The following is a 53,575-nucleotide window of genomic DNA, read 5'->3' as shown; positions in this document are numbered from 1 at the left end:
CATGATCAAACTCTTCAGTTTAAAATCAATAGTGCTTTATTCAAAACACCAAATCTGGCTCATCAATTTTCTGACATTAATTTCTCAAATAAACTTCGAGTCATTTCTACCATCAATCAATGAAAATAATTTCGATCAATCAACCAGTAAAAATCCACACAAGTTGTTCTTCATAATCTCTTAATGATCTTCTTAATACTTCGTCAGTATTAAGAGCTGGACTTCAATAAACTTAACAACTCAGCGCTTCGCGCTTCGTTTGTTTCTGTCTATTTCGTCGGTATGGGGTGCATTCTAGAGGATTTCAGAATCATTGCAACCCCCAATTCACTATATTTTTCACGTATGTATCTTTTTTCAACGAAAATCACCAAAAAATCGCTTTTTCATCTAAATTTTGAGCATTTTTATGAAATAAAATCTGTATTCAGTGCAATTCATTTTAAAACCGTCATTTTTATTAAGACCTAATAGCTCTCAAAAAATCGCTAAATTTTAATAAGACCACAAAATTTCAACTTTACACCCAGAATTTTCCAAAACTTTCTTATATCAGGTTACATATTTTACTGTTTGCTATCCGACTTATAGATGGAAGGTACTTCAACACAGTCAGGCTGCTGCTTTTATATAAGCTTTTCCTTCTAATTCCAGATTTTAAGTAGCGAAAAATAAGTAAATCATCTTTATTAAGCTTTAGATAAAATAAAAACTTAATTTCAGACCTATATAAAGCTAAATAGGATTTTAAGACTTAAGCTGCGTATTGGGATGGTTACGCCCTAACCAGTGTTGCATGACTTCTTCAATCACTTCTTTCTTGCCACTATAGTCTTCAGCAGCAAATAATAGTTTAGCCCGACGTGGCAAACGTTCTTTGACTAAGGAAAAAAGAAGATAGTGTGAGGCAATATCTAATTGCTGTAATAAAGCATGTGCCAGCTCAAAGGATTTCCGCTTCTGTTGAGGGGTCTCGTATTCGAATAGAAAACATAAAATGAAATCAACTTCCTGATCAATAATATTCTGAGTCTGGTAGTGATACATAAACGCTGTTTACCCTCTTATTTTAAATTCTTAGATTTATAAATCTTCTTTGAGACCTCATATCATCAGCATACTGATAATTTTCTGGATGTCAGTATCTATCGGGCAATCTTCATGGGATTTGAAGCAAATGAAAAATGTGATTCTTAAATGAGAACATCAAAAGTAAAGGTGAAATTTTGGAAATAAAAAAGGAAGAGATCTCTCCCAAAATCTCTTCCTTGGAGTTGAATCTTTATGCGATCCATCGTGTCATTATTATAGTTATCTGCAAAAATTTAAAAAAGTCCCTTGGGGAAGAGACGTAAAATTGTGGAGCTTTTTTGTTATACACGTACCCTCTAGATATGTTTTCTACACAATGTCTAGATGGATAAATCTTAAACATAAAATATGACAAAATCAAGACAATTGGAAAAATTTAAGTATTGTTTTTATAAGCTTTTTTTTGAATTTAGTTATTTAGAATATTAATATACGGTATAAAAAATAAAAGCAGGCCAAAGCCTGCTTTTATTTCAATAGCTTAGCTTAGGCTTAGTCAACAAAAATGACTTTTGCAATTGCTTTTTTGCTGGCTTGAATAATTAAAGTGACGTTTTCTTTCACCGAGAAATTGCCATCAACTGGCTCCCAATCTACTTTAACAGCGCCACGGCCTACCGCATCTTTTGCCTGAGCGGCATTCTTGGTTAAACCGGCAGCCCGTAAGATAGAAGCAATAAAGATTTCACCACCATATTCACCACGTGAAATGGTCACTTCAGGCGTACCTTCTGGAAGTTCACCCTCAGTAATCAGGTTACCCGCACCTTTATGTGCAGTTGCAGCAGCTTCCGCACCATGGAAACGCTCAACCAGCTCAAGCGCAAGAATTTTCTTCACTTCTTGCGGGTTACGACCTTCAGCCACTTCTTTTAACAACGCTTGAATTTCTTCAACTGATTTAAAGCTCAGCAAGTCAAAATAACGTTCAATTAAGGCATCTGGCATAGAAAGTACTTTTTGGTACATCGCGCCCGGCGCATCAAATACCGCAATGTAGTTACCCAAAGATTTAGACATTTTATTCACGCCATCTAAACCTTCAAGAATTGGCACAGTAATACAGACCTGCGCTTCTTGCTCATAACGACCTTGCAAGGTACGGCCCATCAACAAGTTAAAGGTTTGGTCTGTACCACCCAATTCCACGTCAGCTTCGAGTGCTACCGAGTCATAACCCTGTACCAACGGATACAAAAATTCGTGGATCGCAATCGGTTGATGGCTGTTATAACGCTTAGTGAAGTCATCACGTTCCAACATACGCGCCACAGTCTGCTGGGAAGCCAACTGGATTAAATCAGCCGCAGTTTTTTGAGCAAACCATTCAGAGTTGAACACCACTTTGGTTTTTGCGGGATCAAGGATTTTAAACACTTGTTCTTGATAAGTTTTTGCATTTTCCAGCACTTTTTCACGCGACAAAGGCGGACGTGTCGCACTCTTGCCGGTCGGGTCACCGATCATGGCAGTGTAATCGCCGATCAAGAAATAAACTTCATGGCCCAAATCTTGAAACACTTTCAATTTATTAATTAAAACCGTATGACCTAAGTGCAAATCAGGTGCAGTTGGGTCAAAACCTGCTTTAATTTTGAGTGGACGATTCTGTTTTAATTTCTTCAGAAGATCTTCTTCAGAAATAATTTCGTGTGTGCCTCGTTGGATGAGGGCAAGTTGTTCTTCAGCCGGCAGGAAATTTGACATCACAAAACCCAAATACATCAGTTATTCAATTTGTGCGATATACTAACACTTTTTCAGCACATTGCAGGCTTAAGAATAATCATGACAGCGATCTATATTGGGGTAATGACCGGCACGAGCATGGATGGTGTCGATATTGTTGCTGCTTCTTTTGATCCCTTACAGCTTCATGCCACCCTCACTCTGCTTTTTGAACCGGACCTACGTGATGAGTTGATGGCATTAACGCTACCTTCAGACAACGAAATTGATCGTATGGGTAAAGCTGACGTTGCTTTAGCAACCATGATTGGTGAAGGGATCAATACGCTCATTGAAAAGAATCATTTAGATCGCACTCAGATTAAAGCCATTGGTTCGCATGGACAAACCATTCGCCACCGCCCCGAACATGGCTTCACCTTGCAAATTGGTGATCCCAATATCATTACCGAAATGACGCAAATTCCGGTGATTTCAGATTTTCGTCGTCGTGATATGGCTGCTGGCGGACAGGGTGCTCCCTTGGTTCCCGCATTTCATCAAGCCTTGTTTCAGCATGACAGCATTCATAGGGTGATTCTGAATTTGGGCGGAATTGCCAATGTCAGCATGTTGCCTGCAGGCAAACCCGAAGCAGTCTTTGGCTTTGACACAGGTCCTGCCAATATTCTGATGGATGCATGGTGCCACCGTTACACCGGTCAGCCTTATGATGAAAATGGCAACTGGGCAGCATACGGACAACCGATCCGCAGCCTGCTCGACCGCTTGCAAGCGCATGAGTTTTTCTCCAAAGAACCACCCAAAAGTACAGGCCGTGAAGACTTCAACCTTGAATGGCTAGATGAACAGATTCTGGATTGGCGTAATGACCTTGAATATGACGAGTTAGAAGATACGCCTGAAAATATCCAGGCGACTTTAATGAAACTCACCACCCGCGCGATTAAAAAGGCCATTTACCGTTCTGAAATGCAAACTGGCGAAGTCTATGTTTGCGGTGGCGGTGCCTATAACTCGAACCTGCTTGAGCAATTGCGCTGGCGTTTACGCAAACACGAATGGACAGTACAAACGACAGCAGACTTGGGCTTAAGCCCAACCTGGGTGGAAGCTACTGCTTTTGCCTGGTTGGCGATGCGCTTTGTGAATCAGAAAAGTGGTAACCTGCCTGCAGTAACAGGTGCTGCAGGTTATCGTATTTTAGGTACGATGACTGCGGTATAAGCCTTTACCCTTAAAACTTATAAAAAAAAGGTCTGCATCGGCAGACCTTTTTTTATTTCTATACTTTTATGGCTTCTATACTTTATATAGTTACTTATTTCATCAGTTTTTTGGCATTTTCCTGACGGAAAGCATTCAGAATCTGTTGTCCTGCCCGTCCCGTCGGACTTAGGCCCAAACGAATCTGTTCCTGACGGATGGCTTGACGGGTTTTATCACCAATCAGACCATCTACAGTACCAATGTCATAACCGCGATTGGCCAAGAACTGCTGAATCTCACGACGTTCAGCGCGTGAAGTACCCGCATCATCAGTTGGCCAGGCTTTACTAAAGCCACCCGCCTGACCCTGTAAGCGGTCGGACAAATGTGCAATCGCCAAAGCATAACTTTCCGCCGCATTATAACTATATATAGCATCGAAGTTTTTAAAGACCAGGAATAACGGTCCGTTCTCACCGGCAGGCGCCATTAAACCTGCAGCAGATGATTCGCTTAAATTACCTTGAATTAACGGTGAACCATCCGCGCGAACCACACCTTGACTGATCCAGCTACTTAAAGGCTTTTTATTGCGACGGCTTTCACCGGCAATGGACATGCCTTCCGGGATTTTCACTTCAAAACCCCAAGGCATACCGGTTTGCCAGCCGCGTTTTTTCAGGAAGTTTGCAGTTGAAGCCAAGGCATCCGAAGTACTGGATACCAGATCACGACGGCCATCCCCATCAAAATCCACCGCCAGTTCTTCATAAGTTGAAGGCATGAATTGGGTATGACCAAATGCTCCGGCCCACGAGCCTTTCATTTGCTGCTCGCTTAAATCGCCACGCTGCAAAATTCGCATGCTGCTAAAAAATTCACCACGAAAAAAACTTTGACGCCGCCCTTCACAACTTAAAGTGCCCAAAGCCTGTAATAAAGGATAGCTTCCGGCGATATCACCAAAATTACTTTCCACACCCCATACCGCAACCACCGTTTCGGCCGGTACACCGTACGTTGCTGCAACACGATTCAATACCTCACGGTGCTGGGCTAATTTTTGACGTCCCAACTGTACCCGCTCTTCATCGACCAGGCCAGATAAATAGTCCCAGATGGGAGTAGAAAATTCTGGTTGATAATTCAGTTTATCAATCACCGAATAATCCGGTGTTAAATTTTGCGTATAACGATCATAAGTCGAGCCACTTACTCCAGCACTGATCGCTTGAGAACGTAAATTGGCAATACATTGCTGGAAATTATTTTGCGAACTAAAAATTTGATTTGCAGGTGGTGTTGAAGTGACTGTGACAGGTTGACCATTAATAATCAGTTCAGCATTGGCTTGAGTCATTGCAAGGAAAACTGAACCTAAAATGAAAGCTAAGCGCTGCATAGTATCCTTTACGATCTTTGAATTTAAATTATGCTTTTACCATACCACCATCAGTACATCGTTTCTGAATCAAATCGTAAATTTAAATTTATTTTCTTTATTTTAAATTCAAAATATCGGGGAATATGAATTTAAATTCATTTCTATAAATTTAAAGCATTATTTTAAATTCAAATGACTTGTGGATAAGTTGATTTCTTTTGTTTTTATAGCTTTAAATAGCCAAAACTTTTAAATTCAAAATCCCGTTTTTAAATTTAAAAGTTTGAATTCATATTTCACAAGATGCTTTTGAATTCATATTTTTAAATTCAAATATATGGGTTTGAATTTATTTTTATCTTTTTGAATTTAAAATTTCTGCAACGTTTTACTGTAGTAAAACCCAAATACAGAACTATTCTATTTGCTTGTTTTTTATGCAGTATATTTATAAATGATTGTATAAATAACATACAATTATTTTTTATTCTGTTCCGATAAACGGCGTACTCACTGAAAAGAGGCGCAATCATGCCCGAAGTCCAGGCATAAAAAAAGCGGTCATTGGCATGACCGCTTTTTTATCATTCAAACTTGGGTTTAAATGCTCATATCTTCGCTAAGTGCCAGTGGATTAGGCAAAATTTTCGCCAATGCACGGCATAAAGCAGTCAGTTCAGCACTGTCATTCGGCATCAAGGTGATGTGGCCAATTTTACGGCCTTCACGCTCAGTCTTGTTATAAAGGTGCAAATGCGCGCCATTTAAAGCCAATACATCTTCAGACTTAGGATGTTGACCAATGATATTGATCATGACTGTTGGACGTACCACTTCGGTTGAACCCAAAGGTAAACCGGCAACAGCACGAATGTGGTTTTCAAACTGCGAACAAACAGCCCCTTCAATCGACCAGTGACCCGAATTATGCACACGCGGTGCCATCTCGTTGGCATACAAGCCCTTATCGGTCACAAACAATTCTAGCGTCAACACACCCACATAATTCAAATGATTCAGCAGGCGAGTGATGTAGTCTTGTGCCACAGGCTGTAAATCGGCACTGTTAGGTGCCGGCACAATTGAATGCGACAAAATGCCGTTGTGGTGATGGTTTTCCGCCAATGGCCAGGTTTTTACATCACCATTTAAACCACGCACTGCAATAATCGACACTTCACGTGAGAAAGTCACAAAACTTTCTGCAATCAGTTCACCAGCAGGACCCAGTTCTGCCCAAGCCTGATCAATCTGATCTGTTGAACGAAGAACAAATTGCCCTTTACCGTCATAACCCCCACGTGAGGTTTTCAATACGATTGGTAAACCAAGTTCTGCGACAGCAGCCTGCAAGCTCTCAAGTGAAGTAACTGCTTTATAAGGCGCTACTGGAATCGCAAGTTCATCAAACAAGGCTTTTTCAGACAGACGATGCTGGGCAATTGCCAGAGCCTGACGTGGCGGGTGCAATTCTTTTTGCTTGGTTAAAACGTCTACATCTGCAAGCGGGGTATTTTCAAACTCAAGACTGAAAACATCTGCACTCTGGATAAAGTCATTTAAACCATTTTCAGCTTGGCTTGAAATGACTTGCCCCAAGGCTGCCGCAGGACAGTCGGTATTGGCTTCAAAGAAAGTGCATTGAATATTCAGCGGTAGAGCAGCTTGCGCCATCATACGGCCGAGTTGACCACCACCAAAAATACCGATGGTTTTATTCATAACGTGTGTCCCGTTTTAAGCTTGGCTTTAGATTTGACCAGGAATATTTTTGCTTGCTACTTTTTCAGTTTGCGCAGCGCGGAATTCAGCAACATTTTTGGCAATTTCAGGGCGTGTTAAACCTAAAATTTGTGCTGCCATAATCGCCGCATTGGTTGCACCAGCAGGACCAATCGCTAAAGTGCCCACTGCAATACCTGCCGGCATTTGTACAATAGAAAGCAATGAATCTACACCGTTAAGAATAGAAGATTTCACTGGCACACCCAGAACCGGTAAATCGGTTTTTGCCGCACACATGCCTGGAAGATGTGCTGCACCGCCAGCACCGGCAATAATCACCTGAATACCACGTTCACGTGCTGTTTCAGCATATTCAAATAAACGGTCTGGGGTACGGTGTGCAGAAACAACTTCCGCTTCAAATGGGACGCCAAGCTGTTTCAGCATATTGGCAGTGTTTTCCAGAGTTGCCCAGTCAGATTGGGAACCCATGATAATTCCAACGAGAGGTTGAGTGTCTGCAGCAGCCGCATTCATTGCAAATGTTCCATAAACGAATGTAAGGAAGGATAAATCTCGACTAGAGCCAAGCTTTAAATGAATCAGAAGCTCGATATTATAGACTGATTTTTCATCTCACCAAAATTTAACAGCCTACGCAGGTGGATATTTTCAATCTTTTTTATAGAAATAGATAAAAATAGGGCAGTGGTCAGTTTATTGACTACGAAAGACAAAATAAATACAGCCCAGCAAACATAGACCCGCCCACAGATAATCCAGTTTAAAAGGCTGCTTAAACATCAAAATCATAAAGGGGACAAAGACCAATAAAGTCACCACTTCTTGGGTGATTTTCATCTGTCCCATGGCCCAGCCTTGTTGCGCCAGCAGGCGAGTAGCCGGAATCATAAAACTATATTCAAGTAAGGCAATCAGCCAGCCAAATAAAATGGCTTGCCAGAGCGGGGCACCATGTAAAAATTTAAGATGCCCATACCAGGCCAAGGTCATGAAACAATTAGAAATAATTAAAAGCAATAAAGGAAAGAACATGGCAAATTGATCTGGTGCTGTTGTGCGTATTTTACGTTTTTCCTGCAAAAAAGCATGTTATTTGCGTACCGTTTTTTACTCCCTAAATACAGCATACAGGCTCAAAATAAAGCACCTGCTGCAATGCCATGAATAGATACAAGAAAGACTATCTTTTCCACAAAACCCTTGATATCGTTGCTTTCAAATTGAATCGATAATGACAACACCACCAACAACGTGATGTGTCTAAAAAGCAGTGGAGTTAAAACGCATGCATCTGCATATTTTGGGTATTTGTGGCACCTTTATGGGCTCGCTCGCATTATTGGCACGTGATTTGGGACATAAGGTGACGGGTTCAGATGCAAATGTCTATCCACCGATGTCGACCCAACTGGAAAATGCAGGCATCGGCTTAATGCAGGGCTATGACCGCAGCCACTTACAGCCGCATCCTGATCTGGTGATTGTGGGTAATGCCATGAAACGTGGCATTGATGCGGTGGAATACATGCTGAATGAAGGTCTGCCTTATATTTCAGGTCCGCAATTTTTGGCAGATCACGTTTTACAAGGCAAACATGTACTTGGCGTAGCAGGTACCCACGGTAAAACCACAACCACGACCATGCTGGCTTGGGTATTAGATCAAGCCGGTTTAAACCCGGGCTTCCTGATTGGCGGTGTCCCTTTAGGTTTCACTGAAAGTGCACGTTTAGGTGGTGGCAAATATTTCTGCGTAGAAGCCGATGAATATGATTCTGCTTTCTTCGACAAACGTTCCAAGTTCGTGCATTACCACCCAAAAACTGCGATTTTAAATAACCTTGAATTTGACCATGCCGATATCTTTGATGATCTGGCTGCAATCCAAAAACAGTTCCACCATTTAGTCCGTACCATTCCAAGTGAAGGCCGCATCATTGCACCAATCACTGAAACCAATATTGATGAAGTTCTGGAAATGGGCTGCTGGACACCTGTGGTTCGCACTTCATTAGAGGCCAACGAGAAAGCATCCCTTTCTGCCGAACAGTTATCAAATGATGGTTCGCACTTTAAAGTGCTGGAAAACGGCGTAGTTAAAGGCATTGTTAAATGGAATATGACCGGACAGCACAGTGTTGCGAACGCTTTAGCCACCATTGCTGCGGCGGAACATGTCGGTGTTTCGATTGAAACTGCCTGCGAAGCATTGTCGAATTTCGGCGGTGTGAAACGCCGTATGGAATTGCTGGATACGGTAAAAGGCATTGAAATATATGACGACTTTGCCCACCATCCAACCGCGATTGAAACCACTTTAGAGGGCGCACGCAAACGCTTAGGTGAACGTAAGCTTTGGGCGATTATTGAACCTCGTTCAAATACCATGCGTATGGGTAGCCATAAAGACGGTTTGGCGCATTCCGCACGTTTGGCTGATGAAGTGATCTGGTATCAACCGGAAGGTTTGGACTGGGATTTACAACCGGTGATTGACGCTGCACCCAACAAAGCCATTGTGGCACGTTCACTGGATGACATCATCAAAACTGTAGCCGGTGAAGCAGGCGAGGGCGATGCTGTGGTGATTATGTCGAATGGCGGTTTTGGTGGGCTACATCAGAAATTAATTAGTGCTTTAAAAGCATAATTTTTAAACCCTATTATTATTTTAAATAATAATAGGGTTTTATTTTTTAAGCTATTTTTGGATTTATCAACTAAGAATGAAAAAATTCCTAATTTATGCAGATGAGGCTTGGACACAAGATCTCAAGGATTCGCATAATCGTTATTATTGTTTTTTTGGTGGTTTTCTAGCTACTCAACAAGAATTTAAACAATTTGAAAAAAATTTAACTCTTTTACAAAAACAATATAAACAATCAAAAGAAATAAAATGGGGAAATATTTCCAATTATAATATTAATTTTTACAAAGATATCATATGTTTAGTTGATAATTTTTTACGTGAAAATGAATTTGCCAAATACCGACAATTTTTTATGGATAGGCATCATCAATACATTGGTGAACCTACAACAGCATTAGATAGCCAATTTAAAATATATTATCAATTTCTTAAACATTCTTTCGGATTTCAATTTATTCCGTTCAAGAACATTGAAATATTATTTTATCTAGATACTCATTCAAGCCATCACCATAAAGAAAAGCTTATGGAATTTGCAATAGACTTACCTAGAGTATTAAATAGAAATGATATCCATATTCAAATAAAATTTATAGACAGTAAACGGTCTAAAGTACTACAGGTTTGTGATTTATTAATGGGAGCAGCTGGTTATTATGGAAATGCAATATTCGAAAGAAAAGTCAACGGACGAAAACAAATTACTAAACATCAAAAGTTAAAACGTGATTTTGGAAAAACAACCTACAATATGCTAAGAAAAATTGATGCAGATTTTAGAGGAAAGAAAGCATTTAACTGGTTCGAAAGTACAGGAATTGATGGTGATAAGACTAATCATTATTTTCATAAATTAAGAATATGGAAATTTATACCATCAGATTCTATCCCTAATTCAATTTGGTTAAATAAAAATCTGGGAAAAGGTAAAACACCTATTTCTATTAATTAAGTCTCTATAAATGACAAAGGACATCAGTATACTGATGTCCTCAAAACAGTATAAACGGGCTTGTCATCACCAATGTATATACTGGCTCTATTCAAACATAGAGTCTCATTCGCCCATTTCTGGAACACTTGTATTATGTTGTATTTTTAAGTGATTAGCAACAGCTGTTTTAATACTGTTCAGTTGAGTATCTGTAACGTTTAAGATTTCCCAAGTTTTTGTTCTTCCACGTATAACTTTGATTTTATTAATTCTTTCAATTGAAATGGTATAAATCAAATCACATTTAGCCCATACAGTTAAACGATCAATTGGACTAATAAGCTCAAAATGAAAATTAGCAATCTCCGATGGTTTAGTTGTACTTAACGGTACTACCGTAATAAGTTTTGAATTGTGTGGATGCTTTGCAATAACAACAACGGGTCGAATTTTTACTATTTCAGGCTCTATGTAACCTTGAAAATCACACATAACAATAGAGCCAATATTAGGTTGTTTATACAAAGCCATTATTAACCAATGATATAAAAATGAATTAGCCTGAGTATATTTCATCCCTTCATTTTTTTCATTTTTATTTCTTTTTTAAAGCTCAGCATCAGTTGATGCTTTACAAATTATTATATTTAAACTCTAACATTCACCTAGAAGTCCAATCACATCTAAACATCACAATGACACAATAAGTTTCAGGCATAATTTTTAATTATTTTTATAAAAATAATCCTCATAAATAACCTGAAATAAAAGTCCGTATTGATAATTTTTTGTCTTGAACCAGTTCAATCGTCATTAAATTAGAGCATTCTGTAAGCAAAACTGTCTAAGTAATGACTTCGTCAACGACTATTGCTAGCTTAGAGAGTGAAGCTCTGTGTATCCATGCCACAATTAAACAAGCGACAAATACCGCAGAGCCTCCAATATACTTCTTTCATGCTACTGCTCATATTTGGTTAGGCTCAATTTAAAGCAACAGGTTTCAATTTTGAGAAAAATTTAAAATATATCAATACGTAATGAAAGTAGGCGAATACTAAAAGGAACAAGCTAATGACAACAATGAAAGCAATGGTCTACTACGGCGAAAATGATATCCGCTTTGAAGATCGCCCCATTCCCCAAATTATTGATGCAACGGATGCAGTCATCCGGGTCACAAAAACCACCATTTGCGGTACAGATTTAGGCATCTGGAAAGGTAAAAACCCCGAAATTCAGGAAGAGGCCAAGAAGAAGACCGGTGGATTTAACGGTCGTATATTAGGTCATGAAGGGATTGGTATCGTTGAAGAAGTCGGCTCAGCCGTCAAGAATGTGAAAAAAGGCGATCGGGTTATTATTTCCTGTGTCAGCCGCTGCGGGACTTGTGAAAATTGTCAGAAACAACTCTACGCTCACTGCCGTAACGGAGGTGGCTGGATTATGGGCTACATGATTGATGGTGCTCATGCAGAATATGTCCGTACTCCTTTTGCCGATACCTCTTTATATCCCTTACCTAAAGGCTTAAACGAAGACATTGCCGTGTTTTTATCGGATGTACTGCCAACTTCACATGAAATTGGCGTGCGTTATGGCAATGTCAAACCCGGTGACAGTATCGCGATTGTCGGCACAGGCCCGATCGGGATGGGCTGCTTGCTGACTTCACAATTCTATTCACCTGCAACCATTATCGCCATTGATATGGATGATCATCGTTTAGCGCTGGCTAAAGAGCTGGGTGCCACCCATACCATTAATTCCGGCAAGGAAGATGCGATCCAACGGGTACTTGATATTACCGAAGGGCGAGGGGTCGATTGTGCGATAGAAGCAGTAGGTGCAGAGCCGACCTGGAACATTTGCCAGAACGTGGTAAAAGAGGGCGGTCATATCGCCAATGTCGGGGTACATGGCAAGCCAGTCAATTTTGAACTGCAAAAGCTCTGGATTAAAAACCTGACCATCACCACAGGTTTGGTGAATACCAATACCACCGGCATGTTACTGAAAACCTGTTGTTCCGGAAAACTGCCTTTGGAACGCTTAGCCAGCCATCACTTTAAATTTGATGAGTTTGAGAAAGCCTATGATGTGTTTAAACATGCCGCAGATGAAAATGCCATGAAGGTAATTATTGATATTGCCTAGTGGGCTGGAATGAGAAAAGCCCAGTTTTTTTGGGCTTTTTTAATCTATCTAGAATTTAGGCCGCAACATCTGCCAGGCTTTGATCACGTTTAAACATCACATCTACATAGGAACAGGTCGGTACAATTTTTAATTGGTTTTTACGAGCGAATTCCACCAATACATCCAGTAATTGACGTGCTGTACCCTGTCCACGCAAAGAATCATCTACCCAGGTATGATGGGCAATAATCTGATGTTCACCGCGCCATAAATAGCTAATTTCTGCAACACGTTCTCCTGCAGCATTCAGCTGGAAAAACTCGCCTTGTTGGCCGTTATCGTCATGTTGAAACTGCATAACTCTCCCTCATTTTTTGGCTTTAACTATAATCAGAATACTTTAAAAATACATTATTTCAATAGATCATGCAGGGTTAAATTCTAATCAAAAACGGATTTTGCAACAGGACAGAATGGAATAATTTTGACCTGTTTTTCTCGGGCCAACTGCACCACAGGCCAATGCCTTGTCTACGCAAAGTATCATCCACCAGGGTATGGTCAATAATCAGGATACCGTCATCGGCCCAGATATAGGTCATTTCAGCTAAAGGATGACGATGGTCACTGATATAAAATTCACATTTTTTGCCGTCATCTTTATGTTTAATCTCCAACATGATTATGCTCTGCTGAGAATCCAGATCCTCAACATGCCATAACTGCTGATGCCAGAGTGTTAAGTTTTTTACTGTTTTTGACCGCGTAGGATTTCTTTTTTAACGAGTGCTAAACTTAACAAGTGTAATATTTCCACCTAAACTTCAACGCAAATTCTTACATTATTTCACTATGTCATCTCCATCTTCTGAAATTTCAGCCAATCCCACCCGGCAATGGATTTGTGTCATTACTTTAGCTTTTGCAGCCTTTATTTTTAATACCACTGAATTTATCCCTGTGGCCTTGCTGAGTGATATTGGCCATAGTTTCAATATGCCGGCCACCGATGTCGGCATCATGATTACCCTGTATGCCTGGGTAGTCGCACCCATTTCACTGCCGATCATGTTGATCACCCGCAATATTGAACGGCGTTTTTTACTGATCAGCTTATTTATCGTGTTTATTGCCAGTCATGGCGTATCGTATTTCGCATGGAATTTTAACGTGCTGTTGGCCAGCCGGGTTGGCATTGCATTTTCCCATGCGCTGTTCTGGTCTATTACCGCATCCTTAGCGGTTCGTGTCGCGCCTAAAGGTAAAGAATTTCAGGCATTGGGTTTGCTGGCAACCGGGACGGCATTGGCCATGGTTTTAGGCATCCCGTTTGGCCGCATGATTGGTGAGGCCTATGGCTGGCGCAATACTTTTGCTTTAATTGCGATTGGTGCGGCAATCGTCTGTCTAACACTGGCAAAAACCTTACCCAAACTGCCCAGTGTCAATTCCGGCTCACTGAAAAGTCTGGGCATGCTATTTAAGCGTCCAAGCCTGATGATGGTGTTTGCTTTAACGGTGATCATCATTACTGCCCAATTTACCGCATACAGTTATATTGAACCCTTTGCGCTGAATATTGCCCAGTTTAGCTCGGCACAGACCACCAGTTTATTGCTGATTTATGGCGCTGCCGGTTTTATTGGTTCTTATCTGTTTGGGAAGTTTGGCAATCAATATCCCAAACTGATGATTCCCTTAAGCTGCTCTTTGTTAGCTTTTTCAATGTTGTTATTACTGCCCCTTGCGCAAGGTTTTATCAGCCTGAGTACACTCAGCTTATTTTGGGGCATGAGTATCATTTGCTTCAGCTTGGCGCTACAAGCCAAAACCCTGAATCTGGCTTCGGATGCAACCGATGTCGCCATGGCGATTTACTCCGGCCTGTATAATGTCGGTATTGGCGGTGGGGCATTGTTGGGGGGAATAGTCACGGCACATTATGGCTTAAGTCAGATTGGAATCGTGGGGGGCTTGATTGCTGCCTTAGGTACAGTGTTGGCATTCATTTTAGTGCAAGGTAAAGACTTCATTAAAATGTAAATGGAATAGATAAAATTTGCACTATCCATATAAATATGCGATTCTTCCCGCATATTTGGAGTTGATCCAAAACAAATTTGAGTAGAACAAGGGGAGTAGCCTCCTCCAAGCCATAGCATTTTGAAGTTTTAAAATGCGGTGGTGTCAGAATATCGTCATTACACTTTGCAAAAAGTCGGTATCTGAGCATCTGAATTTACAAACTGTGGATTTTCAGATGTAGGCAAGACCTTGATCATGTTGACATAGATGTTTAATTCATCTGGCAACAGGTCAAGGTTTTTTTATGGCCAGTTGCCGGGTGTGGAGTTTTGTTATGGAATCCATCGGTACCCCGGGATTGTATCTGGCTTTTTTTGCGATGGTGGCAGTCATGCTCATTATCGACTTCATTGGCTTTAAACACAAAGAAGACCAGCCCGTTAAAATTAGGTCAGCAGCCTATTGGAGCATTGCCTGGGTCAGTGTGTCCATGCTGTTCGCAGGCGGTTTATGGCTTTATTTACAGCAAACGGCGGGTGTTGCTTTAGCCAATCAAAAGACCATGGAATATTTTGCCGGTTATCTGTTAGAGAAATCACTGGCGATTGATAACGTATTTGTCTGGCTGATGATTTTTGCTGCCTTCGCCATCCCTCCGGCATTACAACGTAAAGTGCTGCTTTACGGTGTACTCGGTGCCATTGTTTTACGTACCATCTTTATTTTTATCGGTGCATGGTTCGTTCAGGAATTCTCTTGGGTGCTTTATATCTTCGGTGCCTTCCTGGTTTATACCGGTTTTAAATTTCTTAAAGGTCATGAAGAAAACCCGAATATTGAAGATATGGCCTTACTCAAGTGGTTACGCAAACATATCCGTATTACCCCTCAGCTAGATGGGCATAAGTTCTTTGTGCGTCAAAACGGCGTGTTATGGGCAACGCCATTATTTCTGGTGTTGATTTTAGTTGAAGCATCCGATGTAATTTTCGCGGTGGATTCTATTCCAGCTATTTTTGCAGTGACCAGTGATCCCTTTATTGTGTTGACCGCAAACTTAATGGCTATTTTAGGCTTGCGTGCCATGTTCTTCTTACTGGCAGGCGCGGCTTCTAAAATGCATTATTTACCCTATGGTCTCGGGATTATCCTGCTGTTCATTGGTTTTAAAATGTTGATGCTGGACGTGTTCCATATGCCAATCTGGATTTCACTTGGCTTTATTGTGATTGTACTGGCAATTACCACCTGGTTATCGATTCGATATAACAAGCAGCAAGAGTAACTGTAATTTTCAAATAAAAGATTCAGCCTTTCATCGTTGATGATGGAAGGCTTTTTTATCGGTTCTATTGCCATATTTTCTTGCTGTTACAAACTTCGAAATCCTCTTCAAAACCCTGCTTAATTTATAAAAGAGAGAAGGTGTTAAAACCAAGCGGTTACGGTTTAAATAAAAATTTCAGGTACAATCAATCGAAAAAACGAGAAATTAAAGGTTATTCCATGTCTTCCCTTCAAGCACAACGCGCCGTTCGTGGCCGCTTTCTTGATATTCAGCACACCGTTTCCCAAGCCTCCGACATTGCTCCAGCCATACGTTATATTGAAGATGGTTTAATCCTCCTGAATGCGGGAAAAATCAGCTGGTTTGGAACATGGGAAGAGGGAAAAGATCTGCTCAGCACCGATACGCCATTTGAGCATTATCCAGACAAGCTGATTGTGCCGGGATTCATCGATACCCATATTCATTTCCCGCAAACCGAGATGGTCGGTGCTTATGGGGAACAGCTACTGGAATGGCTGAATAGCTATACTTTCCCTACAGAATTGCAGTTTAAAGACAAAGCTTATGCCGATAAAATCGCGCAATTTTTTGTTCAGCAATTATTTAAAAATGGCACCACCACCGCTTTAGTATTTTGTAGTGTCCATACTGAATCAGTCGATGCATTATTTGAAGCCGCAGAACAGCAGCAAATGCGTTTAATTGCCGGCAAGGTGATGATGGATCGCCATGCGCCTGATGAACTGTGTGATACAGCAGAAAGTTCTTATCATGACTCTAAGGCACTGATTGAAAAATGGCACGGCAAAGGCCGTAACCTGTATGCCATTACTCCACGTTTCGCACCAACATCTACACCGGAACAACTTGCTCGGGCAGGGCAGCTGAAAGCTGAATATCCTGAGGTTTATGTACATACTCACTTAAGTGAAAACAAGAATGAAATTGCCTGGGTCAAGGAGTTATTTCCAGAACAAAAAGGCTATCTGGATGTTTATTACCACTATGGCCTGACCGGAGAGCGTTCGGTATTCGCGCATTGTGTACATTTGGAAGAGGCTGAATGGGACTGTATGCATGCCACCCACTCAGCAATCGCCTTTTGCCCAACCTCCAACCTGTTCTTGGGCAGCGGTTTATTTCCCTTGAAAAAAACCTGGGAAAAACAGGTCAAAGTCGGCTTGGGCACGGATATTGGTGCAGGAACTTCATTTAACCAGCTGCAAACCTTAAATGAAGCCTATAAAGTCCAGCAACTTCAGGGCGATAAACTCTCGGCATTTGAGTCCTTGTATCATGCAACCTTAGGCGGAGCCAAGGCCTTAGATCTGGACGATAAACTGGGTAACTTTAACTTGGGTAAAGAAGCCGATTTTATTGTGCTGGACTTGAAAGCCACAGCACTGCAAGCACTGCGTCAGGAACGCGCCAAAGGCATTGAAGATGCTTTATTTGCCCTGATGACTATGGGTGATGACCGCAATATTCATGCAACCTATATTTACGGAACGCCGGTATATGTCAAATCCTAAACCCCAAAAAATATCCAGAAAAAAGATCATCTTGATGATTGGAATTGCGGCGGTGTGTACTTTCCTGCTCAAGCGCGATACTGCACAGCTCAAGGCCTGATTAGATTTACAAACGCAAAAAAGATGCATCTCTTAAACAGATGTATTAAAATTAAAACAACTTTAGAGGTGTTGCTGGTCAACACCTTTTTTATTTTTTGATTTGCTTTTAGGTATCTCCCCATGACCGTTCATATGAGTGTGATGATCTCAACTGAAGAAATTCAAGCCAAAGTCAAAGAGCTTGGTGCAAAAATTGATGCTCACTATGCCAATAGTGACAAAGAATTGGTGCTGATTGGTTTACTTCGTGGTTCAGTTATTTTTATGGCTGATTTATGTCGTGCAATTAGCAAACCACACGAACTCGATTTTATGACGGTATCCAGTTACGGTGGCGGTACAGTTTCAAGCCGTGATGTCAAAATTTTAAAAGACCTCGACGGCGAAATTCGCGGTAAAGACGTGCTGATTGTTGAAGATATTATTGACTCAGGCAATACCTTAAGCAAGGTACTGGAAATTTTAAGCACACGCAGCCCTAACTCAATTGAGCTGTGTACTTTAATTAGCAAACCTTCACGCCGTGAAATTGAACTTGAAGTCAAATTTCTGGGCTTTGAAGTCGAAGATAAATTTATTGTCGGTTATGGCTTGGACTATGACCAAAAATATCGCCATATTCCCTTTATTGGTGAAATTGGTCTATAAGACTCGGATCAGATACTTAAGTGGCTTCGGCCACTTTTTTTATCCTTAAAATTTGATAAGGAACAAAAAAACAACAGTTTTTAGCAGGACTCAGCTGTTGTATTTTTTATAAATGATTAATTATGAACATGAAAGCGAATTGAAACAAAATAAACAAACGATAACAAAAGGAGAAGCCTCATGTGGTCACTTATAGTTGCGATCGTAGTCGGTTTTATTGCGGGTTTAATCGCACGCGCTATTCATCCCGGAAATGATAAATCAGGATTTATTGTCACCACCTTATTGGGTATTGCAGGTTCCTTACTGGCCACCTACGGTGGACGCTTACTCGGACTGTATGGTGAAAACTCCGCAGCAGGCTTTATTGCCTCGGTCATCGGTGCCATTATTATTCTGTTTATTTATAACCTCATCACCAAAAGATCAGGCGTTTAACCGCTATCTCATGATTGATTTAATCTCATAAAAAAAGCACCTCAACTGGTGCTTTTTTATAGGTCTATTGAGCAATCGAGAGAGTTACAAACCTAGCTCTTTCCAGATTTGTTCAATTTCTTGGGCAGGGTAGGCACCCATCACTTTAAATCCATTCGAGAAAATAATGGCAGGTGTGCCATTTAAACCCAGAGATTTTCCTAAAGCCAAATTACGATCCACAGGATTGGCACAAGTTTGTTTACTGGCTGGCTGAATACCTTTCGCAATCAAATTTGACCAAGCCAAGGCAGGATCTTTTTCACAGAACACCTGTTTGGAAACGGACACCGATTGGGTTTTGATTGGATAAATAAAAGTATAGATGGTGACATCATTTAACTTGCTTAGTTCAGTCTCAAGTTTTTTGCAATAAGGGCAATTTGGGTCAGAAAAGATCGCGATCTGGCGTTTTCCATTACCTCGCACGGTTTTGACTGCATCCTGCAAAGGCAGTTTTTTCCAGTCGATGCTGTTTTGTTTCAGCATTAAATCTTTGGTCAGATTTTTCTGGTCAGTTAAACGAAACATTGAACCCACCAGAATATGTTGTGCATCTTCGTTCAAATACACCACCTGACCATCCATTGAACCGCTATAAATTCCTTTCATTTCGGTGGTTTGAATATTTTCAATTTTCAGTTTTGGATGCTGTTTACTCAGGTTACTTTTCACCGTATCAACATTTGCCAGTGTTAAAGTTGAAATAAAACTGACCAGGGCAAATGCCAATGTTTTTTTAATCATATTTTTTGCTCATTACTTCAAAATTTTGCAGGCTGATTCTACTCAAAAATCAGCCTGCAATGCTTAAAATTTTAGCTCGCCTTACTGAAAACCCACAGATTTGCTCATCAAGGTTTCACGTGGAACATTGACATGATTTATAGCGGATTAATTTCTACCGAGATATGCACAATTTCCTCATGTATAGATAATGCTTCCCGTACCTGATCGGCATTTAGGCTGCTATTGGTGGCTAAAGCCAAAATGCAGGAAAATTTACCTTTGCCCACTTTCCAGACATGCAGGTCGGTAATTTCTACACTGGAAAATTCCTCAATGACCTCACGAATTTCCTGCACCACAGGATGATCCATTTCTGCATCCAGTAAGGTTTTTCCGGTTTCTTGAATGAGGCCCCAAGCCCATTTCCCCACCAGAATGGATCCAATGATGCCCAGTGCGGCATCCAGAAAAGTCCAATTCAAATACTTGGCAGCAAACAGGGCAATAATGGCAAAAACTGAAGTCACCGCATCGGCAACCACATGCATAAAAGCGGCTTTCTGGTTTAGGTCATGCTCGGTATGAGTATGCTCATTTTCATGATCGTGGTGATGGTGATGGTGATGGTGATGGTGATGGTGATGGTGATGGTGATGGTGATCATCATGCAGTAACCACGCGCAGATTAAATTAATCACCAGGCCCAAAATTGCAATCGGAATAGCTTGATTATAAAGAATATTAATCGGATTAAGCAGTCGTTCTATGGATTGAAAGGCCATAAACAGCGCCACCACCATCAACAAGATGGCGCTGCTATAGCCTGCCAAAATTTCAATTTTCCAGGTGCCAAAACTAAAACGATGATCCTGCGCGTAACGACGTGCGGAACGGTAAGCAAAATAAGCCAGTCCCAGCGCCAGCATATGTGAACTCATGTGCCAGCCATCGGCCAGCAAGGCCATAGAGTTGTAAATCCAGCCCCCAATCACTTCTACTAGCATCATCGCTGCCGTTAGAATGGTCGCCAGCAAAATGCGTTTTTGTGCCAGTGGATTTCCCTCATCAAACTGATGGGCATGTGTTCTGGTGAATGGGGCTTTTTGCATCGTCTTAATCTTAGTGTTTAAATATACTCCCCCATAGTATATTTATTTTTGGAGTGTTGTGTTGGGCCATTTACATCAAGACAAGAAAATTCTTAATCGTGTCAAACGCTTACAAGGACAAATTCATGCCGTAGAGCAGGCTTTGCAACAGCCGGACAATTCCTGTATCAGTGTTTTACAACAGGTGGCAGCCATTAAAGGTGCGGTCAATGGTTTAATGAATGAATTAATCGAATCCCATTTGCGTCATCACGTGATTGGGGAACAGGCCGACATCAATCAACAGGAACTGGATGAATTTTTAAAATTATTAAAGCGTTACGGCTAAATCTTTACATCTTGTAAATTGACCTTCCAAGTAAATCGCAATTAAACTCCTGATATATACCTTCTACTTTCTCAATACGTGAAATTTAGTTTTAAACTTCGCGTATTTTTGCGACCCTCTAAATGACACATTCTCAATCATGGCGACCTTTTATCATGGTCAGCCTGGCACTGATTATGGGAACAATCGGAACTGCACTGGCTAGTCCGTTATATCCCATTTACCAGGCTCTCTGGGGGTTAATGCCTAGCCAGATCACCTATATTTTTGTCGCTTACATGTTTGGCTGTCTGGCCACACTGTTATTTCTGGGCCGTCTCAGTAATAGCATCGGTTTTTTACGTAGCCTGCAAATTGGGATGGGTTTTATTATTCTCGGTTTGGGCCTGTCCAGCATTGCTGCAAATACGGTATGGCTGGCTGTCGGCCGTTTTATTATTGGCATTGCCTCCGGTCTGATTAGTACCTCAGCCATGCTGGGACTGATTTATACCATTCCTGAACCTTACAAAAACAGTGCACCTCAGTTGAGTTCAGTGATTACCGTCATCGGGTTTGGATTGGGACCGTTTATTGGCGGGGTGATTGCGCAATTTTCCGCACATCCCGTGCTAACGCCTTATCTTCCGGTGATATTGGGAGCCATTATCTGTTTAGGCGGTCTGTATGCGATTAAAACCCCGAGCTTTGAATCACAACCATTTTCTATGGCACCTCATCTAGAGTTGCCCCAACCGCAGTATAAATCGCTGTTTTATATTGCCGGGTTTACCGCATTTGCTGCATTTGCTTCATTCAGCCTGTTTGCCTCACTTGCACCTTCCTTTGTGAAAGAAGCCATTCCCTGGCATGGTCCTTTGGTCAGTGGTTCAACCATTGCCAGTATTTTGCTGGTTTCAGCCCTGGTGCAGTTCTTTGCCAAATCTCTTCCCTCGGGCAAATGTTTGAATTACGGTTTAATCACCTTAATGATGAGTTATCTATTACTCGGTTTATGTATGACCCAGCACTGGAGTCAGCTATTCTTTATCAGTGATATTCTGCTTGGCATCGGTCACGGGTTGGGACTGCTGGGAGCCTTTGGTCTGGTGCATCAGATGACCAATAGCAACAACCGTGCTGCAGTAATCTCTACCTATTTGTTTATTGGTTATCTCGGCACCATTATCCCGATTATTGCGGCAGGCTATCTGTCCGATCATTTTGGCTTGGTGAGCGGTGTTTTGGGCTTTTGTATCGGTGTAGGCTTACTCTGTTTAAGCTTATTGCTTTGGCATAAAAAACTTGAGCACGCAGCATAAAAAAGTCCTCAGTTGAGGGCTTTTTTATTTCATACACATAAATTTACCTGCCATACAAAAAGCTATCCAAATAGGCTTAGAGTGTAATGGATAGAAGTGCTAGTTATACATGCTTGCATTTCTGATTGATGGAGGTGGAAGATGAAAAAGATGAAATTGTTAAAGGTGATTGGTACATGTGCGATAGCCGGTTATTGTTTTAAGAAGGCTACATGTAAGCAGAAAAACCCAAAATCTAATGATTTTAGAGACATTGAGCAACATAACAAGACACAAAATGATACTGTTTAATTGACTGACAGGCCTCACAATTTTGTGAGGTCTTTGATTTTTCAGAGGCATGCTTTTGAGCAAACAGCTAAATTTTTTTAATTCATGGAAAGCTAAAATCTATTTTAAAAATGATGATCGTTGTCTATCAAAAAATTAAAAAATAACCCAAAACAAACAAGAAAAAACGATTTCTGCATATTTTATATACTTTGTAATTTGCTTCGAAGTGATAATTTTTTAATCACACTAAAGAGAACGCAGCGTTAATAAAAATAATAAAATGGTTATCAAACTCAAGCCCGCTTAACTCAATCCCCAAGTTAAGTGGGCTTTTTTTAATATTTAATTATTTTTAATAATCTTTATTTAATACAATGATTTAATTAATAATATTTTTTAACTTTTGATATATTTTTCCACTGAAAATTAGTTTATTAGTATACAAAATGGTCAACAGAAACAGCTGTAGTTTCTGAATGGCCTTTCGAGGTCCTTAGTTTTGCCCATACATCCATGTTAGGGCATTTTTTTTGCTAGGAGCAAAGTGATGCTCCGATTTTTAATCTGCTTATTTGGTTTTCATCGTGCCACTAAAAATGATTACACAAGGGATAATGAAGAAATCAAGGTGTGTGGTGATTGCTTGAAATAAAATAGGAGGGTCTGAAAGTATAAAATTATTCTCTACATTTGGGATTTTGTATTCAGGTTATAATTGTATTTTTGGTAATCAATGGTGACCAAAATGACCTATCCCAACCCCATAACATATGAAGAATTATTTACTAAACTCCACGAAGCCATTGCTAAGCGAGAGAATAATCCGGTTCGTTTAAAAGAGCCTTTAGATGCTATCAATAAGGGCGCTATTTTAGAATTGAAAGAATATTGTCGCAAACACACTTTTAATTTTCAAACTCATTTAGAGGGCGAAAATACATTTGTGATTACCGTAGAGTATTAATTTAATCCAGTTTTTTAGAAAATTATTCTGTATTCATGTATTTGATTATGAGTCTGACATATTCGCTTGTGTTGAAGGCTGAAAGGCGTGCAATACAAAATCTGGGTAATTTATCCCTTGCCAAACATGCTTGGCACATAAGATCCCGTCTAGATAACCAACTTGGCGGGGTTGAACGATTTGATTCGTACTACTGATACGAATGTGGATTGGCTTAGTGAATACCTAAACGACATTCATGCATTCAGCAATAAGCATGGATGTTATCTACATACGCCAGATGATTTGATGTTTGCGTGGACACCTATTTATCAGTAAGAATGGAATCACAATATTCGGACCATACAGTTTCTTACCAGAGTTACCTACATTGAATAATTCTAGTTTTGCGAAAGTGTTTCTCTGAACCATAGCAAGCGTTGAGTAAGCCAAGCCAAATCCATAAGATCAGGATATTGCTGCTGGGATATTGATATAACTTCAACTCCATCAATTAAATCTCCTATATTTAGTTGAGGAGCGGTTCTACTCTCTACAGGGATGAGGTAAAGACATTAAAAAAGCATTAAATTATTAAAACTTAATGCTTTTTAATTTACATAGTAATCTATTGGAACTTATTGGAATAATGGCTTAAATTGAGATTACTTTCCGATACAAAACGATCCAAAGATTTTTCCCAATAAATCATCAGCACTAAAGTCACCAGTAATTTCACCCAAGGCATTCTGGGCAAGTCGCAGTGACTCTGCGACCAACTCCCCGGCATGGTAAACCACCAGTTGCTCTTTTGCCTCAGCCAAATATGCCTGAGTGCGTTTCATTGCGTCTAAATGGCGGGTACGCGCAATAAAGGTATCTTCTTCCGGCTGGAAGCCCGCATGCGCTGTAATCGCTTCTATGAGCGATTGAACCCCAGTTTCCTGCTTGGCAGAGACAGTAATATGACGGAAACCTTGATAATCGCCAATTTCAGCCGCTGCACCGGTTAAATCACATTTATTGGCAATCAACATTAAGCGACGTGGTTCCAGATGTTCGGCAAAATAGTTTTGTGCCAGTTGCAGCGGATCATCACCCTGGCTTAGGTCATAGACCAACAGCAACAAATCGGCCTGTTCAATTTCTTTAATCGCACGGCGAATCCCTTCTTTTTCCACCACATCGCCGGTTTCGCGCAGCCCGGCAGTATCGGTCAGGGTAATCGGCAAGCCATTTAAAGTGATTTTTTCATGCAGCACATCGCGGGTGGTACCGGCAATATCGGTCACAATGGCACGCTCATTTCCGGCCAGAGTATTCAGCAAGGAAGATTTACCGGCATTGGGTTTACCCGCAATCACCACCTGTAAGCCTTCACGCAATAACTGGCCTTGGCGTGCCGAGGTTTGTACGGCAGCCACAGAACTCTGCACATCTTCCAGCAAGGCCAGAATCTTGCCATCGGCCAAAAAGTCGATTTCTTCTTCGGGGAAATCAATCGCAGCTTCCACGTGTAAACGCAGGTGGATCAATTTTTCTAAAACCGTATTCACTCGGGTCGAGAATGCACCCTGTAAAGAGCGTACCGCAGAACGAGCTGCTGCCTGTGAAGTGGCATCAATCAGATCGGCAATCGCTTCTGCCTGTACCAGATCCAGCTTGCCATTTTCAAAGGCACGCATGGAAAATTCACCGGCTTTGGCAGCAATTGCACCCAGTTCCAGCAAGCGGCCGAGTAAAGCATTTTGAATCACCGGGCCACCGTGACCTTGCAACTCCACCACATCTTCACCGGTAAACGAGTTAGGGTTGGGGAAGCAAATGGCCAGACCCTCATCCATCACTTCACCGGCCGCATCATAAAACTGGCGAAAACCGGCATAACGGGCTTTAGGCAGGGCTTTCTGGGTTAATGCTGCAGCAATGGCATAAGATTTTGGACCAGACAGACGAATTACCCCCACGCCACCACGCCCAGGTGGAGTTGCAATCGCAGCAATCGTAGTAAGGTTTTGCATAAAATTCACCTAAAAAATCCCAAATCACAGCCAAATAAAAATCCGCCTAAGATTACCATCTTAAGCGGATTTATTCAGCTATTCACAATCAGTCATTACTTAAACAACGTCGCGTTTTTCTCTTTCTTTTGCCACGCCTTTGTTGATCAGGCTTTGCTGCAAGATGGTAATACTGTTGTTGACAATCCAGTACATTACCAAGCCCGCAGGGAAGAACAACATAAATACAGTGAACATAATCGGCATGATTTTGAACACTTTCGCCTGCATCGGATCAGCTGGCTGCGGATTTAAAGACTGCTGAACAAACATGGTTAAACCCATCAGTAATGGCAGGATAAACCACGGATCCATTGCAGATAAATCTTGAATCCAGCCTAACCATGGCGCATGACGAAGCTCTACCGATTCCATCAATACCCAGTACAAGGCCAAGAAAATTGGCATTTGTAACAGCAGTGGCAAGCAACCTGAAAGTGGATTGACCTGTTCACGCTTATACAGCGCCATCATTTCTTGTGAGAAACGCATGCGGTCTTCACCAAATTCTTCTTTCATGCGTTGCATTTCGGGTGCAATCACACGCATTTTCGCCATAGAGCGGTAGCTCTTAGCCGATAATGGCCAAAGAATCATTTTCACCAACACAGTCAACAAGATAATTGACCAGCCCCAGTTACCGACAATGTTATGGAAGAACTGCAAACCTAAGAACAATAATTTGGCAATTGGCCACAACCAGCCATAATCCACAGTTTGATTCAAGCCTACAGCCAGGTCTTTCAATTCAGACTGTACTTTAGGACCTGAATAGAATGTGGCATCCACTTCCGCCGTGGTACCGGCAGGTACATTCATGGTCGGTGAAGTGAAACCAATAATATTCATTTTATCGGCAGATTGGCGAGATTCCAGTTTGGCACTATAAGGCTGACCATTGGCTTGAGTCAGTTTCAGATCACCCGGAATCCAGGCACTGACAAAATAATGCTGAACCACAGCCACCCAGCCACCTTTGGCTTCAACATTCAATTTTTCTTCATTGAAGTTGGTAAATTTCAGCTTGTTATAATGTTCATCTGGCGTACCCCAAGCTCCGCCCAGGAATGTACCGAGGGTGAAAATACCTTGAGAAGATTTACCTGGATCATCCGAGTTATCACGTTTGATTTGACCAAACATCTGACCTTGCCAGTTCTGGCCACTACGGTTTACCACTTTGTGGTTCACAATAATCGGATATTCACCTTGTTTAAAGGTAAATGTTTTAATGATCTCTACACCATCGGCAGTTTTATAGACCATCGGTACTGATAAAACTTTAACCGCTTGACCATCTTTGGTTTTTTCTGCTTTGGCATCTGCCAGGGTATAAGACGCTTTTTCAATCTCATACACCGGACGACCATTACGGTTACTGTCCGGTCCATTTAAACCAATCAGTCCAGACTGAGCAACATAAGTACGTTTTGCATCGCTTTCCAGCATCACAAACGGAGCATTACTGTCTTTATCTTTATCATGGTTCAATAATTCAATACGAACAATGTCACCACCTTTAGGATTAATCCAAAGATGATAAAGGTCAGTTTGTACTGAAATAAGCTGTTGACTTACAGGTGCGGCGGCATCTGTTGTAGTTTGCTGAGTAGCAATATTCGCTTGAGGCATGTCAGACGCTGTAGTAGCGGTTTGACCATTAGGCAAATCTGCAGATACTTCATGTGAAACAGCGGCAGTTTCTTGCTGCGGTTTAGTTTCTGCATGACCATAATCTTTTTGCCAAGCCAAAATAAGCAAATATGCGACGACAAACATGGCCCCTAGAATTGCAAACCTGGCCCATTGTTGCATATCTATTATCCCAAGTAGTTAGAGTGATTTCGGTTCAATAAACGATCACGAAAGGGTACAACAACGTGAAGCGTTTGAGAATCTATTTGCTGAAATGAAATAAAACGAATTGCCTTTGGCGGAACCGGATCATAACCCGAGCCCCCCCAAGGATGACAACGACAAATACGCTGAGTCGCTAACCACGCACCACGCACAGCACCATAGCTATGGACTGCTTCCAAAGAATATTGAGAACATGTTGGAATATAACGACAGCGGGGTCCCAATAAAGGACTAATCGCGATCTGATAGAATCGAATCAACCAATGCAGTAAACGTACCATTGGCCTTCTCTACTTTTGTGGGGAGGGAGCTATCTTTTTATGCTTTTTGGCAAGGCGTTGCAATTTCTGCCAAGCAAATTGTAATTGCTGCTGCAATTCCTCATTAGGGATTGCTTCAATACCCATTTTAGGCATGACCACAATATCTAATAAATCTAATTGCTGCTGATGCAGGCGAAAACTTTCACGAGCAAGACGCTTTACTCTATTTCTTTCATGTGCGCGACGCACTTTTTTCTTGGCAACAACAATACCCAAACGGCTTTTAGGCTGTTCGGAATTTTTAGCAAGAAATAAGAAATGGGGTTGATGCACTTTAAAAAGCGCACCATCAAACACACTTTTATAATCGGCAGCACAGCGTATGCGTACATCTGTGCTGAAGCCATAAAATGTCATAACACCCAAAATCGTAATAGCTTTAACAGATTAAACAGTTAAGCTATGACGACCTTTTGCACGACGGCGAGCTAATACTTGACGACCAGCTTTAGTAGCCATACGAGCACGGAAACCATGAACACGCTTACGCTTTAATTCTGATGGTTGAAATGTACGTTTCATATTGAAACTCCAAAAATGATCTTTCTATGAAGGTTCGCGATTTTAGTGTTCATTCAGTGAGCTGTCAATCAAAAATAAACTTTCTTTCAAAATAAGCATGTTTTTTAAAGATTCATCTTCTAAATGCAATTTTGAAATAATTTAAAGTTGTATCTATTTTATACACAGTGTAAATTATTGATTAATAAAGTAACATAAGTTATAAACAGAAATATTCACAATATTATCCACAACTTACTATTGATAAAAATGAATGCTGCTGGTTTTGAATTTAAATTTAAAACTTTTGCAAGTTATCCCCATAAAGTCGTGTCCTTATAAATAAATTCAAATTTATAAATTTAAATTTATTATTATTAGGGTGGGTTTTTTCTGTGGAAAAGCATATTTTATTTTTTATAAACATAAATTTAAATTGTGGATATCTATGTTTTTATGATTTTATTAAATTGTGGATAACTTTATGATATATTTTATCCACAGCTTGCGGATAAACTTATCCACACCATGATTTAAATTTAAATTTAATCGGAAATTTACTTTTTTGAGTGATATTTCCTGAATTTTGCCATGACAGATGTGGATAACTTCGATAGAATGGCGACCCGCTTGGTCGGACTCAAATGTTTTTTGTTATTAACAATGGAATGAATAGGGGTTTCACATGCTTTGGACAGACTGTCTAACTCGTTTGCGACAAGAGCTTTCGGGAAATGTCTTTACCATGTGGATTCGCCCCCTGGTTGCCGAAGAGCTTAATGACACTTTAAGACTGTATGCCCCCAATCCTTACTGGACCCGTTATATTCAGGAACACCATCTGGAACTGATCACCATTTTGGCTGAACAGATGTCTGAAGGTCGGGTACGTAAAGTTGAGATTTTGGTCGATTCTCGTCCAGGGGCAATTTTATCTGCCAATGAACAACCAGCAACTACTACAGCAGCCTTGCAATCAGTTCCGGCAGCTGTTTCCAAACCGAAAAAAGAAAAAGATGAAACCGGCAGTAAAAATAGCCGTAAACGTTTGCTCAATCCCTTATTTACTTTTTCACTGTTTGTTGAAGGCCGTTCCAACCAGATGGCCGCGGAAACCTGCCGTAAAGTTTTAACCCAGTTGGGGGCTTCACAGCACAATCCTCTATTTTTATATGGACCGACCGGTCTGGGTAAAACCCACCTCATGCAAGCTGTCGGCAATGCCTTGTTGCAGGCCAAACCCAATGCACGGGTGATGTATATGACCGCCGAGAGTTTTGTACAGGATTTTGTCAGCTCTTTACAGCAAGGCAAGGTGGAAGAGTTTAAAAAGAATTGCCGCTCGCTTGATCTGTTGTTGGTGGATGATATTCATTTGCTGGCGGGTAAAGAGGCCAGTCTGGTGGAGTTCTTTTATACCTTTAACGCGCTATTGGATGAATCGAAACAGATTATTCTGACTTCGGACCGTTATCCTAAAGAACTCACCGAACTGGATGCGCGTCTGGTTTCACGTTTTTCCTGGGGCTTATCGGTTGGGGTGGAACCACCAGATATTGAAACCCGAATTGAAATTTTGCTGAAAAAAGCCGAAAGCAGTGGGGTGGAATTACCGCGTAACTGTGCCTTGTTTATTGCACAGCAAGTGGTGGCCAATGTTCGTGAACTGGAAGGTGCACTGAACAAGGTGGTAGCGATTTCCCGCTTTAAAGGTACGCCGATTGATCTGGATGTGGTGCGTGAATCGTTAAAAGACGTGTTGGCTATTCGTGCCCGTACCATCAGTACTGAAAATATCCAGCGTGTGGTCAGTGAATATTTCCGTATCCCTTTAAAAGAAATTGTGGGTCCAAAACGTACCCGTATTTATGCGCGTCCACGTCAGCTGGCCATGGGCTTGGCACGTGAATTGACTGGTGACAGTTTCCCGGAAATTGGCATGGCATTTGGTGGTCGTGATCACAGTACTGTCATGCATGCCTGTGAAAAAGTCATCAGTCTGCGTGAGGAAGATCCGATCTTCAATGAAGACTATAAAAACCTGCAACGTCTGTTGCAAAGTTGATCCGATTTGATCAAATTCTATTCTTGCAATGCGGCATATTCTGCCGCATAGTACACTGCTAAAAACCCATTTATTTATTTTAATCTTCAGTCGTTAGAGGAATGTACCGTGCGTTTGAAAATCGCGAAAGAAAGCTTACTTAATGTTCTGTCACATGTCGTAGGAGCGGTTGAACGTCGCCATACTTTAAACATTCTGTCTAACGTCAAGATTCAAGTGAGCAATGAATCTTTAACCATTACCGGTTCCGATCTGGAAGTGGAATTGGTGGCGAGTACCACGCTGGCTGAAGGTGCTTGCTTGCAGGCTGGTGAAACTACAGTTCCTGCACGTAAACTGATGGATATCTGTAAATCATTGCCTGCTGCTGCATTGATTGACCTGCAAATCACTGAAGATCGCTGTATTTTAAAATCGGGCAATAGCCGTTTTGTGTTGGGCACTTTACCAGCTGAAGATTATCCGCTGTTAAGCACTGAAAATGCTCAAGGCACGCAAGTGACGGTAACGCAACGTGAATTAAAACGCTTGTTTGAAAAGACTGCATTTGCCATGGCGGTGCAGGATGTACGTTTCTATTTGACCGGTACCTTGCTTGAAATTGACCAGAATCAGCTTCGTGCAGTCACTACAGATGGTCACCGCCTGGCACTGTGTGAAACCGTTGCACAATCTACTGCAACTCAGCCGATCCAAGCAATTGTGCCACGTAAAGCGGTGGCAGAATTACAGCGTTTGCTCAGCATTGAAGATGAGCAATTGTCTCTGCTGATTGGCCGTGAACTGTTAAATGTAACCATTAGCACGCCAAGTCGCGATAAAGAGCAGGGCGATATCACGGTTCGTTTCACCACCAAATTGATTGATGGAAAATTCCCGGATTACCGTCGTGTGATTCCACGTGGTGGCGATAAAAACGTATTGATTGCGCATGATGTGTTTAAACAGTCATTGCAGCGTGTAGCGATTTTGAGTAATGAAAAATTACGTGGTGTGTTCCTGAATTTTGGTGCTGATTGTTTACAACTTCGCGCCAATAACCCGGAGCAAGATGAGGCGATTGAAGACCTGGCCATTCAATATGCGGATGCACCGATGGAAATGTCATTCAATGCCCAATACTTGTTAGATGTATTAGGTGCTTTGGATGGTGATGATGTCTATATGACCATGACTGAAGCCAACCAATCTGTATTGGTACACGATCCGGCACAACAAGATCAAACCTATGTGGTAATGCCGATGCGTGTTTAATTTGCAGATTTTTTACAAGATCAAATTATGTTTATCACGCGTTTAAATATAGAACGTGTTCGAAACTTAAAAACGGTTGCACTCCAAGAGTTGCAGCCGTTTAATGTCTTTTATGGGCAAAATGGTTCAGGTAAAACTTCGATTCTAGAGGCGATTCATTTGCTGGCGACCGGGCGTTCTTTTCGAACCCATATCCCGAAAAACTATATTCAAAATGAAACCAGCGACGCGATTGTTTTTGCGCAATCTGCGACTGAAAAAATTGGCATGCAAAAGCTGCTATCTGGTGAACAGCTGATTAAGGTCAATGGTGATCATATTGCCACCCAGGGGCAACTGGCCAAAATATTACCTTTGCAGCATATTGATCCACAAAGTACCGATATTATCGACTATGGTGCCAAACCCAGACGGCAACTGATTGACTGGTTGATGTTCCACGTGGAACCGGAGTTCTATCATGCCTGGCAGTATTATTCGCGTGCGTTAAAGCAACGCAACAGCTTGCTGAAATCCCGCCGTCATCTCAGTCTGCAAGATTTGGAACCGTGGAACAAAATGCTGGCTGAATATGGCGAAATGCTGCATTCGCAGCGTAGTGGCATTGTGGAACAGTGGAAAGTCTATTTTGAGCAGGATTTAAAACATTTGTTGCCCAATCTGGATGTTCAACTGGAGTATAGCCCCGGTTTTCATACCGAGCTTGGCTTGCTGCATGACTTGACTGTGCATCATCAGAAAGATGTGGATCGCCGTTATACCGAATACGGTCCACATCGTGCAGATTTGCGTTTAAAAACAGCCATGGGCGATGCAGACGTGGTGCTTTCACGCGGTCAGAAAAAGCTGCTGATTATGGCCTTAAAACTGTCACAGATTGCAATGCTGCATGCCTGTAATAAGGAAACTGTGGTATTATTAGATGATCTGACAGCAGAATTAGATTCAACTGCACAACGACGATTAATTGAACGATTGAGTCAGCTGGGTAGTCAAGTTTTTATTACCACTTTAGAGCATGAATCAGTCAAAAAACATTTACATGATTTGTCAATTTCATATCAATTATTCAAAGTTGAAAATGGTCAAGTTCAAGTTGTTGTGCACTAATTTTTAAATTTTACCCATCTTTGGATAGACCTATATTTCACTAGGGAGAAACCATGAGTTCAGAAGATCAAGCTGCTTCTCAAACAGAACCAACCAATGAAAAAGCTTATGATTCCTCTAGTATCAAGGTATTACGTGGCCTAGATGCTGTGCGTAAGCGTCCGGGTATGTATATTGGTGATACGGACGATGGCTCAGGCTTACACCACATGGTGTTCGAGGTGGTGGATAATGCCATCGATGAAGCTTTGGCGGGGCACTGTGATGAAATCTTGGTAACCATCCATGAAGATGAGTCGGTCAGCGTATCCGATAATGGTCGTGGTATTCCGACCGATATTCACCCTGAAGAAGGCGTATCTGCTGCAGAAGTGATTTTAACCATTCTGCATGCCGGCGGTAAGTTTGACGATAACAGCTATAAAGTTTCCGGTGGTTTGCACGGGGTGGGCGTTTCAGTTGTAAATGCTTTATCAAGTAAATTATTACTCAATATTCGTCGTGCCGGTAAAGTGTACGAGCAAGAGTATTGTCATGGCGATCCAGTCTATCCATTACGCGCGATTGGTGATACTGAAGAAACCGGTACCACGGTTCGTTTCTATCCAAGTGCCGAAACTTTTAGCCAAACCATTTTCAATGTCGATATTTTGGCACGTCGTTTACGTGAACTTTCTTTCTTGAATGCGGGTGTTCGTATTGTGCTACGTGATGAACGTATCAATGCGGAACATGTATTTGATTATGAAGGTGGTTTGTCTGAATTTGTCAAATATATCAATCAGGGTAAAACCCACCTGAATGAAATTTTCCACTTCACCACACAATCGGAAAACGGTATTGGGGTTGAAGTTGCCTTGCAATGGAATGATACCTACCAAGAAAATGTACGTTGTTTTACCAACAACATTCCACAAAAAGATGGTGGTACTCACTTGGCAGGCTTCCGTGCAGCCTTAACCCGTGGCTTAAACAGTTATATGGAAAATGAAAACTTGCTCAAAAAAGAGAAAGTTGCAGTTTCGGGTGATGATGCACGTGAAGGTTTAACCGCGATTGTTTCAGTTAAAGTGCCTGATCCTAAATTCTCTTCACAAACCAAGGAAAAACTGGTTTCAAGCGAAGTCAAACCTGCAGTTGAGCAGGCCATGAACAAATCATTCTCTGAATATTTGTTGGAAAATCCGCAAGCAGCCAAATCGATTGCCGGAAAAATTATCGATGCTGCACGTGCGCGTGATGCTGCACGTAAAGCACGTGAAATGACCCGTCGTAAGAGTGCCTTGGATATTGCTGGTTTGCCAGGTAAATTGGCGGATTGCCAGGAAAAAGATCCTGCATTATCTGAACTTTATCTGGTCGAAGGTGACTCTGCGGGCGGTTCTGCAAAACAGGGCCGTAACCGTAAAATGCAGGCGATTCTGCCATTGAAAGGTAAAATCCTGAATGTGGAACGTGCACGTTTTGACAAAATGATTTCTTCGCAAGAAGTTGGCACGCTGATTACTGCACTGGGCTGTGGTATTGGTCGTGAAGAGTACAATCCGGATAAATTGCGTTATCACAAAATCATTATCATGACCGATGCCGACGTCGATGGTTCGCACATTCGTACGCTACTATTGACTTTCTTCTTCCGTCAAATGCCTGAACTGGTAGAACGTGGTTATATCTATATTGCACAGCCACCGTTATATAAACTGAAAAAAGGCAAGCAAGAGCAGTATCTTAAAGATAATGATGCTTTGGAAACTTTCCTGATTTCAAATGCGATTGATGATTTATCCTTGCATATAAGTGCTGAATCTCCTGCAATTACAGGTCAAGCACTGGCAAAAGTCATTGAAGATTACCAAGTTTCACAGAAAAGTTTGACTCGTTTAACTGTACGCTATCCTGCAAGTTTACTTGATGGTTTACTGGGATTGGAGGCATTCAAACTTGATCAAAATCATGATGAAGATTATGTGAAACAATGGTCTGAACAGTTACGTGCTGCAATTGAAACATATCAACCAAGTTTACGTCCTGAAATCACTTTAGAAGTATTTGAAAAAGAACATGCTGATGGTTCTAAAGTGGCTCATTTCTGGCCACGTGTAACAGTTTACGTGCATAACTTGCCGCATCAGTATTTACTTGATTCAGGCTTGCTGGCTTCAGGTGAATATAAGCGTTTACTACAAAACTCGAAGAGCTGGTTTACCTTGCTTGAAGAAGGCGCTTATTTGCAGAAAGGTGATCGCAAAATTAATGTCACTACTTTCCATCAGGTTTGGCAGCATATTTTATCCGACTCACGTCGCGGCATGATGATCCAGCGCTATAAAGGTCTGGGTGAGATGAATGCGGAACAGCTGTGGGAAACCACTATGGATCCTGAAAACCGTAACATGCTGCAAGTGACTATTGATGATGCAATTGAAGCAGACCGAATGTTCTCTTGCTTGATGGGTGATGATGTGGAACCACGTCGTGCCTTCATTGAAGAGAACGCACTGAACGCAGATATCGATGCATAATTGATACACAATACATTTAAAAAAGCACCTTTCGGGGTGCTTTTTTTACGAAAATTTTATGCTAATGTCATGTTAACTTGTCAATATAAACAGGACCTGATCGGTGAACTCAGGCCTTATGCCGGGTACTATTTTTAGACTTCATTCTCTCCCTGATCAAGGCCAGCTTACAACAATAAAGAGGTTTATCCATGGATAACCAGCTTGAAGAAGTCCGTAATATATGGACTGATGCATTCTACAACGGTAACTATGAGGTGCTGCGTCATTATGAGCATGATGATTTTAAGGTGGTCTATGAGCAGGATGGCCGCGTAGAAACCAGCTATGTGCGTTATGACCGGATTGCTCATGCCGTACAGAATGGTGTATGGAGACCGCACCGGCCAGAAGTGGAGTTTGAGGAGTATGAGTTTAATCCAGATCAGACAGAATGCCGTGTCCTGATTGGGCTTGAACAGGACAAGCAGCGCCTGCAGGAGTTGTGGCGCTATGATACAGAATGGAAAATCATTGAACTGAGATTCCTGAAAGCCTGATCTTTCATGAAGTTAGATAAAATCATTAAAAATAATCAAATTATATGTGAATAATATTTTTTTAAATCAGTTCAAAGCTTGATCAATGGTGTGGATAACTTTTAAGTTATCCATATTTTTATGTGAACAATAAAATAAATATCCAAAATCCCTCTTTATAGAAATTATTATATTTTTTAAATTTAAAAATTAGTCTGTTTGCGGCTTGTGGATAAGTATTTTTAAATTTAAAATACGATTTTGAATTTAAATCGCGGTTTTAAATTTAAAAGAGGTGCTTTAGTTAAATGTCACGACAGAACACTTGACGTCTCAATATTGAGTATTTTTATAATAAAAATATATAAAAATTAATTACTTATTTTATATGTGTAGTTCTAATAAACAATCGGCGTGGAACACAAAAATCACAGACAAATTATTGGTGTAGCTAAACTACACAATTATTTTAATAATCAAGTGAACTTTCAGATTATTATATTTGTCTTATTATTCTTGGCATCTGATCTGTAAGGCTTGCAGTTCAGTCTGCTTATTCATCAGCTGGAGGAAATCCCTATACGGATTCATAAAGGTTGGAATGTGTCAGATAGGCTAGAAATGGCTAAAAATCTAAGAATATCGAAGTTACCAGCATCTACTTGCTTCCTAGGTGTAGTGACATGCATTGTCTATCGTTCACTGATTTAGATTTCAAAAAAGCACCTGCTACGGTGCTTTTCCTGCTTCAGTTCTGTCTAAGGGGTCAGAATAATCTTGCGACCGTCCTCTTCATGTTTATCAAAAATACGATAGCCTTCAGCCGCATCTGATAGATTCATACGGTGGGTAATAATCACCTCAGGGGAAAGATCGCCATTTTCAATAAATTCGAGCAACTGAGGCAAGAACTTATGCACATGGGTTTGCCTCATTTTAAAGGTCACACCCTTGTCAAAGGCATCGCCTAACAGGAAGCCGTGAATTGGACCGGCATAGACCCCGGGCACACTGACCACACCGCCACGGCGGACGGCCGAAATACACTGACGTAACGCAAAGCCACTAGAACCTTCAATTTTCAGATTGGTCAATACAGTTTCCAGCACGCTGCCTTTGGCCTCAAAACCTACGGCATCAATGACAGCATCCACACCGCGGTGACCTGCACTATTCTAAATGATGAATTGAGCTGCATCGACTTTATCGAAGTTGACCGGAATTGCACCATAGGTCTGATGGGCAAAGCTTAGGCGATAGGGATGATGATCGACCATAAAGATCTGTTCAGCACCAAGCATGCGTGCACAGGCAGCGGACAGCAGGCCTACCGGACCTGCACCGTAAATGGCAACCATTGAACCTCGGCCGACCTGGGCATTGGTGACCGCCTGCCATGCTGTCGGCAGGATATCGGTCAGGAACAACACCTTTTCATCTGGCAGTGTCCCGGCACTGTAAAGGGACCGACATTGCCTTTGGGCACGCGTACGTATTCAGCCTGGCCACCCGGCACCCCGCCATACAGATGGCTATAACCAAACAGGGCTGCACCTGGGGGAATCTGTTTTTTGTTGATGATGGCACCACGTCCACTGTTGGTATTTTCACAGGCTGCAGTGAGTTGATGTTCACAGAAAAAGCAGTGACCGCATGCAATCACAAAGGGAATAATGACCCGATCTCCTTTTTTTACCGAAGTGACTTCAGAACCTACTTCTTCCACCACTCCCATAAATTCGTGGCCAAAAATGTCGCCCTGTTCAGTGGCGGGAATTTTCCCATGATAAAGATGCAGATCTGAACCACCAATGGCGGTGGCTGTTACCCTTAAAATGACATCATCTGCTTCCTTAATCATCGGATCAGGAAAAGATTCAACTCATACATCCCGAGTACCATGATAGCTAAGTGCACGCATGTGGTTTTCCTCTCTAGTTCAACATTAAAGCAGCCCTCAATAAGGCTGCTGAAAATGACAATGCCTTTTTATTAGAGCCACATGATGTGGGACAGGGCTGTAAATTAATGTATGAAATAGGGAGTTCAACTGTTTAAAAAATAAGCTTATAGGGTGCTTGCGTAATTCACTAGCAGATATGTTAAGGGAATAGATATTCAGGAGAGAAAGGCAGAGATCACCCAACAATTGTGGATATTGCACGGAGGCTAGAACTTGAATATTTCAGTAAAAAAAGAGACCAGTGATGCTCATCACTGGTCTCTGAATGCTGAAAAGCAGGTTTAGGGCTTAGCTTTCTTCAAAGGATTGCTCCAGGCTTTCCAGTTCCATCATTAGCTCTAACATTTGTTCTTCCGCAGTTTCCAGCTGATTTTTTAACTCAGTCTGCTTATTCATCAGCTTGAGTAAATCATCTTTACGACTTGCGTCATAAATTGCCGTATCAGCCAGTAATACTTCAATTTCAGCCAAACTTGGCTGTAATTTTGCAATCTGAGCTTCCAGTTTTTCAATATTTTTACGAATTGGACGGCTAAGTTCACGGCGGCGCGCAGTTTCCTTACGCTGAGCTTCTTTATCGAGTTTTGAAATCGTCGGTTTAACTTCAACTTGTGATTGCACCGGTGCAGCAGGTTTTTGCCCGTTTTTCATCATCTCGATACGGGCCTGACGCAACCAGTCTGCATAGGCAACCAGATCACCATCAAATTCACGGCATTGACCATTGTGTACCAACAATAATTCATCACAGACGCTGGCAATCAATTGACGCTCATGCGATACCAGTACCACAGCACCTTCAAAGTCTTGTAAGGCCATAGTCAGGGCATGACGCATATCCAGATCTAAATGGTTAGTCGGTTCATCCAGAATCAACACGTTTGGGCGTAACCATACAATTAAAGCCAAAGCTAAACGGGCACGTTCCCCGCCAGAGAAGCCCTCACTTGGTGTATCCATACGTTCGCCACTAAAGCCAAAGCTGCCCAGGAAGGAGCGTAAAGTTGCTTCACTGATTTTTTTGTCCGCAATGCGTGACAATTGCAACATTGGGCTTGCGCTACCATCCAGGGCATCCATTTGATGCTGGGCAAAATAACCAATATTGAGTAATTCTGAATCTTTGCGTGTACCTTTAAGTAGTTTGAGATCACCCACTAAAGATTTGATCAGGGTTGATTTACCTGCACCATTCATCCCGAGTAAACCAATCCGGCTGCTGGGTGTGATTTGCAAATTGACGTTAGTCACAATCAGCTTGTCACCATAACCAATATCTGCGTGTTCAAGTTCAAGCAGTGGCGAACTCATTTTAGTCGGTTCACGGAATGAGAAGGTAAATGGTGTATCAACATGCGCTGCAGACAACTCTTGCATACGTTCAAGTTGTTTAATCCGGCTTTGCGCCTGTTTTGCTTTGGTTGCTTGTGCTTTAAAGCGGTCGATATATTTCTGTAAATGTGCCCGTGTTTCAAGCTGCTTTTCATAAGCTTGTTGTTGTTGTGCCAGACGTTCACTACGGGTACGTTCAAATGTGGAATAATTCCCTGTATAGAGAGTAAGTTCCTGATTTTCTATGTGTAATATATGATCGGTAACGGCATCAAGGAAATCACGGTCATGTGAAATTAAAATCAGGGTGCCTTCATAGGCTTTTAACCAGTCTTCCAGCCATAAAATGGCATCTAAATCTAAATGGTTGGTCGGTTCATCCAGTAACAGCAAGTCTGAACGGCTCATCAGGGTGCGGGCCAGATTTAAACGCATGCGCCAGCCACCAGAAAAACTTGAAACATCCAGTTGAGACTGATGTTCAAAGAAACCCAGACCGGCCATCAATTGTGAGGCTTTTGATGGGGCAGAGTAGCCATTAATTTCGTCAAAGCGGCCATATAAATGCGCAAGTTCGTCATTATCCAAGTCTTCAGGATGTTCCAGTTTGTGCTGGATGCCCCAATATTCTTCATCACCTGACAGGACAAAATCGATAGCCTTCATCTCTAGGGCTTTAATTTCCTGCGCCATATGGGCCACTGTCCAAACAGCAGGACGGGTCAAAGAACCACCATCCGATTCCATGCCACCCAACAATGCCGCAAACAGGGTTGATTTTCCTGCACCATTGACACCGGTTAGGCCAATTTTCCATCCTGGATGTAGCTGCATAGACGCTTTTTGAAATAAAACACGTCCACCGCGACGTATAGAAAGTTGATCTAACTGAATCATTGAAATATCTAAATGAGAAGAATGATGGGCGTATTCTAAAGGAAGCCACTCAGAAAAGAAAAAGGCAGTGCATTATTCTTTCCTATAAAAGCATAATTTTAAGTAGATCAATAAAAATGTGACAAATTGTGCAAAAAGTAGCCTTTCGTCAGAAAGTCCTGAGCAGCTCTATTTTTAGTATAAAAACAAAATTATAGTGATTTTCTAAGAGAAATAAGCGAAAAAAGAATAAGGTACATCATGAAAAAAAGGACTTTTATTTTATCTGCACTCATGCTTTTGAGTTTTTCCAGTTTGGCTCAGGCAAAACAAAATATCTGTGTATTTGACCTGTTAGGTAAAGCAGGCGAGTCCTATAAATTAGTTGAAGAATGGGCTTTGGCCAGTAAAAACTGGGGTGCTGAGGTCAATTTAATGCCGTATCAAGATGAAGCAAAAATAGAAAAAGATTTTAAGGCGGGTGTTTGCGATGCTTTTTACATGACTTCAATGCGCGCCCGTGCCTATAACAAATTTGCCGGTTCAATTGATGCATTAGGTGGTGTTCCCAGTAATCAGATTGCGCAAAAAGCCATTTCTTTTGTGCTGGATAAACGCAATAAAAAACGGCTTGTTAGTACCATTGGCAATGAAAAATATGAGGTAGCAGGGATTGGGCAAATTGGAACTGCCTATCTTTTTGTACGTGATAAATCAATTAACTCTATAGAGAAGACCAAAGGTAAAAAGTTTGCCATTTTGCATTACGATCAGGCACAAAAAATTACTGTACAGCGTATTGGTGCAGTACCGGTAATGGCCGATATTTCTAATTTCGTGAAAAAATTCAACAATGGTGAAGTCGACATGATTGCTGCACCGGCCTATGCCTTTAAGCCGTTAGAAATTTATAAGGGTTTAGGTTCTACAGGGGCAATGATTAATTTTCCAGTGGTCAACGTGACTGCAGATTTAATTATTCGTCCGGAGAAATTTCCTGAAGGTTTTGCAGAGCAGTCGCGTAGCTGGTTTGTACAGTTATTACCGAAAAGTTTTGCCATGGTACGCCGCCTGGAAGCAGGTATTCCTGCAAAATATAAAATAAATTTAACCAAGGAAGATCATGACAAGTATCAAAAATTACTGCGAGATGGACGTTTAGATCTGACTAAACAGGGCATTTACGAACCGACCATGATGAGCGTACTTAAAAAAGCCCGTTGTACAGTAGAGCGCACCAACTTTGAGTGTTCATTGAGTGGCGAATAAATCGATTGTTATGTGTTAATTTGTAAAATAGCTCAAATTTCATAAGTTATACGTAAAAATGGTTATTAAATAAGACTATGATTTTTAATATGAATATTAAAAGATAAAAACCAATTGGCATTTGAGTCGTAATTAATTGGAGTAAATGCTCTATTTTTTTAGAATGAACTTGCTTAATATTTGTGGCGTGAACGGATACTCGTCAAACAACAAGATTCTAAAAGGACAGAAATAATGAAAAAAACAATTTTTGCATTCGCTACATTGGCTGCTGTAGGCCTAGCGAGTACAGCGCAAGCCGCTAAAGTCGATGTATGTGTATTCGATTTACTGGGTAAATCGGGTGAATCTTTTCAAATGGCTCAGGAATGGGCGCTAGCTGCAAAAGGATGGGGCGCGGAAATTAATCTTATTCCACGTCAAGACGAAGCAGTTGCTGATAATGACTTTAAAGCAGGCAAATGTGACGGCGTGTTTATGACTGCAATGCGTGCCCGTCAATATAACAAATTTGTAGGTTCTATTGATGCTTTGGGTGGTGCACCAAGTAATGCTATTGCTCAGCGTGCCATCACTTTTGCTTTGGATAAACGTAATGCACCGAAGATGGTCAGTAATTTAAGCGGTAAAAAATATGAAGTTGCCGGGATTGCACCTTTAGGTTCCGCATTTATTTTTGTGCGTGATAAAAATATTAACTCGATAGAAAAAGCGGCAGGCAAAAAATTTGCTGTGTTGGGTTATGACGATGCACAAAAAATTATGGTACAACGCGTTGGTGCGCAAGCGGTGATTTCTGACGTATCTAACTTTGTCGCTAAATTCAATAATGGTCAGGTCGATATGGTGGGTGCACCTGCCTATGCTTATAAACCTTTAGAAATTTATAAAGGTCTAGGTTCAAATGGCGCAATGTTCAATTTCCCGGTACTTCAGGTGACTGCAGATTTTGTTATCCGTCCAGATCAATTCCCTGCAGATTTTGGTCAAAAATCACGTGATTGGTTTGTGAAAAACTTACCAAAAAGTTTTGCCATGATTAATCGCCTGGAAGCCAATATTCCAGCCAAGTTTAAATTGAACTTAACTGCAGAAGATAAAACCAAATATCAAAAATTATTGCGTGAAGGCCGTATGGATATGACCAAGCGCGGTATTTATGATTCAGGCATGATGGGTGTTTTGAAAAAGGCACGCTGTTCTGTCGATAAAGCCAATTTTGAATGTTCACTTGGTGGTGAATAACTTTGATTTTAAAAAAGAAAGCCTAGATTTAATCTAGGCTTTTTTGTCGCTTGGATTTTGTCATTTTTGCCATTGTGGTCAGTAAAAAAAGGCGTAATCTTAAAAAATAACAGCAAAATTTTATCAGTCTAATAAAACAACAAGTCTTAAGGACTGGTGATGGATGATGAATAAAAAAGCAAAAACAATTCAATCCCCGATTGAATAAAATAATGAAACAAGGAAGAAAAAAATCATGATGCCATGGTCTAAAACACTGCTGCTTGGTTTGGGTTTGTGTGTCGTAACCAGTGTTACTCAAGCCAAACAAGTGATTTGCGTATTTGATTTAGTCGGTAAAAGTGGTGATGTTTTCGCCCTGATGAAAGATTATCAATTGGCCGCCAAAAACTGGGGTGCAGATATTGAATTACGCGTGGGACAAAACGAAGCGGTCATCGCTGAAGATTTTAAAGCCGGCAAGTGTGATGGGATTAGTGTGACCGGTATGCGGGGTCGTCAGTTTAATGAGTTTACCGGGTCTCTTGATGCAATTGGTGCAATTCCTGATTTAAAACTGGCTGTAAAAGTGATGCAGGGTTTAGCCAATCCGACTTTTGCCAAACATATGGTGCATGGCAAATATGAAGTGGTGGGTGTTATTCCGGTAGGCGATGCTTTTTTAATGGTGAATGATCGTCGCATTAATACTGTAGCCAAAGCGGCAGGTAAAAAAATTGCAGTGCTGGATTATGATGAAGCACAAAAAATTATGGTTCAGCAAGTTGGGGCACAGGCTGTCAGTGCAGATGTCACCAATTTTGGCGCGAAATTTAACAATGGTCAGGTTGATATTATTGGTGCACCTGCTGCCGTGTTTAAACCTTTAGAACTCTATAAGGGCTTAGGAAATAAGGGCGCGATTGTGAATTATCCTATTTTACAGGTGACCGGTAATGTAATTATCCGCCCCGATAAATTTCCGGCAGGGTATGGGCAAAAATCACGTGAATGGGTGAAAAGCCAGTTACCGCGTGCCTTTGGTATTTTAGGCAAAATGAAATCTGATATCCCGCAAAAATACTGGATGCAAATTCCTGAAGCAGATAAGTCTGGCTATCAAAAGCTCATGCGCGAGTCGCGAGTCGATTTAACCAAACGTGGAGTTTATGATAAACGGATGATGAAATTACTGTGGCAATTCCGTTGCAAGGAAGATCCGAAGAATTTTGAATGTAGCCTGCAGGATGAAAACTACAAACAATCTTGAGAAAAATAGTCTGATTTAACTTTAAATCTGCAAATACTGACCATATATTGGGTATGCTATACTTGATATATGGTCTTTTATATTTCAAGACACCTGAATTGAACAGAGGAATCCGACATGAATGCCCAAGCTCTGGTGCTGACCGACAATGCTGCGAATAAAGTACGCCAATTGCGTGATAGCGAAGGCAACCAAGAATTAATGTTACGCGTTTATGTTACAGGTGGCGGTTGTTCCGGTTTCTCTTATGGCTTTAACTTTGCTGAAAGCATGAATGAAGATGACGCTGAATTTGTCAATGGCGACGTGAAAATGCTGGTCGATTCACTGAGCTATCAATATCTTGTCGGTTCAGAAGTGGATTATGTAGAAGGTTTGGAAGGTTCACGTTTTATCGTGCATAACCCTAATGCAACAACAACTTGTGGTTGTGGTTCATCTTTCTCGATTTAAGCAAATTTAAAAAAAGCCCTCCTTTTTGGAGGGCTTTTTATTGCCAGTCAGTAGGCGGAACTACCATTTTAAACTGGTAAAATGATTAAGCTTCTAGTTTTGCCGCTTCTAAAATATCAAAAATAACGGTAGTCACATCTTGGCTTAAATCACGGTTATTAAAAATTTCATAAGCACTCATGGTGATATCGGTATCACTTGGAAGTAAGCGTTGTTCTTCTTCAATCAGATCCTGAATAGGCAACAGCGTCTGTTTGACTTGTAAATGTAGAATATCTTTGAATTCTATATTTTCATCTTCAAGTTCAATGAGTTGCTCATTGAAATAAGGCAACAGAATGGAATGGAGATAAGGCTGAATATCAATAATATCAAAAATTTCAATATCACGAGTTTGTTCAATCGTACTGATGTGATCATTTACTTCAATAACAATATGGTAGTAACTCACATGCATCTCCAGAGATTTTCTGTTGTCATTTCGGGTATTACAATAACATGAAATCAGCTTTATTACCGCTGTATTGCGAGGCATATGCTTATAAAAAGTAAGGGCTTTTTGCATTGTATCCCGGTCATGCTTTAACGCGCTTGTAATAAGGCAATATCTGCGGTGGATAATCTGAAGTTTTGCAGATCCTGCTCTTTCATAAGCGGGTACATCAGCGCTTGAGGATCCTGATTATGTTTGAGTCCGAGTGCATGGCCAAATTCATGTGCCAGGGTTAAACGTAAATCATCTTGTGACTCAAATTCATAAATATTAATTTGTTGGCCATTAAACGAGCCTTTATCAAATAATCGCGGCTGAAAACGCTGATTAAAGCTTTGTACAGAGCTATCAATCTGTTGATTAAGCTGATTAAGTTCATCAACCTGAAGATTGAGTTGCTGAATTTTTTGGTTATAAATATTAATTTCTTGCTGCAGGACAAAGATTTGCTGTTGTAATTGACTTTGTTGCTGGGTCATCTGCTCGCGTTGTGCAGCCGGGATTCCGCCATTTTGATTAATAATGGCAATATGCTGATTATATTGATTTAATTGTGAATCTAGTTGGTTTTTTTTAGTTTCAAGCTCGGCATTGTTTCGGTCTAGTTCATCTTTAAACTGTTTCAGTTGTTGATTTTTATTGGACCACAATTGTTGGCTTTGTTGAATATGCCCTAATTGCTGCCGACGTTGCACAGAGTCGTTCTGGCGTTGATCGTAAATTAAATGAATGCTTAGCCGGGCCTGCGGATCATAGACAAAATAATCTTGGCCTGTGCCATCTTTCCAAATATCAGTGGCTTGTTGACTAATCTGTTTTAACTCATGTTCAGTAAGACCAAAACGCGAATCCACTTCAGCAATCCGGTAACGTAGACGTGTATCGAAAGGATGCTGAATCCGATCCAATAGCTTGTTGTAGCGAATTTGGGGATGATTTCGGATTTGATAGGTCATGCCGGACAGAAAGATGAGCAAAAGACCCAGTAGCACTAAGCGCATAAAAGCTTAAAGATATTTGTTTTTCTATACTGTATAACAATTGGACAAAAATAAGAATAAAAAAACCGCGCTTTCGTGCGGTCTTTTTCTTTACTCTTTCGAGTATAGTTAAAGCGATAAAGTATTTTTTGTCATCGTTAACTTCAGGGAATTTAGCAGCTTAAGCTTTATGTTTTTGTTTTTTGAACTGATCAATTTGTTTTGGCAAATTAGAATGATAGACCAAGATTAGACCTAAAAAATTAAATAAAAAAATAATAAGTTCAATTAAATATTTAACATTGTAGGAATTTTCATTTCGATGATTGAAAGCATATAAATTCACTTCATATTTATACATCTCGAAAATAATATAGCTGATTAATCCCAAGCCCAATAATATAAAGCCTTTTCCATAAGGGTAGCGCTGAGGTATCGATAACATCAGCAATACTATTGTTGAAATTAAAAAACCAAGAGCAAAGGCAGCCTCTATACCTAAAGCTTGCAAATAATTAAATGGGGAAAGAAAAACACTAGAGGGCAGTACGATAAACAGATTACCCATCGGGTAGAGCATCATGATTGCAAAGCTAGAAGCAATGAGTAGAAGCTTAATAAAATTCTGCATATTTTTATTTTTCAGTGATTTATATAATTATATATTAGTCAAAATCTATCCTGTTGCCTATAAGATAACCAAAAAAAGACCGCACAAAGTGCGGTCTTTTTTTCAAAGCGACAAATTATTTTTTGTCATCTTTTACTTCAGTGAACTCAGCATCAACTACGCCGTCGTCAGCTTTTTGCTGTTGACCCGCATCACCTTGGAATGCATTTGGATCAAAACCTTCAGCACCACCTTGAGCACCTTGGGCAGCTTCATAAGCACGTTGGCTAATCGGCATAATGATGTTTTGAAGTGCTTCAGTTTTCGCTTTAATGTCATCAACATTATTTTCTTTGGTTGCAGCTTCAAGCTCTGAAACCGCAGTTTCGATTGCAGTTTTTTCATCTGCAGTCACTTGTTCGCCAAGATCTTTCACTGCTTTTTGCGCGCTAGAAACAAGTGCATCTGCTTCGTTACGTGCTTTAGCCAGTTCTTCGAACTTACGGTCTTCTTCAGCATTCGCTTCAGCATCTTTAATCATCGCTTCAATTTCAGCATCGCTCAAACCTGAGTTTGCTTTAATTTGAATTGATTGTTCTTTGCCAGTGCTCTTGTCTTTTGCAGATACTTTCAAGATACCGTCAGCATTGATGTCGAACGATACTTCAATTTGTGGCACACCACGTGGAGCAGGTGGAATGTCGCCCAATTGGAAGTTACCCAACAATTTGTTTTGTTGAGCCATTTTACGTTCACCTTGGTAAACTGAAATGTCTACAGCAGGCTGGTTGTCAGCAGCAGTAGAGAACACTTGAGATTTCTTCGCAGGAATCGTGGTATTTTTCTCGATGATTGCTGTTAACACGCCACCCATAGTCTCAATACCTAGAGTCAATGGAGTTACGTCAAGTAAAAGTACGTCAGTTTTGTCACCAGACAATACCGCACCTTGAATCGCAGCACCCATTGCTACAGCTTCGTCCGGGTTCACGTCTTTACGTGGTTCGCGACCGAAGAACTCTTGTACTTTTTGTTGTACAAGTGGCATACGAGACTGACCACCGACCAAGATTACATCAGAGATCTCTGAAGTTGAAAGACCGGCATCTTTAAGTGCAATACGGCAAGGCTCAATCGTACGAGCAACTAAATCAGCAACCAAACCTTCAAGTTTCGAGCGAGTTACGTTGATCACCAAGTGTTTAGGACCAGTCGCATCAGCAGTGATGTATGGAAGGTTGATTTCAGTTGCGTTAGAAGAAGAAAGCTCGATTTTTGCTTTTTCCGCAGCTTCTTTCAAACGTTGCAACGCAAGTGGATCTTGTTTCAAGTTCACGCTTTGCTCTTTCTTGAATTCTTCAACCAAGTATTCAATTAACGCGTTATCGAAGTCTTCACCACCCAGGAAGGTGTCACCGTTAGTAGATAACACTTCAATTTGTTGGTCGCCGTCCAGGTCAGCAATTTCGATGATTGATACGTCAAAAGTACCACCACCCAAGTCGTAAACCGCGATTTTACGGTCGCCTTCTTTTTTGTCCATACCGAACGCAAGAGCCGCAGCAGTTGGTTCGTTGATGATACGTTTAACATCAAGACCGGCAATTTTACCTGCATCTTTAGTTGCTTGACGTTGTGCATCGTTGAAGTATGCAGGAACGGTAATTACCGCTTCAGTAACTGTTTCACCTAGGTAATCTTCTGCAGTTTTTTTCATCTTTTTCAAGATTTCAGCAGAAACTTGTTGTGGTGCCAATTTTTTATCGTTTACATCTACCCATGCATCGCCATTGTCTGCCTGGATGATTTTATAAGGTACTAAACCGATATCTTTTTGTACCGCTTGGTCTTGGTACTTACGACCGATCAAACGTTTGATCGCGAATAAGGTATTTTTAGGGTTAGTGACTGCTTGACGTTTAGCAGATTGACCCACCAGAATTTCGCCATCTTTATAGGCAATAATAGATGGAGTTGTACGAGCGCCTTCAGCGTTGTCGATGACTTTAACTTTGTCGCCTTCAAGTACTGCAACACAAGAGTTTGTTGTACCTAAGTCAATACCAATGATTTTAGCCATTTGGATGCTTCCTCAAAATTATTTTTTGCAATGTTTTTTGCTTGTTATCCGATATGAGAGCCATTCAAAATTTTTCAAGTTCTTTCAATGAAAAAAATGGAAAAACTCCCGAATTTCTTTGTCTTATTGACCCACTAAGACCATAGCTGGACGGAGTAAACGGTTCGACAAGGTATAACCTTTTTGCAATACCGTACCGATTTCACCGGCTTTAGCATCAGGTGCAATACCGACTGCCTGATGCAAATCTGCATTGAAACCGTTGCTCATATTGACTTCTACAACGTTAAATTTTTCCAGTGTATTAAGCAGGGATTTCAGCGTCAGTTCCACGCCTTCAAGTAATGGAGACTCAATACCTCCAGCAGCTTGAATGGCACGTTCTAAATTATCGACAGAGTCGAGTAACTCTTTTGCAAACTTTTCAATCACCGTTTCTTTATGCTTTTCAGCATCACGTTGAATGCGTTCTACACTTTTTTGTGCTTCATAGACCGCATTGGCTGTACGTGCTTTTTCAAGTTTTAAACTTTCTTCCAGCTTGGTGATTTGATTTTGTAAATCTTCAACTGAAACATCGACTTGCTCTGTTTCAGCTTGAGTTTCTGCTGTTTGCTGCTCAGCTTGCTCTTGCCCTAGATCTTGAGCATCTTGATTTTGCTCAGTTGCCATAGATTTACTCCGTTTGAATGGGTTTTTAAACATGTCAGTCCTTTTGGCCTCAGTGCTAACTGCGTTAATCCTGAACTGCCATGAGTGATAATATTCATGATTAATACAAGAGTTCGGGGCAGACGCTAAAAATTCAAGCGAGACAACTAATTAAATCTGTTTAATTTGATTAAAATTATTAAAAAGCGTTATTTTTTCTAAAATAGAGTGCAAAATTGTGATGCGATCGCTGGTGAATACTGGAATTTATCCTTGGTTAAGCCGAGCAGTTCAGATTGACCCAGGTTGCGCAGCTATCGTCTTGTCTACACATGCTATTTATAAGGTAGTAAGCGAGCGATCCAAAACAAAGTAGGAAAAAGCTTGGATAAAGTAGAAATATAAAAGGGTCAGGGGAAGATCATCGCCAAATGCAAATCCTGAATGTATAACTTAGACTTAAAAACGATCAATATTAAATAAATAATATATTTTACAAAAATGCTTCAGATGCTTATTATTTAACCCAGATTCTATCGCTGTAGTTTCTTCTTGGTATTTAAGAAATGTGTTTTCTAAGCTTATCCGACCTCCGGATAAGCTTTTTTTTTTTGCCTTAAATTAAATAACTTACCCAAACTGATCTCATGCTTTGATTGCGCGATGGTATTTCTCTCATTTTTTAAATAAAAACACTCAGAGATAAAAGAAGATTTAAATTGGGTTGGTTCTTTAATAAAAAATAAGTTGAGCTATTCAACATTTTGACTTGGTCATTTATATAAATAATGCCCTTTTTAGAAAGGGCATTTATGAGAAAAAACCGGTTAATGGTCGCGACGATGACGTTGCTGTCGATTGGTCTCTCGATGGCGGTCATCCCAGCGTTTTTCTTGTGTTTGATGTTGCTGTTGTACTCTAGGGTTAGGCTGTACATTCGCTCTATTGCGCTGCTGTTCTAAACGCTGCCGGTCAATTTCATGGTTTTTACGGTCCCAGTCAGACGGACTTTTATGATTCTGTTCAGCCACTCTTTTACGTTGTTCTAATAAACGCTGTTGTTCACGTCTTCTGCGTTCCCAATCAGATTGTTGTTGCCGGTTCTGTTCCCATTGGCGACGCTCAAGCTCACGTTTTCTACGCTCTAGTTCCAAGCGGTTTTGTTGCTGTTGATATTCCCAGCGTTGACGGTCTCGCTCACGAGCATAGCGATCATCATAACTTGTGCCATAACCCCGATCATAACGAGGGTCATAGCGATCATCATAACGGCCATCGTAATAGCCACCATTCTCCGGAAATGCGACACATCCCACCGCTAAAAATGTTGTTGCTAATGAGAGCATGATCAGTCTTTTAGCCATAACATTTATCCTTTTTGTAGTAAGGAGTAGCAAAACACTCCCAAATATACGTGGAAATTGTCAATGACAAAGTATAAAAAGAAGATTAGCGTATGAATGTTTTTACTGTGTATACAGATGACTAGACTTATATAAGATTATGGTCACCTATTGGCTTGATCATGTAGAAAATGTGAAGATTAAAATAAAAGGAAGGTGCGTTTATGGTTGCTTTTAATCGAACTCTACAGGCTGTGTTAGAAAAAGGACAAGGCACAGCTGCACGCACCTTGGATCGCTTGCCTCGCTTTGCACAAAAATCTCTAGTTAAAATTTTAAGATATCCTCATCAATATCCTGAGCTTGATCCACTCGTGCAGTGCATGATGGCGGCCCAGTTAAAGCGGGGCAATAGTGGTTTTGTCACTGAAGATCTTATTCAAGCCCGTAAAAATTTTGATCTGCAAATACAGTCTATCAAGGCTAAACCCACACCGGTGAAACGGGTCGAAGATTTACGTTTACCTTTACACAGTGGCACCATATTTGCGCGGCATTACAATCCAGCTCCCAGTAAAAAGCTGCCGATGGTAGTGTTTTACCATGGCGGTGCTTTTGTGATGGGAAGTCTGGATTCGCATGATGAAGTGTGCCGTTTACTTGCTGTGCATGCCAAAGTACAGGTTCTGAGCGTAGATTATCCTTTGGCACCTGAAAACAGTCCAATGAAAATGATCCAGACCTGTGAAGATGCGCTGGCATGGGTATATCAAAACCGAAGACAGCTGAAAATCTTAAAGAATAGAATATCGGTAGCAGGGGATAGTGCCGGTGGTAATATCTCGGCGGTGGTTGCACAGCGCAGTGCCCATAAAATATATGCACCGCAAGCGCAGTTACTGCTTTATCCGGCTGTAGATTTTAAAAGCCGTCATCCATCCTTTTATGCTTATAAAGACGGCTTGGTGCTTACCGGGGAAGATGTTGATTTTGTGACGCACTATTATGCAAATACCCATCAGGTTGAATTGGATGATCCACTTATTTCCCCTACGTATGGTAAGCATGAAAAATTAGCACCTGCATTTGTGGTTACTGCCGGTCATGATGTATTACATGATGAAGGGGAAATTTACGCTCACAAGTTACGCCATCGCGGCGTGAAGGTGCATTATCAAGAATATCCCGATCAAGCACATGGTTTTGTCAATCTAACCCCCATTTCTTATCGAGCTAAAAAGTATTTTATTGAAATCAGTAAAAATTATAGAAAGTTTTGGGATAAACACGCTTAATTTTTTAAGCTGGGTATTGATCTGGATAAAAGTGTTTCACGTGAAACACTTTTTTATTTTTTCTCAATTTTGGCTTTAGGTAAGGTGAGGCTAAATTCTGGCACATAAAAGCTGTGTAAATAGCGGGCTTGAGAAAAATCAGGGAAAATGCCCTGAGTGTTTTTCCAGCTGGCTTGTTTTAATTTACTCAGTTTGCCGCGAAATTGTGGCGTGAATTGATAGCGTAAGCCTTGCCAGGCTTGTTGAATGTTGAGCAGCCGTGCTGGCAAATGATGACTATTAATATAAAAAGTTTGACCATGTTTATATTTCTGCAAGCACAAACTCATTTCTTGCTGTTCAAAGCGTACATTGCAATACACCACATCATCATTGATCAGCCATTCAAATTGAGCCAGCTGTTTTGGAATTCCCCAAAAATGTTGACCATTGAGCATAGAAGCTTCGGTAGAAACATAAATTTTAGGAATGGAAGATAAGCGTCTTTTACTGATTAAAGGATGATCCAAGATCAGCAATTCATCATACGGGCCCACAGGAGAATCATGATAACGCACCAATATGACCTGTACCACGCGACCAATCGGAGAAGGAGCAATATAAAAAGCCCGATGCTGATCAATAAAGTTTGGGGTTAGCCAGTAATTCAAAATAAACGCGTCACCATGTAAATGCCAGGGCGGATAAAGAGGAAAAGAAGTCGTGTTTAATTCGTCACTCATTGTAATTCTCGTTTTATCTCAAAAAGAGAGACTGTTATATTTATATTGAAAGATTAATATATAGACATTCACAATTACAACTTGACGTAGAAGAGTAAAGAAATGTTAAAACAAACCTTATTCGCTATCGCTGCTGCTGGTATGAGTTTGCAAGTGATGGCTGCAAATACCCTGGTAGAAATGAAAACTTCAATGGGTAATATAGAAATAGAGCTGTTTAACGATAAGGCTCCTATTTCGGTAAAGAATTTCGAAGCTTATATAAAAGATAACTTTTATAACGGCACTGTTTTTCACCGCGTCATTCCTGGCTTTATGATTCAGGGTGGAGGAATGGATGCCAACATGGTCGAGAAGCAGACTAAAGCACCAATTCAGAATGAATCTTATAATGGTGTAAAGAATGCGCGTGGCACTTTGGCCATGGCTCGAACCAACAATCCTAATTCTGCAACCAGCCAGTTCTTTATTAATACGGTAGACAATGACTTTTTAAACAGAAGCCAGATGAATGCGGGTTATGCGGTGTTTGGTAAAGTGACTAAAGGTATGGATGTGGTTGATAAAATCACTCAAGTACCGACGGCAAACTTTGGAATGCATCAAAATGTACCCAAGCAGGCAGTAAAAATTGTTAGTGTGAGCATTAAAGCAGCAGCTGAGAAAAAGTAAGAAAAAATAAAGCAGAAATATTTTATTCATATTTCTGCTTTAAAATTAAATATTTATATTTAAAATAGAATAAAATTGATCCAATATGGTGCGCAAAAATACAACACTCAATAAAACAATCAGTTAAAAGCACTTGCACGGGTACGAAATTGCCCTATAATGAGCTCATCCCGACGCGATACAGCAAACGAACTTAGCTGAACAGGTTAAGTTGTTGAGATGCTATTGCGTTAAAACTTGTCTCTGACGAAGAGCAAGAAGATCATTAAGAGATTATGAAGAACAACTTGTGTGGATTTTTACTGGTTGATTGATCGAAATTATTTTCATTGATTGATGGTAGAAATGACTCGAAGTTTATTTGAGAAATTAATGTCAGAAAATTGATGAGCCAGATTTGGTGTTTTGAATAAAGCACTATTGATTTTAAACTGAAGAGTTTGATCATGGCTCAGATTGAACGCTGGCGGCAGGCTTAACACATGCAAGTCGAGCGGAGTTGTGGTGCTTGCACCATAACTT

General features: G+C 40.8%; 45 protein-coding genes, 1 rRNA gene and 3 pseudogenes. 24 read left to right on the top strand and 25 right to left on the bottom strand.

The genetic code is table 11. The features are described 5' to 3' along the window. Positions 1-747: 747 nt before the first annotated feature. Together B9T29_RS15285 and tyrS are read right to left on the bottom strand one after the other, a co-directional pair. On the bottom strand, positions 748-1,047 hold the full coding sequence (locus B9T29_RS15285; protein WP_086176736.1) for a hypothetical protein: 300 nt from the start codon (positions 1,045-1,047) through the stop codon (positions 748-750). Between the two features lie 537 nt (positions 1,048-1,584). Further along, positions 1,585-2,817 (bottom strand): tyrosine--tRNA ligase, encoded by a 1,233-nt coding sequence (tyrS, locus tag B9T29_RS15280; protein WP_171264069.1) that lies wholly within the window; start codon positions 2,815-2,817, stop codon positions 1,585-1,587. Between the two features lie 63 nt (positions 2,818-2,880). Here tyrS and B9T29_RS15275 point away from each other — a divergent pair, with 63 nt between their 5' ends. Next, positions 2,881-4,008, top strand: a complete 1,128-nt coding sequence (locus tag B9T29_RS15275; protein ID WP_086176735.1) for an anhydro-N-acetylmuramic acid kinase — start codon at positions 2,881-2,883, stop codon at positions 4,006-4,008. 94 nt (positions 4,009-4,102) lie between these two features. Here the strand turns inward: B9T29_RS15275 and B9T29_RS15270 are convergent, their stop codons facing one another. From B9T29_RS15270 to B9T29_RS15255, 4 genes are all read right to left on the bottom strand, one after another. Further along, positions 4,103-5,392 (bottom strand): lytic murein transglycosylase, encoded by a 1,290-nt coding sequence (locus tag B9T29_RS15270; protein WP_086176734.1) that lies wholly within the window; start codon positions 5,390-5,392, stop codon positions 4,103-4,105. 582 nt (positions 5,393-5,974) lie between these two features. Next, positions 5,975-7,096 carry a 5-(carboxyamino)imidazole ribonucleotide synthase gene (locus tag B9T29_RS15265; RefSeq protein ID WP_086176733.1) on the bottom strand — a complete coding sequence of 374 codons (1,122 nt, stop codon included), beginning with the start codon at positions 7,094-7,096 and terminating at the stop codon, positions 5,975-5,977. A 27-nt stretch (positions 7,097-7,123) separates the two neighbouring features. Continuing rightward, positions 7,124-7,636, bottom strand: a complete 513-nt coding sequence (gene purE, locus B9T29_RS15260; RefSeq protein ID WP_086176732.1) for a 5-(carboxyamino)imidazole ribonucleotide mutase — start codon at positions 7,634-7,636, stop codon at positions 7,124-7,126. 180 nt (positions 7,637-7,816) lie between these two features. Further along, positions 7,817-8,155: a DMT family protein gene (locus tag B9T29_RS15255; RefSeq protein ID WP_086176740.1), complete on the bottom strand. Its 339-nt coding sequence runs from the start codon at positions 8,153-8,155 to the stop codon at positions 7,817-7,819. 253 nt (positions 8,156-8,408) lie between these two features. Here B9T29_RS15255 and mpl point away from each other — a divergent pair, with 253 nt between their 5' ends. Further along, complete coding sequence (gene mpl / locus B9T29_RS15250; RefSeq protein ID WP_086176731.1) at positions 8,409-9,773, top strand: UDP-N-acetylmuramate:L-alanyl-gamma-D-glutamyl-meso-diaminopimelate ligase; 1,365 nt, start codon at positions 8,409-8,411, stop codon at positions 9,771-9,773. Positions 9,774-9,849: 76 nt separating this feature from the next. Then, positions 9,850-10,728, top strand: a complete 879-nt coding sequence (locus tag B9T29_RS15245) for a DUF3800 domain-containing protein (RefSeq protein ID WP_086176730.1) — start codon at positions 9,850-9,852, stop codon at positions 10,726-10,728. Positions 10,729-10,833: 105 nt separating this feature from the next. On the opposite strand, the gene B9T29_RS15240 is transcribed toward B9T29_RS15245, so the two are convergent. Further along, positions 10,834-11,286, bottom strand: coding sequence for a type II toxin-antitoxin system PemK/MazF family toxin (locus B9T29_RS15240; RefSeq protein WP_086176729.1), 453 nt, complete (start codon positions 11,284-11,286; stop codon positions 10,834-10,836). Between the two features lie 498 nt (positions 11,287-11,784). Between B9T29_RS15240 and B9T29_RS15235 the strand changes: the two genes are divergently transcribed. Further along, positions 11,785-12,867, top strand: a complete 1,083-nt coding sequence (locus B9T29_RS15235) for a zinc-dependent alcohol dehydrogenase family protein (RefSeq protein ID WP_086176728.1) — start codon at positions 11,785-11,787, stop codon at positions 12,865-12,867. A 55-nt stretch (positions 12,868-12,922) separates the two neighbouring features. Here the strand turns inward: B9T29_RS15235 and B9T29_RS15230 are convergent, their stop codons facing one another. Together B9T29_RS15230 and B9T29_RS15225 are read right to left on the bottom strand one after the other, a co-directional pair. Next, the gene (locus tag B9T29_RS15230) at positions 12,923-13,207 is read right to left on the bottom strand and encodes a GNAT family N-acetyltransferase (protein WP_086176727.1); all 285 of its coding nucleotides are present in this window, start codon (positions 13,205-13,207) and stop codon (positions 12,923-12,925) included. 83 nt (positions 13,208-13,290) lie between these two features. Further along, a pseudogene (locus B9T29_RS15225) lies at positions 13,291-13,526 on the bottom strand (GNAT family N-acetyltransferase). Between the two features lie 175 nt (positions 13,527-13,701). Between B9T29_RS15225 and B9T29_RS15220 the strand changes: the two are divergent. From B9T29_RS15220 to B9T29_RS15200, 5 genes are all read left to right on the top strand, one after another. Beyond that, on the top strand, positions 13,702-14,892 hold the full coding sequence (locus tag B9T29_RS15220; protein WP_086176726.1) for a sugar transporter: 1,191 nt from the start codon (positions 13,702-13,704) through the stop codon (positions 14,890-14,892). Between the two features lie 316 nt (positions 14,893-15,208). Next, on the top strand, positions 15,209-16,159 hold the full coding sequence (locus B9T29_RS15215; RefSeq protein ID WP_086176725.1) for a TerC family protein: 951 nt from the start codon (positions 15,209-15,211) through the stop codon (positions 16,157-16,159). Between the two features lie 221 nt (positions 16,160-16,380). Beyond that, complete coding sequence (guaD, locus tag B9T29_RS15210; protein WP_086176724.1) at positions 16,381-17,697, top strand: guanine deaminase; 1,317 nt, start codon at positions 16,381-16,383, stop codon at positions 17,695-17,697. A 222-nt stretch (positions 17,698-17,919) separates the two neighbouring features. Beyond that, the gene (hpt, locus tag B9T29_RS15205; RefSeq protein ID WP_086176723.1) at positions 17,920-18,447 is read left to right on the top strand and encodes a hypoxanthine phosphoribosyltransferase; all 528 of its coding nucleotides are present in this window, start codon (positions 17,920-17,922) and stop codon (positions 18,445-18,447) included. 180 nt (positions 18,448-18,627) lie between these two features. Next, positions 18,628-18,885, top strand: coding sequence for a GlsB/YeaQ/YmgE family stress response membrane protein (locus B9T29_RS15200; protein WP_086176722.1), 258 nt, complete (start codon positions 18,628-18,630; stop codon positions 18,883-18,885). An 84-nt stretch (positions 18,886-18,969) separates the two neighbouring features. On the opposite strand, the gene B9T29_RS15195 is transcribed toward B9T29_RS15200, so the two are convergent. Together B9T29_RS15195 and dmeF are read right to left on the bottom strand one after the other, a co-directional pair. After that, positions 18,970-19,671 carry a DsbC family protein gene (locus B9T29_RS15195; RefSeq protein WP_086176721.1) on the bottom strand — a complete coding sequence of 234 codons (702 nt, stop codon included), beginning with the start codon at positions 19,669-19,671 and terminating at the stop codon, positions 18,970-18,972. An 81-nt stretch (positions 19,672-19,752) separates the two neighbouring features. Continuing rightward, positions 19,753-20,762 (bottom strand): annotated as a pseudogene (gene dmeF / locus B9T29_RS15190) (CDF family Co(II)/Ni(II) efflux transporter DmeF). A 61-nt stretch (positions 20,763-20,823) separates the two neighbouring features. On the opposite strand from dmeF, the gene B9T29_RS15185 reads away from it, so the two are divergent. From B9T29_RS15185 to B9T29_RS15175, 3 genes are all read left to right on the top strand, one after another. Next, complete coding sequence (locus B9T29_RS15185; RefSeq protein WP_086176739.1) at positions 20,824-21,090, top strand: metal/formaldehyde-sensitive transcriptional repressor; 267 nt, start codon at positions 20,824-20,826, stop codon at positions 21,088-21,090. Positions 21,091-21,245: 155 nt separating this feature from the next. Beyond that, positions 21,246-22,391 carry an MFS transporter gene (locus tag B9T29_RS15180; protein ID WP_086176720.1) on the top strand — a complete coding sequence of 382 codons (1,146 nt, stop codon included), beginning with the start codon at positions 21,246-21,248 and terminating at the stop codon, positions 22,389-22,391. 1,018 nt (positions 22,392-23,409) lie between these two features. Then, entirely contained in the window at positions 23,410-23,628 is a 219-nt protein-coding gene (locus B9T29_RS15175) for a hypothetical protein (RefSeq protein WP_086176719.1), read from the top strand. 644 nt (positions 23,629-24,272) lie between these two features. Here B9T29_RS15175 and mnmE read toward each other — a convergent pair. The 5 genes from mnmE to rpmH all read right to left on the bottom strand — a co-directional run bounded on the left by mnmE (position 24,273) and on the right by rpmH (position 28,372). Next, entirely contained in the window at positions 24,273-25,628 is a 1,356-nt protein-coding gene (gene mnmE, locus B9T29_RS15165) for a tRNA uridine-5-carboxymethylaminomethyl(34) synthesis GTPase MnmE (RefSeq protein ID WP_086176718.1), read from the bottom strand. Positions 25,629-25,727: 99 nt separating this feature from the next. Further along, positions 25,728-27,482: a membrane protein insertase YidC gene (gene yidC / locus B9T29_RS15160; RefSeq protein WP_086176717.1), complete on the bottom strand. Its 1,755-nt coding sequence runs from the start codon at positions 27,480-27,482 to the stop codon at positions 25,728-25,730. Between the two features lie 5 nt (positions 27,483-27,487). Further along, positions 27,488-27,808, bottom strand: coding sequence for a membrane protein insertion efficiency factor YidD (gene yidD / locus B9T29_RS15155; RefSeq protein WP_086176716.1), 321 nt, complete (start codon positions 27,806-27,808; stop codon positions 27,488-27,490). Between the two features lie 9 nt (positions 27,809-27,817). Next, a complete protein-coding gene (gene rnpA, locus B9T29_RS15150) occupies positions 27,818-28,207 on the bottom strand; it encodes a ribonuclease P protein component (protein ID WP_086176715.1) in 390 nt (129 codons plus the stop codon). A gap of 30 nt (positions 28,208-28,237) precedes the next feature. Continuing rightward, positions 28,238-28,372 (bottom strand): 50S ribosomal protein L34, encoded by a 135-nt coding sequence (gene rpmH / locus B9T29_RS15145; protein WP_000831329.1) that lies wholly within the window; start codon positions 28,370-28,372, stop codon positions 28,238-28,240. A 664-nt stretch (positions 28,373-29,036) separates the two neighbouring features. Here rpmH and dnaA point away from each other — a divergent pair. The 5 genes from dnaA to B9T29_RS15120 all read left to right on the top strand — a co-directional run bounded on the left by dnaA (position 29,037) and on the right by B9T29_RS15120 (position 35,841). After that, entirely contained in the window at positions 29,037-30,416 is a 1,380-nt protein-coding gene (gene dnaA / locus B9T29_RS15140) for a chromosomal replication initiator protein DnaA (RefSeq protein WP_086176714.1), read from the top strand. A 108-nt stretch (positions 30,417-30,524) separates the two neighbouring features. After that, positions 30,525-31,670 (top strand): DNA polymerase III subunit beta, encoded by a 1,146-nt coding sequence (gene dnaN, locus B9T29_RS15135; protein WP_086176713.1) that lies wholly within the window; start codon positions 30,525-30,527, stop codon positions 31,668-31,670. Between the two features lie 27 nt (positions 31,671-31,697). Next, positions 31,698-32,780: a DNA replication/repair protein RecF gene (gene recF, locus B9T29_RS15130; RefSeq protein ID WP_086176712.1), complete on the top strand. Its 1,083-nt coding sequence runs from the start codon at positions 31,698-31,700 to the stop codon at positions 32,778-32,780. Positions 32,781-32,833: 53 nt separating this feature from the next. Further along, the gene (gyrB, locus tag B9T29_RS15125) at positions 32,834-35,302 is read left to right on the top strand and encodes a DNA topoisomerase (ATP-hydrolyzing) subunit B (RefSeq protein ID WP_086176711.1); all 2,469 of its coding nucleotides are present in this window, start codon (positions 32,834-32,836) and stop codon (positions 35,300-35,302) included. A gap of 191 nt (positions 35,303-35,493) precedes the next feature. Further along, positions 35,494-35,841 (top strand): hypothetical protein, encoded by a 348-nt coding sequence (locus B9T29_RS15120; RefSeq protein ID WP_086176710.1) that lies wholly within the window; start codon positions 35,494-35,496, stop codon positions 35,839-35,841. A gap of 737 nt (positions 35,842-36,578) precedes the next feature. On the opposite strand, the pseudogene B9T29_RS15115 reads toward B9T29_RS15120, so the two are convergent. Together B9T29_RS15115 and B9T29_RS15110 are read right to left on the bottom strand one after the other, a co-directional pair. Continuing rightward, positions 36,579-37,681, bottom strand: a pseudogene (locus B9T29_RS15115) (zinc-dependent alcohol dehydrogenase). 390 nt (positions 37,682-38,071) lie between these two features. Next, a complete protein-coding gene (locus B9T29_RS15110; protein WP_086176709.1) occupies positions 38,072-40,012 on the bottom strand; it encodes an ATP-binding cassette domain-containing protein in 1,941 nt (646 codons plus the stop codon). 240 nt (positions 40,013-40,252) lie between these two features. Here B9T29_RS15110 and B9T29_RS15105 point away from each other — a divergent pair, with 240 nt between their 5' ends. The 4 genes from B9T29_RS15105 to erpA all read left to right on the top strand — a co-directional run bounded on the left by B9T29_RS15105 (position 40,253) and on the right by erpA (position 44,207). Continuing rightward, positions 40,253-41,260 (top strand): putative solute-binding protein, encoded by a 1,008-nt coding sequence (locus B9T29_RS15105; RefSeq protein ID WP_086176708.1) that lies wholly within the window; start codon positions 40,253-40,255, stop codon positions 41,258-41,260. Between the two features lie 234 nt (positions 41,261-41,494). Continuing rightward, the gene (locus B9T29_RS15100) at positions 41,495-42,505 is read left to right on the top strand and encodes a putative solute-binding protein (RefSeq protein ID WP_086176707.1); all 1,011 of its coding nucleotides are present in this window, start codon (positions 41,495-41,497) and stop codon (positions 42,503-42,505) included. Between the two features lie 238 nt (positions 42,506-42,743). Then, positions 42,744-43,754: a putative solute-binding protein gene (locus B9T29_RS15095; RefSeq protein ID WP_086176738.1), complete on the top strand. Its 1,011-nt coding sequence runs from the start codon at positions 42,744-42,746 to the stop codon at positions 43,752-43,754. Positions 43,755-43,871: 117 nt separating this feature from the next. Further along, on the top strand, positions 43,872-44,207 hold the full coding sequence (erpA, locus tag B9T29_RS15090; protein ID WP_086176706.1) for an iron-sulfur cluster insertion protein ErpA: 336 nt from the start codon (positions 43,872-43,874) through the stop codon (positions 44,205-44,207). Between the two features lie 85 nt (positions 44,208-44,292). Here erpA and B9T29_RS15085 read toward each other — a convergent pair whose 3' ends face one another. From B9T29_RS15085 to B9T29_RS15060, 6 genes are all read right to left on the bottom strand, one after another. Continuing rightward, on the bottom strand, positions 44,293-44,670 hold the full coding sequence (locus B9T29_RS15085; RefSeq protein ID WP_171264070.1) for a hypothetical protein: 378 nt from the start codon (positions 44,668-44,670) through the stop codon (positions 44,293-44,295). Positions 44,671-44,789: 119 nt separating this feature from the next. Then, positions 44,790-45,701 (bottom strand): matrixin family metalloprotease, encoded by a 912-nt coding sequence (locus tag B9T29_RS15080; protein ID WP_086176705.1) that lies wholly within the window; start codon positions 45,699-45,701, stop codon positions 44,790-44,792. Between the two features lie 160 nt (positions 45,702-45,861). Then, positions 45,862-46,263 carry a hypothetical protein gene (locus B9T29_RS15075; protein ID WP_228146628.1) on the bottom strand — a complete coding sequence of 134 codons (402 nt, stop codon included), beginning with the start codon at positions 46,261-46,263 and terminating at the stop codon, positions 45,862-45,864. Between the two features lie 163 nt (positions 46,264-46,426). After that, a complete protein-coding gene (gene dnaK, locus B9T29_RS15070; RefSeq protein ID WP_086176703.1) occupies positions 46,427-48,370 on the bottom strand; it encodes a molecular chaperone DnaK in 1,944 nt (647 codons plus the stop codon). Between the two features lie 123 nt (positions 48,371-48,493). Then, positions 48,494-49,042 (bottom strand): nucleotide exchange factor GrpE, encoded by a 549-nt coding sequence (grpE, locus tag B9T29_RS15065; protein ID WP_086176702.1) that lies wholly within the window; start codon positions 49,040-49,042, stop codon positions 48,494-48,496. Positions 49,043-49,848: 806 nt separating this feature from the next. After that, positions 49,849-50,385, bottom strand: coding sequence for a hypothetical protein (locus B9T29_RS15060; protein ID WP_086176701.1), 537 nt, complete (start codon positions 50,383-50,385; stop codon positions 49,849-49,851). A gap of 203 nt (positions 50,386-50,588) precedes the next feature. Between B9T29_RS15060 and B9T29_RS15055 the strand changes: the two genes are divergently transcribed. After that, on the top strand, positions 50,589-51,659 hold the full coding sequence (locus B9T29_RS15055) for an alpha/beta hydrolase (RefSeq protein WP_086176700.1): 1,071 nt from the start codon (positions 50,589-50,591) through the stop codon (positions 51,657-51,659). A 53-nt stretch (positions 51,660-51,712) separates the two neighbouring features. On the opposite strand, the gene B9T29_RS15050 is transcribed toward B9T29_RS15055, so the two are convergent. Continuing rightward, a complete protein-coding gene (locus tag B9T29_RS15050) occupies positions 51,713-52,381 on the bottom strand; it encodes an acetoacetate decarboxylase family protein (RefSeq protein ID WP_086176699.1) in 669 nt (222 codons plus the stop codon). 102 nt (positions 52,382-52,483) lie between these two features. On the opposite strand from B9T29_RS15050, the gene B9T29_RS15045 reads away from it, so the two are divergent. Both B9T29_RS15045 and B9T29_RS15040 read left to right on the top strand, forming a co-directional pair. Beyond that, positions 52,484-53,053, top strand: coding sequence for a peptidylprolyl isomerase (locus B9T29_RS15045; protein WP_086176698.1), 570 nt, complete (start codon positions 52,484-52,486; stop codon positions 53,051-53,053). Between the two features lie 428 nt (positions 53,054-53,481). Beyond that, positions 53,482-53,575, top strand: a 16S ribosomal RNA gene (locus tag B9T29_RS15040); the annotation flags it as partial.

The sequence above is a fragment of the Acinetobacter sp. ANC 3903 genome (assembly GCF_002135315.1).
Lineage (GTDB): Bacteria > Pseudomonadota > Gammaproteobacteria > Pseudomonadales > Moraxellaceae > Acinetobacter.
This window is presented reverse-complemented; position numbering and strand designations above follow the sequence as displayed.

Excerpts from the sequence above, each read along its gene's own strand:
- B9T29_RS15285 (WP_086176736.1), bottom strand. The coding sequence starts at position 1,047 with ATGTATCACTACCAGACTCAGAATATTATTGATCAGGAAGTTGATTTC.
- tyrS (WP_171264069.1), bottom strand. The coding sequence starts at position 2,817 with ATGTATTTGGGTTTTGTGATGTCAAATTTCCTGCCGGCTGAAGAACAA.
- B9T29_RS15275 (WP_086176735.1), top strand. The coding sequence starts at position 2,881 with ATGACAGCGATCTATATTGGGGTAATGACCGGCACGAGCATGGATGGT.
- B9T29_RS15270 (WP_086176734.1), bottom strand. The coding sequence starts at position 5,392 with ATGCAGCGCTTAGCTTTCATTTTAGGTTCAGTTTTCCTTGCAATGACT.
- B9T29_RS15265 (WP_086176733.1), bottom strand. The coding sequence starts at position 7,096 with ATGAATAAAACCATCGGTATTTTTGGTGGTGGTCAACTCGGCCGTATG.
- purE (WP_086176732.1), bottom strand. The coding sequence starts at position 7,636 with ATGAATGCGGCTGCTGCAGACACTCAACCTCTCGTTGGAATTATCATG.
- B9T29_RS15255 (WP_086176740.1), bottom strand. The coding sequence starts at position 8,155 with ATGTTCTTTCCTTTATTGCTTTTAATTATTTCTAATTGTTTCATGACC.
- mpl (WP_086176731.1), top strand. The coding sequence starts at position 8,409 with ATGCATCTGCATATTTTGGGTATTTGTGGCACCTTTATGGGCTCGCTC.
- B9T29_RS15245 (WP_086176730.1), top strand. The coding sequence starts at position 9,850 with ATGAAAAAATTCCTAATTTATGCAGATGAGGCTTGGACACAAGATCTC.
- B9T29_RS15240 (WP_086176729.1), bottom strand. The coding sequence starts at position 11,286 with ATGAAATATACTCAGGCTAATTCATTTTTATATCATTGGTTAATAATG.
- B9T29_RS15235 (WP_086176728.1), top strand. The coding sequence starts at position 11,785 with ATGACAACAATGAAAGCAATGGTCTACTACGGCGAAAATGATATCCGC.
- B9T29_RS15230 (WP_086176727.1), bottom strand. The coding sequence starts at position 13,207 with ATGCAGTTTCAACATGACGATAACGGCCAACAAGGCGAGTTTTTCCAG.
- B9T29_RS15220 (WP_086176726.1), top strand. The coding sequence starts at position 13,702 with ATGTCATCTCCATCTTCTGAAATTTCAGCCAATCCCACCCGGCAATGG.
- B9T29_RS15215 (WP_086176725.1), top strand. The coding sequence starts at position 15,209 with ATGGAATCCATCGGTACCCCGGGATTGTATCTGGCTTTTTTTGCGATG.
- guaD (WP_086176724.1), top strand. The coding sequence starts at position 16,381 with ATGTCTTCCCTTCAAGCACAACGCGCCGTTCGTGGCCGCTTTCTTGAT.
- hpt (WP_086176723.1), top strand. The coding sequence starts at position 17,920 with ATGACCGTTCATATGAGTGTGATGATCTCAACTGAAGAAATTCAAGCC.
- B9T29_RS15200 (WP_086176722.1), top strand. The coding sequence starts at position 18,628 with ATGTGGTCACTTATAGTTGCGATCGTAGTCGGTTTTATTGCGGGTTTA.
- B9T29_RS15195 (WP_086176721.1), bottom strand. The coding sequence starts at position 19,671 with ATGATTAAAAAAACATTGGCATTTGCCCTGGTCAGTTTTATTTCAACT.
- B9T29_RS15180 (WP_086176720.1), top strand. The coding sequence starts at position 21,246 with ATGGTCAGCCTGGCACTGATTATGGGAACAATCGGAACTGCACTGGCT.
- B9T29_RS15175 (WP_086176719.1), top strand. The coding sequence starts at position 23,410 with ATGACCTATCCCAACCCCATAACATATGAAGAATTATTTACTAAACTC.
- mnmE (WP_086176718.1), bottom strand. The coding sequence starts at position 25,628 with ATGCAAAACCTTACTACGATTGCTGCGATTGCAACTCCACCTGGGCGT.
- yidC (WP_086176717.1), bottom strand. The coding sequence starts at position 27,482 with ATGCAACAATGGGCCAGGTTTGCAATTCTAGGGGCCATGTTTGTCGTC.
- yidD (WP_086176716.1), bottom strand. The coding sequence starts at position 27,808 with ATGGTACGTTTACTGCATTGGTTGATTCGATTCTATCAGATCGCGATT.
- rnpA (WP_086176715.1), bottom strand. The coding sequence starts at position 28,207 with ATGACATTTTATGGCTTCAGCACAGATGTACGCATACGCTGTGCTGCC.
- rpmH (WP_000831329.1), bottom strand. The coding sequence starts at position 28,372 with ATGAAACGTACATTTCAACCATCAGAATTAAAGCGTAAGCGTGTTCAT.
- dnaA (WP_086176714.1), top strand. The coding sequence starts at position 29,037 with ATGCTTTGGACAGACTGTCTAACTCGTTTGCGACAAGAGCTTTCGGGA.
- recF (WP_086176712.1), top strand. The coding sequence starts at position 31,698 with ATGTTTATCACGCGTTTAAATATAGAACGTGTTCGAAACTTAAAAACG.
- gyrB (WP_086176711.1), top strand. The coding sequence starts at position 32,834 with ATGAGTTCAGAAGATCAAGCTGCTTCTCAAACAGAACCAACCAATGAA.
- B9T29_RS15120 (WP_086176710.1), top strand. The coding sequence starts at position 35,494 with ATGGATAACCAGCTTGAAGAAGTCCGTAATATATGGACTGATGCATTC.
- B9T29_RS15110 (WP_086176709.1), bottom strand. The coding sequence starts at position 40,012 with ATGATTCAGTTAGATCAACTTTCTATACGTCGCGGTGGACGTGTTTTA.
- B9T29_RS15105 (WP_086176708.1), top strand. The coding sequence starts at position 40,253 with ATGAAAAAAAGGACTTTTATTTTATCTGCACTCATGCTTTTGAGTTTT.
- B9T29_RS15100 (WP_086176707.1), top strand. The coding sequence starts at position 41,495 with ATGAAAAAAACAATTTTTGCATTCGCTACATTGGCTGCTGTAGGCCTA.
- B9T29_RS15095 (WP_086176738.1), top strand. The coding sequence starts at position 42,744 with ATGCCATGGTCTAAAACACTGCTGCTTGGTTTGGGTTTGTGTGTCGTA.
- erpA (WP_086176706.1), top strand. The coding sequence starts at position 43,872 with ATGAATGCCCAAGCTCTGGTGCTGACCGACAATGCTGCGAATAAAGTA.
- B9T29_RS15080 (WP_086176705.1), bottom strand. The coding sequence starts at position 45,701 with ATGCGCTTAGTGCTACTGGGTCTTTTGCTCATCTTTCTGTCCGGCATG.
- B9T29_RS15075 (WP_228146628.1), bottom strand. The coding sequence starts at position 46,263 with ATGATGCTCTACCCGATGGGTAATCTGTTTATCGTACTGCCCTCTAGT.
- dnaK (WP_086176703.1), bottom strand. The coding sequence starts at position 48,370 with ATGGCTAAAATCATTGGTATTGACTTAGGTACAACAAACTCTTGTGTT.
- grpE (WP_086176702.1), bottom strand. The coding sequence starts at position 49,042 with ATGGCAACTGAGCAAAATCAAGATGCTCAAGATCTAGGGCAAGAGCAA.
- B9T29_RS15060 (WP_086176701.1), bottom strand. The coding sequence starts at position 50,385 with ATGGCTAAAAGACTGATCATGCTCTCATTAGCAACAACATTTTTAGCG.
- B9T29_RS15055 (WP_086176700.1), top strand. The coding sequence starts at position 50,589 with ATGGTTGCTTTTAATCGAACTCTACAGGCTGTGTTAGAAAAAGGACAA.
- B9T29_RS15050 (WP_086176699.1), bottom strand. The coding sequence starts at position 52,381 with ATGAGTGACGAATTAAACACGACTTCTTTTCCTCTTTATCCGCCCTGG.
- B9T29_RS15045 (WP_086176698.1), top strand. The coding sequence starts at position 52,484 with ATGTTAAAACAAACCTTATTCGCTATCGCTGCTGCTGGTATGAGTTTG.